Below are 56431 nucleotides of genomic sequence, written 5' to 3'. Positions count from 1 at the left end.
CCTCACTGGCCTCGACCTTCACCCTGAGCCCGACGACCCTGGTCTTCTGCCTGGTCGGCTACGGCTTCGTGGCGTCCGTCCTCCCGGTCTGGATGCTCCTCGCCCCCCGCGACTACCTCTCCACCTTCATGAAGATCGGCACGATCGCGCTGCTCGCGGTGGGGGTCGTGGTCGCCGCCCCGGTGATGCGCGCGGACGCGGTCACCGACTTCGCGACCTCGGGCGCCGGGCCGGTGTTCGCGGGCTCGCTGTTCCCCTTCCTGTTCATCACCATCGCCTGCGGCGCCCTGTCCGGCTTCCACGCGCTGGTCTCCTCCGGTACGACTCCGAAGCTGATCCAGAAGGAGTCGCAGATCCGGATGATCGGCTACGGCGCCATGCTGATGGAGTCGTTCGTCGCGATCATGGCGCTGATCGCGGCGGCGACCCTGGAGCCGGGCCTGTACTACGCGATGAACGCGCCCGCCGGACTGCTGGGCACGACCGCGGAATCGGCGTCCCACGCGGTGGCCGGCCTCGGCTTCACCATCACCCCCGACCAGCTCACCCAGGCCGCCAAGGCGGTCGAGGAACAGACCCTGATCGCCCGCTCCGGCGGCGCCCCGACCCTCGCGGTCGGCATGTCGGAGATCTTCTCCGGGGTGTTCGGCGGGACGGCCATGAAGGCCTTCTGGTACCACTTCGCGATCATGTTCGAGGCTCTGTTCATCCTGACGACGGTCGACGCGGGCACCCGGGTCGGGCGCTTCATGCTCCAGGACATGCTCGGCAACGTCTGGAAGCCGGTCGGCCGGGTCAACTGGAAGCCGGGCATCTGGCTGTGCAGCGGACTCGTCGTGGCGGCCTGGGGCTACTTCCTCTACACCGGCGCCACCGACCCGCTCGGCGGGATCAACCAGCTCTTCCCGCTCTTCGGCATCGCCAACCAGCTGCTCGCCGCGATCGCCCTGACCGTCTGCACCACGGTCCTCGTCAAGTCCGGCCGACTGCGCTGGGCCTGGGTCACCGCGGTCCCGCTGGTCTGGGTGGTCGCGATCACCTTCACCGCCGGCTGGCAGAAGATCTTCTCCGACGACCCGCGCGTCGGATTCTTCGCCCAGCGCGCCAAGTACGCCGACGGCATCGACGCCGGCCAGGTGCTGCCGCCCGCCAAGACCCTCGACGACATGCACACCGTGGTCACCAACTCCACCGTCGACGGCGTACTGATCGCGCTGTTCCTGGTGCTCGTCGCGGTCGTGATCGGCAACGCGGCCGTGGTGTGCGTCCGGGCGATCCGCGCGCCGGGCACCCTGCCGACCACCGAGGCACCGTACGTCGAGTCGCGCATCGAGGTGCCCGAGCGGGCCGGTGAGGAACTGGTCGGGGTCCGCTCGTGAGCGTGCGGTGGCGGGGCGCGGCGGCCTTCGGGCGGTGGGCGCGGGGCGTCCGCTGGTACCTGCGGGAGCTGACCGGGGAGGCGGAGTACGACCGCTACTGCGCCCGTCACCTGCGCCACCACCCGCTCGCCCCCGTGCCGACCCGGCGCGAGTACCAGGTGCTGCGCACCCGGCACCTGGAGGCCCATCCGCAGGGCCGCTGCTGTTGACGCCCCTTCACGGGCACCGCGGGGCGGGCACACCGCCCGCCCCGCACCCCGACACTCACCTCCGGGACCGAGATGCTCAGACGCCGCCCCGCACTGCTGGTCCGCCCCGCTCTCGACGACGACGCGCTGCACGCGACCCTGACGGAGCTCCGCCCCGCCCCTCAGCTGCACGGCCTGGGCGCCGGTCGTACCCGCCCGCTCTGGCAGCCGGTCGCCGAGCTGCTGCGTGACACGGGCCGCGACTGGGACCGCCGGTGGCACCGGACGACCGTACTGGCGGGGGAGCTGCCGGCCGCGGTCTGCGAGCGGTGGATCGCCGACCGGCCCGGCGACGGGGACGCCCTGGTGCTGCGGGCCTGCGTACGGTCGGTGCGGGCCCCGGCGGAAGGGGCGGCCGCCGTCCGGGAGGCGGAACAGGCCTGTCTGCGCGCCGCCGAGGCCTGTCCCGAGGACCCGACGCCGTGGCTGGCCCTGCTGGACCTGATGTACGCCCTCCACGTCCCGTTCCGGGAAGCCGTGCCCGTATGGACCGAGGCCGTCAACCGCGCCCCCTGGCACCGGGGCGCCTACCACCGGCTGCTGCGCCACCTCTCCCCGCGCGGATCCGGCACGGTCACCGACATGACCGACTTCGCCCGGCAGGCGGCCGCCCGCGCACCCCACGGATCACCGCTGGCCCTGCTCCCGGTGGCGGCCCGCGTCGAACTCGTCGCGTACCGGCAGCTACAGGGACGGACGGGGCTCGGGGCCGACGCCCACTGGAACGAGGCCCGGGCCACCGAGGAGATCGAGACGGCTCTGACCGGCTGGTTCCGCGCCGCCGCCACGCCGCATGCCGAGGCCGTCGTCGACCTCAACCTGCTCGCCTTCGCCCTGGTCCGCACCCACCGTCCGGACGAGGCCGCACCGGTCTTCCGGCGTATCGGCCGCCATATGACGACACATCCGTGGGGGCTGCTGCCAGAACCCGAGCGCACGTTTCTCTATTGGCGCGACCGGTAGGGATCGGGGGACCGGTCGGGGGCAGCGGGACCGGTCGGGATCGGCGGGGGAGGGGCGGGGCCCGTCTCAGACCGCCGCCGGCTCCGCCTCCGTCGCCGTCTCCTTCTCCGCCGCCTCCCGGCGGTCCCGCAGCTCGCGCCGGACCAGGACGACCCAGCCGATCGGCACACCCGCGGCGAACAGCCACCACTGGTAGGCGTACGCGTAGTTCAGCGGGGCGTTCTCCTTGCCGGGCTTGCCCAGCAGCTCGGGGGTGTCGCCCTTGGGCTCGGGGGTGGTCAGGGCGATGTAGCCGCCGAGGACCTGCTTGCCGAGGCGCTGGGCCTCGTGCTCGCTGTTGATCAGCATGATCTGGCGGTCCGGCAGACCCTTGAGGTTCTTGATGCCGCTCGCCTCGGTCGTCTCGTCGGGCATCAGCCGCCCGGTGACGGTGACCTCGCCGGCCGGGGGCGCCGGGACCTTCGGGAAGGCGGCCTGGGTCGCGCCGGAGGGCACCCAGCCGCGGTTGACCAGCAGCACCTTGCCGTCGTTCAGGACGAACGGGGTCAGCACGTGGTAGCCGACCTCGTCGTCGGAGTTGGTACGGCGGCGGACGACGACCTCGTCCTCGCTGTCGAAGTGACCCTTCGCGGTCACCGACCGGTACCGCTCCTTGCTGGTCACCGTGTGCCCGGCGGACGTCATCCGCTCCACCGGCACCGGGTCGGCGGACAGCGCGTCGGAGACCAGCTGGTTACGGGCGCTGCGCTCCTCGTAGCGATGCATCTGCCAGATGCCCAGCCGGATCATCGTGGGGATGAGAACGAGGGCGACCAGCGTGAGGATCACCCACTGCCGGGACAACAGGAAGCGGTACACCCCACGACCGTACAACTCGGGCCGTGGGGTGTTCGCACAGGGGTGTGGTCAGACGCGGTCGACGATGCCCACCTTTCCCTCCGCGCGGGCGCAGTGGGCACCGCAGAACCAGTGGCCCTCGACCTCGACGCCCTGGCCGATGATCTGCACCCGGCAGTGCTCGCAGATCGGTGCCATACGGTGGATAGCGCAGGAAAAGCAGTCGAATACGTGCACTGCGCCCTGGGCGTGGATCTCGAAGGTCATGCCGTAGTTGTTTCCGCACACTTCGCAAGTCGCCATGCGCCACAGGGTGAGCCGTCGGCCCGGTGCGGGCGAGGTGGCGGCGGGCGAGTCGCGGCGCAATCACCCGTCCGTACGGTCGTCCCCGGCGCCGGTTCCGGGCCGCCGTACGGTCAGCCCTCCGCCGCCGGTGCCACGTTGCCCAGGAGCTGTCCGAAGGCCGCCTCGTCGACGACCGGGGTGCCGTACTGCCGGGCCTTGACCACCTTCGAGGTGCCCGAGTCCGGGTCGTTGGTGACGAGCAGGCTGGTCAGCCGGGAGATGCTGGTGGCGACATGCAGCCCGGCCTCGATCGCGCGGTCCTCCAGGAGGTCGCGCTCGGTCGAGGTGTCCCCGGAGAAGGCGATGCGCATGCCCTGCTTGAGCGGTTTGCCCTCTTCGTAACGTCCCGGGTTGGGGTAGGGGCAGGCGGGCCTCTTGCGGGCGGGGCGCCAACTGGTCGGCCGGTAGCTGCCGTAGCCCGACTGCTGCTGGCGGGGCACGGCCCGGTCGGTCCACTCGGTCAGCGGCCGGCACTCGTGCAGCGGCAGCCGCATGCTCTGCGAGGCCGCGGCCATGAGGCTCGGCCGGAACGCCTCCGCCAGCACGCGCGCGTCGTCGAGCGCGTGGTGCGCGCGCTGCTGCACGACACCGAAGTGGGCGGCCAGCGACTCCAGCTTGTGGTTGGGCAGCGGCAGCGCCAGCTCCTTCGACAGCGCGATGGTGCACAGCCGCTGACGGACCGGCGCCTCGCGCTGCGCGCGCGCGTACTCCCGGGCGATCATCTGCCAGTCGAAGACCGCGTTGTGCGCGACGAGCACCCGGCCGTCCAGCCGGGCCGAGAACTCCTCGACGATGTCCTGGAAAAGGGGTGCACCTCGCAGTACGTCGCTCGTCAGACCGTGGATCCACACCGGGCCGGGGTCGCGCTCCGGGTTGACCAGCGTGTACCAGTGGTCCTCGACCTCGCCGAGCGCGTCCAGCCGGTAGACGGCCGCGGAGATTATCCGGTCGTCCCGGGCAAGGCCGGTGGTCTCCACGTCAACGACCGCGTACCCCTTCGGATACGCGGCCGGCCACGCTGTGGGGGAGGACGCTGCGGTCGTACGGTCTTCGAGCATGGTCCCTGAGGATACGGGCCCCCACTGACAGCGCCGCGCGCACCCGGCCGAGAGAGGTTCCGGTGCGGCGGCGGGCGATGCCGGGAGTTCGTACACAGGCGTGAGGAACCGCACGCACGCGCGCGTGGAGCGACCAACCCCACAGCGGGTCCCGGCAGTTGTCCACCGGTCCGCCCCCCTCACCCCAGCGCCGCCACCAGATCCCCCGCCGTCAGCGCCTCCAGACCGCAGCCGTCGACGGGCCCCGGCAGCAGCCGGTACGCCGACCCGGTCGCACCCTCGGGGGCCACTGCGCCGTGGACGAGTGCGAGGAACACATGCTTCTTCGCGGCCGCTTCACCCGCGAGGGCGTCGGCGTTCTCGGACGGTTGCCGTCTCTGTGGCGGTTCCAGGGCACGCACGCGTGCCGCGAACCGCGTGTCCGGCTCCCCGTCGTGCCGCCGGTAGTGCCAGAGCTCGTCCACCGCGCGCGGATGCGGCGCGCGCCGTACCACCGCGACCTCGTCGCCCCGCGCGGCCGCCCGCCACACGGCCAGGTCCCACAGGGTCGTACGGCCGCAGGAGAAGTACTGATGCAGGTCCTCGGCGACCCGCCCCAGATCGGCCCCGTGCACATACAGGCTGTGGAAGCCCTCGGCGGCCGGCAGATGCAGGTCGGTCCACAAGAACGTGCGGCGGCCCAGGTCGACCAGCATCGGGACGTGGATGCGCGAGTCGCCCACCAGGTCGTACCGCTGACGGACCGTGCGCGGGTCGTAGGAGGCGTCACGGTCCTCCAGGGCGGCCGACGGCAGCGCCATGAAGCCGGCGAAGGCGTCCAGGAGCGCCTCGAACGGGACGTCGTTGAAACTGAAGACGACGGGCAGCGCGAACCGCACCCCACGATCGGCGAGCGCGCCGAGGTCCAGGTCGACGTACTCGGTCGCCCCGTCCGGCGCGGGCCCCGAGACCAGGTCGCCGGAGTGGACCGCCGAACGGCCCTCGTACACGAGGTTGGTGTAGTCGCACAGGCCCGCGAACTTCCAGTCCTCGTCGTACAGCGCCACGGACAGGTCCAGGTCCACCCGGGTGCCGGCGGGCTCCATCCAGTGCAGGAAGAGCCGCAGGACCTCGCCCTCGGGCAGCGGCTGGGTGCTGCCGCGCGGCACCGTGACGAGCGCCTTCGCGGCGGCGCTCTCGGCGGCCGGCACCGCGAGACCGGTCAGCGCCGAGTCCAGCACGGCCAGGTCGAGCCGTGGCCCGTCGGACAGACGGCGCAGCGCCTCGGCCTCCAGCAGCGCGCACACCTCGTCCGTCACCACCGACGAAAGCGGTACGCGCGTGTCGTCGATCGCGAAGGAGTGGGTCACCTGCCCGCGCGGGAAGAACACTCGCCGCCCGCCCGGGAGATGGCGGATCCGCATCCGGCCGAGCGCGGCCAGCAGCGGACCGGGGCCGGCCTTGGGCAGCACGCGGCGCAGGACGTCCCCGAACCCCGCCGGCAGTACGTCGAGCTCGCGCAGCCGCAGCAGATGGTCGAGCCTGCGCAGCAGTTCACCCGGCCGCTGGGCGAGCAGCTCCAGTGCCGCCGTCATGTCCTTCTCGTGCAGCGCCTGTTCGACACGTGCGGTCCAGGTGGCCGGCTTGACGCGGACTCCGTCGACCCGGACGGCGTCCGGGTGTGCGGCGGCGGTCCGCAGCAGCGCCTCGCCGAGCGCCCCCTCGGAGGTGTCCGTGGCACGCAGGACGGCGAACGCGAGCGCGGCCTTCGGGTGGCGCGCGTGCTGCTCGTAGGGGTGCAGGATCTCGGCGGCGCGCTTCCAGGCGCCCGGGTGCCGCAGCACGTCCTCGACCAGCGACGGCATCGGAAGGCCGTCGAGTATGCCGAGCAGCTGCCGGCGCAGGGCGCGCGGCAGGGACCGCATCCGGGGCGGGTCGAGCAGGTCGGTCTCGCCGCCGGACCACATGCACAGCAGCCGCAGCACGTCCGTCGCGGTCGTCAGATGCGTCGCCAGGAGCTCGGTCGCCCCCACGCGCGTGTGCCGGTCGAGCAGCAGCATGCCGAGGGCCAGCGCCTTGGTCTGGCGCACCGGGATGTCCGCCGGGAACCACTCGAGGTCGGCCGGTGCGTGCGACAGCAGGATCTTCACGTCGTCCCGGTCCTGCGGCGGCAGCGGGGTGCGCCGGGCCAGCAGCTTCAGCAGGGCCCGGACCGCGTCCGCCTTCGCGTCCGTGCCGAGCGCGAGCGACTTCAGCGGACCGACGGCGAGTTCCAACTCGCGACGCGGCCGCTCCGGCTTCAGGAAGGGGTCGGCCCGGTCGATACGGCGATGACAGATCGGACAGCCCGCGTAGTCCGTGCCGTCCCAGCACTCCCGGCACACCAGATGCGCGCACGGCGACACCGCGTGCACGCTGCCGACCGTGCCGCACAGCACACACGGCTGGGCCGGCCACTGGAGCAGCAGGGTGAAGATCCGGTCGACGTACAGCTGGAACGTGTCGTCCGGCACCGAGGCCGGAAAGCTGCGGAACATCGGCATATGGGTGCGGTCCGCGCCCAGTTCGGCGTCGATGTGCCGGATCAGCTGCCGGCCCGCGTCCCCGAGCCCGGCGGGCCCCAGCCAGGCGAGCGCCGCGTGCAGCTCCGCCGTCGGTGCGAATCCCCGGTCCAGCAGCTCGGCTTCGAGCGCGACGAGCCCTGGCGTCGTCGACGGGTCGCCCGGGCGTGGCCCGGCCTGGTCGACGTAGACGGTACGAAGGCGGCGGAGCAGCACGGACGACAGTACGGACAAGCGGAGGCCCCCGACGGGAAGGAAGAGAAGAGAAGAGAAGAAGAGTGAGGCGGGAGGCGGAGAGTGAGCGCGCTGTCAGCGTCAGAAAAGGGAGAAGGAAGCACGCTTGCGGAGCCGCCCCCGCGATCACGAATGTAGGAGAGCACGTCCGTGCGACGCCAGTTATTTTTTGACGCCAGTTATTTATTTTCGAGCAGTGACCGCGTCAACGCCCGCACAGAGGTGACGAACAGCCGCTCCTCGTTGACCGGGCGGGCGAAGGCGCGGGTGAGCGCCGGGTCGTCGTCGGACCCGGTCGCCTCCGCCACGGGATGCTGTACGGGCGCGCGCTCCCGGTTGCGTTCCACCAGGACGAAGCCGACGACCTGGAACTGCACCACCCGTACCGCCTCCGCCGCACGGGCGCCCCGCAGCCCGGCCGCGTGCACCTCGCGCACCAGCGCCTGCCGGGCGGGCAGGAACATCCGCTCGGTCAGACCCCGTTCGTGGACCATGGCGATCAGGTGTGGATGGTCGCGCAGCCGCCGCCGCAGGATGCGGGCCACCGAGACGATCCGCTCGGCCGGGGTGCGCCCGACGGGCCGGATCTCACCGAGGTCGGCCACGGTCCGCCGCACGAGTGCGTCCAGCAGGGACTCCCGGTTGCCCACATGCCAGTAGATCGAGGTCACCGCGGTGCCCAGCTCGGCGGCGAGCTTGCGCATCGTCAGGGCCTCGGGGCCGTGCTGCCGCACCAGGTTCGCGGCGGTGTCCAGGACCTCGTCCCGGGTGAGCGACGCTCTCGCCATGCTGCCCCCAAGTCCGGCTCGTGCACGCGTATTTACCCGGCAGGGGGTGTGCTGTAACTGTGTTACAGGTGACGGCCCATCAGAAGAAGGGCGGTACGACATGGCACGCGTACGGTACGGCGCACGGACCGAGGCGGAGATCGCCGCCGCGCGCACCGCGAGCTCCCGGCTCCCCGACATCTGGTCCACCGGCGTGGTGGCGATCTGGGAGACCGACCCGGACGCCCTCGCGGCGGTCCTGCCCCCACCCCTGAAACCCACCGGCAGGCCACTGGCCCGGGTGAACATCAGCAAGGTCGACCTGCCCGGATACCCGCTGGGCGCGGGCTCGTTCGCGGTCGCGGCAGCCCACGACGGCGTCGAGGGCTGGTACCCCCTCGTCATGCCGATGACCCACGAACGGGCCCTCATCGGCGGCCGTGAGGTCTTCGGTGAACCCAAGAAGCTCGGCGAGGTGGTCGTCGAGCGCGACGGCCTGGTCGTCCGCGCGCACCTCGCCCGGCACGGCATCGCCTTCGTGGAGGTGCGCGGCGCGATCGCCGGGGAGCTGCCCCTTCCGGAGCCGACCCAGAAGACCGACTTCTACTTCAAGTTCCTGCCCGCGGTGGACGGTTCGGGCTTCGACGCCGACCCGCTGCTGGTGCACTGCCTGCGCAACGAGAAGGTCCGCCGGCTGGAGCGGATCACCGGCGACGTCGTCCTGCGCGAGTCGATGTACGACCCGGTGGCCGACCTGCCCGTCCGCCGCATCGTCGAGATCACCCTCGGCGAGAAGACCAGCGACCAGCGCGGCAAGGTGGTCGAGCGGGTCGATGCGCAGGCCCTGCTGCCGTACGTCCATCAGCGCTACGACGATCCGGCGCAGGTCCTCGACGCGCCTCCGGAGGGGAGTGCCTGATGCTCCTCGAAGAAGGACAGGTCGCCGTCGTCACCGGCGCCGCGAGCGGCATCGGCCTCGCGATGGTCCGGCGGTTTACGGCCGAGGGGCTGAAGGTCGTCCTCGCCGACGTCGAGGAGGGCGCCCTGGAGAAGGCCGTGGCGGGGCTCCGCGCGGAGGGTGCCGATGTGCACGCGCGCGTGGTGGACGTCGGCGAGCGCGAACAGGTGCTGGAGCTGGCGGACTTCGCGTACGAGACGTACGGGGCGGTCAACGTGCTGTGCAACAACGCCGGGGTCGGCTCGGGGGCCGAGGGCCGGATGTGGGAGCACGAACCGAACGACTGGAAGTGGGCCTTCTCCGTCAATGTGTGGGGCGTCTTCCACGGCGTCCAGGCGTTCGTCCCCCACATGATCAAGTCGGGTCGACCCGGTCATGTGGTCAACACATCTTCCGGCGACGGCGGCATCGCCCCGCTCCCCACCGCCTCCGTGTACGCCGTCACCAAGGCGGCCGTCGTGACGATGACCGAGTCCCTGTACGCCCATCTGAAGGCGGAGCACGCGCGCGTGGGCGCCTCCGTCCTCTTCCCCGGCCCGCACATGCTCCGCACCGGCCTGTGGGAGTCCCACCGCAACCGCCCCGAGCGGTACGCCAAGGAGCGGCCGCGCAGGACGCCGTACCGCAGCCTCGACCAGTGGGAGGCCGCGATGAAGGAGGCCGGCCGGGAGGTGGAGTTCACGCCGGTCGAGGAGGTCGCCGAGGCGGTGGTCGACGGCATCCGCGCGGACCGCTTCTGGATCCTGCCGCCGAGCGAACACAGTGACGCCCAGATCAGGGCGCGGGCGCGGTCGATGCTGGACCGCGCGAACCCGTCGTACCTGGAGAACTTCATCTTGGACTGACCGGACCGACTGGAGTGACTGGACCGACCGGACCGAGGAGGTCCCGATGACCGACCAGGACGACCCGTACCTGATCATCTCCTCCGACTGCCACGCCGGGCTGCCGACCGAGGAGTACCGGCCCTATCTGGACTCCCGTTTCCACCGGGACTTCGACGGCTTCCTCGCCGGGCGCGACCGGCGCCGCGAGGAGATGACCCGGCTCGGCATCCGCAACGAGGCGTTCGCGAACAAGTGGTTCCAGGACAACGAGGAGGGCCTGCGCGGGGGTTGGGACAGTGCCCAGCGGCTCAAGGAGCTCGACGGGGACGGAGTGGCCGCCGAGGTCGTCTTCCCGGACGCGGACGCGGTCGACAGCCAGACGGCGGCGCCCTTCGGGGTGGGGCTCGGACTCTCCGGCGACCAGGACCCGGAGCTGGGCATGGCGGGCGCGCGGGCACACAACCGCTGGCTGGCTGACTTCGTCTCCCAGAACCCCGAACGGCACTGCGGGGTGGCCCTGTTGCCGGTCACCGCGGACACCGACAAGGTGGTCGCGGAGATCCACCGGGCCAGGGAGTCCGGGCTCGGCGCCCTGATGATCCCGTCCATGTGGGTCGACAAGGAGCCCTACCACGACCGCCGTTACGACCCGGTGTGGGCGGCGGCCGCCGAGTGCGGCATGCCGGTCCTCACACACTCCGGGGCCGCCCCGCGCCACGAGTACGGCGACCACCTCGGGATCTATGTCTCCGAGGTCACCTGGTGGCCGGCCCGGCCGCTGTGGTTCCTGCTCTGGTCCGGCGTCTTCGAGCGGCACCCGGGGCTGAGGTTCGGTGTCGCCGAGTCCGGTTGCTGGTGGCTGCCGAACCTGCTGTGGTTCATGGACCGCCTCTACCTCGGCGCCCACGGCGGCAAGAAGCTCTCCCCCTTCCAGGAGCTCAAGCGCCCGCCGCACGAGTACCTGGACCGGCAGGTCTTCATCTGCGCGACCAACACCAAGCGCCGCGAACTCGCCCAGCGTTACGAGATCGGCGTCGACAACATCCTCTGGGGCAGCGACTTCCCGCACCCCGAGGGCACCTGGCCCGACACGCGCGCGTGGCTGAAGCGCACCTTCCACGACATCCCGGTCACGGAGACCCGCCGCATGCTCGGCCTGGCCGCGGCGGAGGTCTTCGGTTTCGACACCGAGAAGCTGGCCCCGCTCGCCCGCCGGATCGGCCCCACCCCCGCCGACCTCGGCCAGCCGGCCGACCAGGCGGCCGTGGAGGCGTCCTGGGCACGCTCGCGCGAGGTGGGCCGGCACTGGCTGACCGACCACGACTTCCCGACCCTGGGGGTGACGCCATGACCGACCGCTACACGGTGATCTCGGCCGACTGCCACGCGGGCGCCGACCTCCTGGACTACAAGCCCTATCTGGAGCGGCGCTACCAGGACGAGTTCGACGCGTGGGCGGCGACGTACGTCAACCCCTACGAGGACCTGCTCGCCGACACCGCCGACAAGAACTGGAACTCCGAGCGGCGGCTCGCGGAGCTGGAGGAGGACGGGATCGTCGCGGAGGTGGTGTTCCCCAACACCATCCCGCCGTTCTTCCCGTCGGGCTCGCTCATGGCACCCGCGCCGGACGCGTCGGAGTTCGAGCGGCGCTGGGCGGGCCTGCGCGCCCACAACCGCTGGCTCGCGGACTTCTGCGCGGCGGCCCCGGGCCGGCGGGCCGGGGTCTTCCAGATCCTCCTCAACGACGTCGACGAGGCGGTGAAGGAGATCCGCCGGTCCGTGGCGGCGGGCCTCAAGGGCGGCCTGCTGCTCCCCGGCACGCCACCGGGTTCCGGCCTCCCGGAGCTCTACTCGTCGACGTACGACCCGATCTGGGCCGTCTGCGCGGAGCTGGGTGTCCCCGTCAACCACCACGCGGGCTCGGCCTCCCCGCCGCTCGGCGACGAACCGGCGGCCCGCGCGGTCTTCATGGTCGAGACGACCTGGTTCTCGCACCGGGCGCTCTGGCACCTGGTGTTCGGCGGCGCCTTCCGCCGCCATCCGGAGCTGAGGCTGGTGCTGACCGAGCAGGGTTCGGGCTGGATCCCGGGCGTCCTGGAGATGCTGGACTACTACCACGGCCGCCTGGTCGCGGCGGCGACCAGGGCGTCCACCGCGGAGTCCAAGTTCGGCGCGGGACTGGCCGCCCGGATGGGCGCCGCGCCCTCGGAGGTGTGGCGCGACAACTGCTTCGTCGGCGCCAGCTTCATGCGCCCGCACGAGGTGCCGCTGCGCGACCGGATCGGCGTCGACAAGATCATGTGGGGCAGCGACTACCCGCACGACGAGGGGACGTACCCGTACTCGCGGGAAGGCCTGCGGTTCGCCTACGCGCGCGTGCCGCGTGAAGAAGTCGCCGCGATGGTCGGCGGCAACGCGGCCCGGGTCTACGGCTTCGACCTCGACCTCCTCGACCCGATCGCGGCGAAGGTCGGCCCGACGGTCGAGGAACTCGCCGAGCCGCTGACCGAGCCCCCGGCGGACGCGACCAGCCCGGTCTTCGCGAGGGGGGCGTCGGTGCGGGTCTGGTGAGCCCGGCCGTTCGGGAGGGGAGGGGCGGTGTGCGGCCGTGAGGCCCGGGGCGGCCTCCTGAGCGTCGGTCCGGACCCGGCGGCACCCGGGGTGCGATCCTCCCGTCTGTGACCGAACCCACGCATGACGAGGCCCACGGCGGCGCGCTCGCCGAGCGGCTCAACTGGCTGCGGGCGGCCGTCCTCGGCGCCAACGACGGCATCGTGTCCACCGCGGGCCTCGTCGTCGGCGTCGCCGGCGCCACGGACGACCGCTCGGCCCTGCTCACGGCGGGCCTGGCAGGGCTGCTCGCGGGGTCGATGTCGATGGCGGCCGGGGAGTACGTCTCCGTCTCCACCCAACGGGACTCGGAGAAGGCCGCACTCGCCGTCGAGAGGCGGGAGCTGCGCGAGCGGCCCGAGGCCGAGCTGGAGGAACTCACCGAACTGCTCGAGGAGCGCGGCCTGTCCAGGGACGTCGCCCGGGAGGCAGCCGAACAGCTCACCGCGCGGGACGCCCTGAGGGCCCACGCGCGCGTGGAGCTCGGCATCGACCCCGACCAGCTGACCAACCCCTGGCACGCCGCGTGGGCAAGCTTCCTGTCCTTCACGGTCGGCGCACTGCTTCCGCTGCTGGCCATCGTCCTGCCGCCCACCGACTGGAGGCTGGCGGTCACCGTCGTCTCGTCCCTCGCGGCCCTCGTGCTGACCGGGTGGAGCAGCGCCCGCCTCGGCGCCGCCGACCCGGTCCGCGCGGCCCTGCGGAACGTCGCGGGCGGGGCGCTGGCCATGGGGGTGACCTATGGGGCGGGGACGCTGCTGGGGGCGGCCGGAGTCTGAAACCGCCGGTGGTGGCTTTGGCGGAGATCGCCAAAGAGTAAGCGCGTTCTTGCTGTAATACTTGTCAGTAACAACGTCTAGCCGCGGCCGACCAGCGGTTCTACGGTCCCCTTATGCCGAACCTGCCCGATGTCGTGCTCTGGTCGATACCCGCCTTCGTACTGCTCACCGTGGTCGAGATGATCAGCGTCCGGATCCATCCCGACGAGGCCGCCGCCGGATACGAGACGAAGGACGCCGCGACCAGTGTCGGCATGGGCCTGGGCAGCCTCGTCTTCGACTTCCTCTGGAAGATCCCGATCCTCGCGATCTACACGGCGATCTACGAACTCACGCCCCTGCGCGTCCCCGTGCTGTGGTGGACCGTCCCGCTGATGCTGCTCGCGCAGGACTTCTTCTACTACTGGTCGCACCGCGGCCACCACGTCATCCGCATCCTGTGGGCCTGCCACGTCGTCCACCACTCCAGCGAGAAGTTCAACCTGACCACCGCGCTGCGCCAGCCGTGGACCACGCTCACCGTGTGGCCGTTCTACGTCCCCCTGATCGCCGCCGGCGTGCACCCCGCGGCGCTGGCCTTCTGCTCCTCGGCGAACCTCGTCTACCAGTTCTGGATCCACACCGAGCGCATCGACAAGATGCCCCGCTGGTTCGAGTTCGTGCTGAACACGCCCTCCCACCACCGGGTCCACCACGCCTCCCAGGGCGGCTATCTGGACCGCAACTTCGGCGGCATCCTCATCGTCTGGGACCGGCTCTTCGGGTCGTTCGTCGCCGAGACCGAACGACCTGTGTACGGGTTGACCAAGAACATCGACACGTTCAACCCGATCAAGGTCGCCACTCATGAGTACGTCGCGATCGTCAAGGACATCAAGGCGGCGTCCAGTTGGCGCGAGCGGGCCGGCCGGGTGTTCCGGGGACCGGGGTGGAAACCGGCCCCGGTGACCCAGTCTGCCGAGGAGACCGTGGCCGCGTGAGACGCCTTCTGCCGGCCTGCTTCGGCCTCGCCGCCGCCACGGACCTCGTCTCCCTGGCGGCGGGCTGGGACGCCGGGCACACCGTGGCCAAGCCCCTCCTGATGCCCCTCCTCGCCGCCTACGCGGCCTCCCGCGGCGCACCCCGGCTCCTGATCGCCGCCCTGCTGTGCGGCTGGGGCGGTGACGTCCTGCTCCTGTCCGACGCCGAGCCCGCGTTCCTGGCGGGGATGGGCTGCTTCGCCGCCGGGCACGTCTGTTACGTCGTCCTGTTCCAGAAGCACGGCACCGACAGGGCGACCGTACGCGCGCGGGGCGGGTTCCTCGCCGCCGTCTACACGGTCGTCCTGGTCAACACCGTCCTGTCGCTCTGGGCGGACCTGCCGGCCGACCTGCGGGTGCCCGTGGCCGGCTACAGCGTCCTGCTCACCGTCATGGCGTATCTGGCCGCCGCCCGGATCGGGCTCGTCGCCGGGATCGGCGGCGCCCTCTTCGTGCTCTCCGACGGCCTCATCGCGACCGGCGTCGCGGAGTGGCCCCAGCCGCCCCGGCCGGACCTGTGGATCATGCTCACCTATCTCGCCGCGCAGCCACTGCTGGTCACCGGCGTACTCGGCGCGCGACAGCAGTCGCCGTCGGCGTACGGTGAAGTGCGCTCGACCACCCCCTGAGCGCACGTTCCACCACAGACGAGAAGGATCCTCGCCATGCGCGCCACCACCATCCACGCCCCCTTCGACATGCGCGTGGAGGACGTGCCCGACCCCGTGGTGCAACTGCCCACCGACGCCGTCGTCCGCGTGCTGCGCTCCTGCATCTGCGGCAGCGACCTGTGGGCCTACCGGGGCACCGCCGCCCGGCAGCCGGGGCAGCGCATCGGGCACGAGTTCCTCGGTGTCGTCGAGGAGACCGGCTCCGAGGTCACCACCGTCCGCCGCGGCGACCTCGTGGTGGCGCCCTTCATGTGGTCCGACGGCGTCTGCGACTACTGCCGAGAGGGCCTCACCACGTCCTGCGAGCACGGCGGTTTCTGGGGCTCGGTCGGCTACGACGGCGGCCAGGGCGAGGCCGTGCGCGTGCCCTTCGCCGACGGCACCCTCGTCCGGCTGCCCAAGGACGCGGCCTCCGACGACCGGCTGCTGGCCGCGCTGCTGAGCCTGTCCGACGTCATGGGCACCGGCCACCACGCCGCCCTCGGCGCTGGTGCCCGCCCGGGCGCCACGGTCGCCGTCGTCGGCGACGGAGCCGTCGGTCTGTGCGCCGTGCTCGCCGCCAAGCGGCTGGGCGCCGAGCGGATCATCGCGCTCGGCCGGCACCAGGCCCGGACCGACATCGCATGCCGTTTCGGAGCCACCGACGTCGTCGCCGAGCGCGGGGACGCGGCCGTCGAGGCCGTCCGCGCACTCACCCGTGGTCAGGGCGCGCACGCCGTCGTCGAGGCCGTCGGCACCGAGCAGTCCATGCGGACCGCGGTCGACATCACCCGCGACGGCGGCACGGTCGGCTGGGTCGGCGTGCCCCACGGCAGCGGCACCGGGCTCGACCTCGGCGTCATGTTCGACCGGAACATCGCCCTGCGCGGCGGTGTCGCACCGGTCCGCGCCTACCTCCCCGAACTGCTCCCCGACGTCCTGAACGGCACCATCGACCCCTCACCCGTCTTCGACCTGACCATCGGCCTGGAGGACGTCCCGGCCGGCTACAAGGCGATGGACGAGCGAACGGCCCTGAAGGTGCTGGTCGCCGGCTGAGGTCAGGAGCCCGGCTGAGGGTCTGGAGTCGGCCAGGGGCTTGGAGTCGGTCGGGGGCTTGGAGTCGGTCGGCCGGGCGCCTCGTGCCGACTGCGCAACGCAGGCCCAGCGTCCGGCCGACCACGCTCCAGGCGGACTCGGCCGAGTCCTCGGAGTCCGCCGAGCATCCGGAGCCTGCCGAGCCCCCCGGCTCGCAAGCGGTTCACCAGCGGATCGGCACCGGCAGCGCCGTCAGCAGCCCCGACATCAGGACCGCCGCGCCCAGCGCGACGACCTCCGCTCGCGCGGGCGAGGCGGCGGTCAGGGGGTCGGGCGCCCGGCGCAGCCGGAACCGGGCCCACAGGGCGAGCGCGGCGACCGTGGCCACCAGCAGCAGCTTGGCGAGCAGCACGCGCCCGTACGCGGTCGCCGTCAGTTGGTCGAGGACCGTGCCCGGCGGCATCCGGCGCAGCGAACTCCACACCCCGGTCGCGGTGATCGCGGCGAGCAGGACGAGCGCCACGCGCGCGTAGCGGCCCAGCAGGACCGCGCCTGCCTCCGAACGACCCCACCCGCGCAGCGTCCGCAGCGCGGACAGCAGCCCGCCCACCCAGAGCGCGGCACAGGTCAGGTGGATCAGCGTCAGCCCCGAGCCGACCAACGGGCTGTCCTCGGTCGTGGGGTGCGCGCGCAGGGCCTCCGCGACGACGACCGCGGCCAGCGGCCAGACCTGCGTGGCCGGGCGGGCCGAACGGGCGCACAGGCCCGCCACGAGGAACGCGTTGACCTCGACCAGGGCGAGCTTGCCGTCCCGGGACGCGTACAGGCCGCCCACGTCGACCTCGGCGAGGCTGTGCGGCACGAGGTTGCCGGTCGCCACGACCGAGGCGAGCCCCAGGGCGGCGGCGAAACCGACGGCGGCCGCGTACGGGGCCCAGCTGCGCGGCGCGGACGGGGGAGCGCCGGGTACGGCACGGACCAGCCGGCGCACGAACAGTTCGCCCACCGGGACGCACAGCGCCGCGAACAGCACCGCCCGCAGCAGCGCGATGCCGCCGACACCGGGCGCCGCGGCCTCCCCGGTGCCGTGCAGCGCGGCGGACGGACCGAGCAGCGGGATCAGCGCGCCGAGGGTCACCAGAACGAGGACGGCGACGGCCCGGCCGGTACCGGGGCGCGGCGCCGGCCCGCTCGCGTCGGGCGCCCCGGTCGTGGGTCTTGTCAAGCTCACCTCATGATCTTCACCAGCTGCCCCAGAACCGGGCAAGTCCAGGAAAACAACTGGCGGTACGGCATTCCGCCCGAAGGTACGTCTTCCGGCCGCCCACCGCTCACGCCCACCCCCTCCATCCGCCCACCCCCTCCATCCGCCCACCGCTCACGCCCACCGCGCGGGATCCGTCCCCCACACCCCCGGCGGCCGAGCCCAGTGCGCCGGCCCGCCCGCGAAGGACACCGGCGACAGGGCGTACCGCAGCCGTCCGAACCCGCTGTCCGTCTCGGCGAGCCAGGCCTCGGGCCCGGTGTGCTCGACGGTGCGAGGAGTATCGCCACGCGAGTCGCCCGGGATCTCGTTCATCAGCCATGCCGCGGTCCGCGCCAGGGCCAGCCGTACGAACCGGCTGCCGCCCTCGTACGACTGCTCCGCGACCGCGCGCAGCACCTCCGCCGCCAGCAGGTACCCCGTGCCGTGGTCGAGGGCCTGCGCGGGCAGTGCCCCCGGCCGCTCCGCCGACCCCTCGATCACCGCGATCCCGGTTGCCACCTGCACGAGACTGTCGAACCCGCGCCGCTCACGCCAGGGTCCGTACGCGCCCCAGGCCGACAACTGGGCCACGACCACGCCCGGCCGCCGCTCCGCCAACGCCTCGGGTGACAGCCCGAACCGGTCCAGGGCGCCCGGCCGGTACCCGGTGACGACCACGTCCGCCGCCGCGAGCAGTTCCTCGAAGGTCCGCCTGTCGGCGGCCAGGTCCAGCGTCGCCGACCGCTTCCCGAACCCTGTGTCGGCGTGCTGGTCGGGGAGTTCGGGCAGCTGCGGCGCGTCAAGGCGCAGCACGTCAGCGCCGAGCAGGGCGAGCGTGCGGGTGGCGACCGGGCCCGCGATCACCCGGGTCAGGTCCAGGACGCGCAGTCCGGCGGCGGGGAGCAGGGGAGCGGCGTCGATCGGCGCGAGCACGCGCGCGGGGGCGGAGTCGAGCCGCCCGCGCTCCACGAGGGGCCGTGCGGCCACGGCTCTGCCCTGCTCGTGTGCGGCCCATTCCTCGGGGGTCCGCAGCGCGACCGCGAGGCCGCCGGCCGCGTTCAGGGCCTCCTCGACCTCCAGGGCGGACCGTTCGGCGAAGGCGGCTTCCAGGGAGTCTGCCGGGCCCATCACCCTGATCAGCCGCTCCCGGTGGTGCGGATAGTTGGCGTGTGTGCGCACCCATCCGTCCGCGGTCCGCCAGAACCGGGACAGCGGGGCGAAGTTGACCGGCGCCCGACCATTGATCAACAGATGCCGCTCACTCGTGAACGCCGTCGCGACGGCACCGTCGTCCATCCGCACGGCGGGCACCTCGTCGAGCCCGGCTCGCCGTGCCCCCAGCTCGGCGGCGGCCAGCGCACACGCACGGACACACGCGCGTGCCAACTCCCGTACAGGAAGCCGCGCCTGAAGAGCGCCTTCGCGCATCACCTCAGTCATGACTTCACTATGCATTATTGATCAAATCAACGTTGATTGAATCAATGTAAAGGTTGCGTCCGTCTGCATGCCGGCCCGGCATCGGGTGAGGGGAGAACAAGCCGTTCCGGCCGACTGCCTCGCCTCTCCCTGTCCGGGATGTTCCGGAACCCGCCCCGGATCCCGGTACGTGCGACCCGTTCGACGACCGGCCGTCCGGCGGACACGTCGCGCCGACGGGACGCATCCGTCGATGCGCGTTCATTTGTCTTGAACTGTGCAAGGTTTTGTGCACAGTTGATGAGTACTGTCACCTGACATTGATCAAGTCCCGTACAGCGGGGCCGATTTCAGGGGGTGGAGAGTGCAGGCGGTCGGGCGGGTCGTCGTCCACGACGGTGCCGGTGTGACCGTCCCCGAGCCGGGCATGGCCGTGAGCGTCGACATGCTGACCGAGGACGGCGCGACACACGGATTCACCTTGGAGGTCGCGACCGACGACAAGGTCTCCTACCTCCTCGAGGGGGCCACCGCGGACTCCTCCACCGAGGCCGAGGTGGACGCCGCCGCCTCCCCGTCGGCATGCAGCGACGGCGCGTACAAGACGGACGACCGCAAGGAGTACGGCACCTACAACTGGTACATCGGCGACGGCGGTCTGCCCGCCGGGCTGTCCAAGACGGACGCCATATGGGCGTTCGGTGACGCCATCGACAACATCACCGACAGCTACAACAACTGCGGCTACAGCGACACGGTCGGTGTCAAGGAGAACTACCTGGCCACCACCAGCCGGGAGGCGAGCGTCAACAAGAGCGTGAGGCCGACGTCCGTTTCAACACGTACGACAAGGACTTCACGAACAAACCGACCAGCAGTTGCGCGAACCGGTTCTTCGATGTGCGCTCCGTCGGTACGCACGAGGCCGGACATGTCTTCGGACTCGGTCATGTCGGGGCCGGGCACGAGAACCTCACCATGTACACGGACTTGTTCAGGTGCAAGACGATCGCCAGGACCCTCGGCAAGGGCGATGTCCTGGCCCTGCGCAGTGTCTACTGGTCAGTCCCCATGCAGGCGTCGATGAGATGGTCCGGGCGATCCGCGGGGCTGCCGCTGCTGATGGCGGCCATGGCCGTGGCGGCCACGGCGTGCACGACGAGCAGCAGCAGTGACGGCGACAGTTCGGCGTCGTGCGCCTACCGGATCCTGTACCAGGACCGGACGTACGAGGACGTCGCGGACGTGACGTTCAAGGCCGGCGGGAAGCTGGGCACCGCCACCCACCCGGCGTGCGACGACACCGGCGGTCAGGACGAGACCCTGCCGGCGGACACGATGACGGCCTACGAGGTGGACGGCGTCCCGGCCGAGGTGGCCATCGCGGTCGGCGACACACCCGCGGACGCGCGACTCGTCGCCGTCTACACGAACAAGGAACTGCCGCCCGAGGTCCGGAAACTGATCGACGGATCCTGACACCCGTACGCGCCGACCGCGCGTGACGTCCGGGCGGCACGGCCTGTCGAGGCCGCGCCGCCCGGTTCGTTCTACTTGACCGCGCGCAGCGCGTTCACGATGCCGTAGCCGTAGAACCCGTTGACCTTCTTGCCGCCCACGCAGGTCGCGTCCTGCGTGCCGTCGCCGTCCTGGTCGTAGGACGCCGGGCAGCCCGGGTTGTCCGCCTGCGCCTTCAGCAGCGCCTGGAGCTGGGCCGGGGACGCCTTCGGGTGCGTCGACTTCAGCAGCGCGGCCACGCCCGCGGCGTGCGGGGAGGCCATCGAGGTGCCCTGGAGGAAGCCGTACGAATTGTTCGGCATGGTCGACAGGATGCGACCGTTCTTCGAGGGGGTGTCCGGGATCTGGTAGAGCCGGTCACCGCCCGGGGCCGCGATGTCGACGACGCGGTAACCGTACGAGGAGTAGTACGACTTGAGGTTGTTCACGCCCGTCGCGCTGACCGTGACGACACCCGGCAGCTGGGTCGGCACGTCGAAGCACTCGTGCGGGTCGACGGTCCGGGTCACCGGAGTGGAGTCGTCGGGGCTGCTGTCGTCGACGAGGGCGTCGGAGTCCAGGTCGTGGTTGGAGTTGCCCGCCGAGGCCAGGTTGAGCGTGCCCTTCTTCTGGGCGTACTTCGAGGCCCGGTTGACCGCGTCGACGATGGCGCGCTGGTCGGGGTCGTCCATGCAGTTGTACAGCCACGGGTCGACGTAGTAGCTGTTGTTCGTGACCTCCACGCCGTGGTCGGCGGCGAACACGAACGCGCAGACGACGCTCTCCGGGTAGAAGAGGCCGTTGCTCGGGTCGGTCACGTTGATGGCCGAGACCTTCACACCGGGCGCGACACCGGCCACACCGATGCCGTTGCGCGCGGCGGCGATCTCACCGGCCACGTGCGTGCCGTGGTAGTCGTCCACGGTGTACGGCCGCCAGGCGCCCGCGGTGGTGTTCGGGACACCGCCGTCGCAGTTGGCGGACTGGGAGGCGGAGAAGTTCGGCGCGATGTCCGGGTGGGTGTCGTCGACGCCGGTGTCGATCACGGCGACGGTGACCTTCTTGCTGCCCGGGTTGATCTGCGCGGCCTTGTCCGCGCCGATCGCCCTGAGGTCCCACTGGTCGGCCTCGAGGGGCTCGCTCCCGGCGTCGGCCGCGGAGGCGCTCTCGATCTTCTCGGCCTGTGCCTTCGTCAGGATCTGGGCCGAGCCCTCGTCCGTGGTGCTCGCGGGGGTCAGCGCTGAGGTGCGCGTCGCGCCCGCGGACTGGACTCCGCGGACCGCGCGTATCTGCGCGCCGAAGTCGGGGTTGGCCGAGTGGACGACGATCACGCCGATCTTGTCGTACGTGATGACGACCGTACCGCCCTTGGCGGCGACGGCCTTCTTCACCGACGAGATCGTCTTGCGATCCACCTTGGTGTTGACGACGTACGACAGGTTGGGCGAGTCCGCGGCCTGTGCGGTCGGCTCCGCGTACGGGGCGGCCGACGCCGCGGCAGGCAGGAAGCCGAGCGAGGCGGTCAGCGAGAGAACGACAGGTACAGCGAGAGCGAGCCGACGTCTGGAACGCAGACGGGACATGGGGTCTCCACATCATCCGGAAACGAAACCGCCCGAGACACAGGTGGTGCTCGGGCAGGTACATGACGGGTGTTGCAGAGCGAAGTTATCCCCCGCAGCCGCCGACCAGCAATGACCTACCCGGGATGACTTCGGAAAGACGCCCGGGTAGTTGAACCGGTCCTAGCGTGCCGCCGTGACCTTGGGCAGGGAGCACGAGCACGATCGAGCCCCCTGAACAACCGCGAGGAACAGAGCCGTCACATGTCCGTCGTACCCAACCCGTCCCCGGACCCCGATCCGTCCCCGTCCACCGTCGTCACAGCACCCGCAACGCGAGGAGACTCCGTGGCCACCGACGCACCGCCCCCCTCGACAGAGCAACACAAACTCCCCAGCACCGAGGAGTTCACCGCGGTGCAGCAGAGCGCCGAGTTCGCCGAACTGCGCCACTCCCACCGCTCCTTCGCCTTCCCGCTGACCGTCGCCTTCATCGCCTGGTACCTGCTGTACGTCCTGCTGTCGAACTTCGCCGGCGGCTTCATGGGCACCAAGCTCTTCGGCAACATCAACGTCGCCTTCGTCCTCGGCATCGCCCAGTTCGTCACCACGTTCCTCATCGCCTGGTGGTACTCGCGGCACGCCGCCGCCAAGCTCGACCCCAAGGCCGAGGCGATCAAGTCCCGCATGGAGGGCGACGCATGAGCATCGCGCAGCAGAGTGTCCTCGCGGCCGGTGAGGCCAGCGAGCACCGACCACTGATCATCAGCCTCTTCGCGGTGTTCGTCGTCGCGACCCTCGTCATCACGGTCTGGGCGGGCCGCCAGACCAAGGACGCCGCCGACTTCTACGCCGGCGGACGCCAGTTCAGCGCCTTCCAGAACGGCCTCGCGGTCTCCGGCGACTACATGTCCGCCGCGTCCTTCCTCGGCATCGCCGGCGCCATCGCCCTCTTCGGCTACGACGGCTTCCTGTACTCCATCGGCTTCCTGGTCGCCTGGCTGGTGGCGCTCCTCCTGGTCGCCGAGCCGCTGCGGAACTCCGGCCGCTACACCATGGGTGACGTCCTGGCGTACCGCATGCGCCAGCGCCCGGTCCGCACCGCGGCCGGCACCTCCACGATCGTCGTCTCGATCTTCTACCTGCTGGCCCAGATGGCCGGCGCCGGCGTCCTCGTCTCGCTGCTGCTCGGCATCACCTCAGACGCGGGCAAGGTCGCCATCGTCGCCCTCGTCGGCATCCTGATGATCGTGTACGTCTCCATCGGCGGCATGAAGGGCACCACCTGGGTCCAGATGGTCAAGGCCGTCCTCCTCATCAGCGGCACGATCCTCATCACGTTCCTGGTGCTGCTGAAGTTCAACTTCAACATCTCCGACCTGCTCGGCACGGCCGCCGAGCGGAGCGGCAAGGGCGACGCCTTCCTGGAGCCCGGCCTCCAGTACGGCGCCACCGGCACCTCCAAGCTGGACTTCATCTCCCTCGGCATCGCCCTGGTGCTCGGCACCGCGGGACTGCCGCACATCCTGATCCGCTTCTACACGGTGCCCAACGCCAAGGCCGCCCGTAAGTCCGTGAACTGGGCCATCGGCATCATCGGCGGCTTCTACCTGATGACGATCGCGCTCGGCTTCGGCGCCGCCGCACTGATCGACCAGAAAGAGATCACCGACTCCAACCCATCGGGCAACACCGCAGCCCCGCTGCTCGCCCTGCACCTGGGCGGCGTCGACTCGGCGTGGGGCGCGATCCTGCTGGCGACGATCTCGGCGGTGGCCTTCGCGACGATCCTCGCGGTGGTCGCGGGCCTGACCCTGGCCTCGTCGTCCTCGTTCGCGCACGACATCTACGCCAACGTCATCCGTAAGGGCCAGGCGTCCGGCAAGGAAGAGGTCCGCGCGGCCCGCTGGGCCACCGTCTTCATCGGCATCGTCTCCATCGGCCTCGGCGCCCTCGCCCGCGACCTCAACGTGGCCGGCCTGGTCGCGCTGGCCTTCGCGGTCGCCGCCTCCGCCAACCTGCCGACCATCCTCTACAGCCTCTTCTGGAAGAGGTTCACCACCCAGGGCGCCCTCTGGTCGATCTACGGCGGTCTCATCGTCGCCGTGGGCCTGGTGCTGTTCTCGCCCGTCGTCTCGGGCGACCCGAAGGCGATGTTCCCGGACGTCGACTTCGCGTACTTCCCGCTGAAGAACCCGGGCATCATCTCCATCCCGTTCGGCTTCGCGATGGGCTGGCTGGGCACCGTCCTGTCCAAGGAGGAGCCCGACGCCGGCAAGTACGCCGAGCTGGAGGTCCGGTCCCTCACCGGCACCGGCGCCCACTAGCGGGACGATCCACCGAGCGGCCGCGTCGTAGGTCTCTACGACGCGGCCGCGTCTTACCTCGTGGGATCGGGGCCTGTCGATGTCAGTGCGGTCACGTAGGCTCGCAAGTGACGGAAGACAAGTGCTCCTCGAGCGCTTCGACAGTGTTTCGCAGACGAGGGAGGGGGCCCACGTGCTCATCGACACCTACGGCCGAGTGGCCACCGACCTGAGGGTCTCGCTGACCGACCGGTGCAACCTGCGCTGTACGTACTGCATGCCCGAGGAGGGCCTGCAGTGGCTGGCCAAGCCCGATCTGCTCACCGACGACGAGATCGTGCGCCTGATCGACATCGCCGTCACCTCCCTCGGTATCGAGGAGGTCCGCTTCACCGGCGGTGAGCCGCTGCTGCGCCCGGGCCTGGTGGGCATCGTGGAGCGGGTCGCGGCCCTGGAGCCCCGCCCGCAGATGTCCCTGACGACCAACGGCATCGGCCTCAAGCGCACCGCGACCGCCCTGAAGGCGGCGGGCCTGGACCGGGTCAACGTCTCGCTGGACACCCTGCGCCCCGACGTCTTCAAGACCCTCACCCGCAGAGACCGCCACAAGGACGTCATCGAGGGCCTGTACGCGGCCCGAGAGGCGGGCCTGACCCCGGTCAAGGTCAACTCGGTCCTGATGCCGGGGCTGAACGACGACGAGGCCCCCGACCTGCTGGCCTGGGCGGTCGAGCACGACTACGAACTGCGGTTCATCGAGCAGATGCCCCTGGACGCCCAGCACGGCTGGAAGCGCGACGGCATGATCACCGCGGGGGACATCCTGACCTCCCTGCGCACCCGCTTCGAGCTGACGGAGGAGGGCTCCGAAAAACGCGGCTCGGCCCCGGCGGAACGCTGGCTGGTGGACGGCGGCCCGCATGTCGTGGGCGTCATCGCCTCGGTCACCCGCCCGTTCTGCGCCGCGTGCGACCGCACCCGCCTCACCGCCGACGGCCAGGTCCGCACCTGCCTGTTCGCGACGGAGGAGACGGACCTGCGCGCGGCCCTGCGCTCGGGCGCCCCGGACGAGGAGATAGCCCGCATCTGGAAGGTCGCGATGTGGGGCAAGAAGGCGGGCGCGGGCCTGGACGACCCGTCGTTCGTACAGCCGGACCGCCCCATGTCGGCGATCGGCGGCTGAGCCACCGCTAAGCCCCTTCGGGCGCCTGCCAGTCCTCGAACTTCACGACGTCCTTGAGGAATCCCCGCACTCCGAGGAACTGGGAGAGATGCTCCCGGTGCTCCTCGCACGCCAGCCATGTCTTGCGGCGCTCCGGCGTGTGGATCTTCGGGTTGTTCCATGCGAGGACCCACACCGCGTCGGCACGGCAGCCCTTGGCTGAGCAGATCGGGGTGGTCTCGTCACTCACTGGTTCGTCTCACAAAGTGCGCTGAACAAGGCGACGCCGAGCAGCCACGGGGGGAGCTGCCCGGCGTCGGTCTGTCGCTCCGACGGGGGATGCGGAGCGCGTAGGAAGTATGTCACGGGTAACCCGTCGCCCGGCACTGGAACAACATGATTGATCTGAGCTTTTCTTGAGCTTGGCACGGAGGTGACTACCGGATCCGAGCCCTCCGCCGAGGTCACGTCCGCTCGCGCGGCTCACCCCGGACACCCGCCGCCGAATCGGCCACACCGTCTTCCGGGAACGGTTCCGCGGACCGCTCCTGCGCCCTCGGCGGGGTGATCATCGGGCGGCTCGGCGCGGTCACGAACGTCGACGGCAGCGACGGGGCGTTCTCCCGCCCCGCGTTGGCGATCACCACCGCGACATAGGGAAGGAGGGCCCCCAGGACCAACGCGACGATCGCGACGTGCCGTTCGACGTTCCAGAGGGCGACCGCGAGGATCACCGACGCCGTACGCACGGCCATCGAGATCACATACCGCCGCTGCCGGGCCCGCACATCGTCCTGAAGCCCCGCGCGGGCACCGGTGATCCGGAAAACCTGGGCGTTGCCTGCCGCATGTTGCTTCCGCATCACATTCCACCATCCGCCCGCATCGGCCTCTCCCCGGCCCGTACCCGCTCCGCCCCCGGCGAGAGAGCCGGGCCCGGACACGTCCTACGTTACGCCGCGCCTCCGCCGCCTACGAGACCGGGGCACCCGCCGCCCGGGCGAACAACCTGCGCCGTAGCGCGTACGGCGCACTCGACATGCGCCGTACGGCGCATGGGCCGACACTGGGCGTAATGCTCACGTCGAGCCGTACTAGGAGGCAGCCATGGGCTGGTTGTGGGCCATCATCGTGGGATTCGTGCTCGGCCTGATCGCGAAGGCGATCCTCCCGGGCAAGCAGCACAGTCCCCTCTGGTTGACGACCATCTTCGGCATGGTGGGCGCCATCGTCGGCAACTCCATCGCACGTGCCGCGGGCGTCGACGAGACCTCCGGCATCGACTGGAGCCGGCACGCCTTCCAGCTCATCGCCGCGATCATCATCGTGGGCGTCGGCGACATGCTGTACATGGCGACGCTGGGCAAGCGGAAGCAGCGAACCTGAGCGACACGGGTACCTACGACGAGAGGGGCGGCCTCCCGCTGGGAGACCGCCCCTCTCGTCGTGCTCAGGCGCCCGTGACCTCGACCGCCGCCAGGTTCTTCTTGCCCCTGCGCAGCACCAGCCAGCGACCGTAGAGCAGGTCCTCCTTGGCGGGGACCGCGTCCTCGGCGATGACCTTCGCGTTGTTCACGTAGGCCCCGCCCTCCTTCACCGTCCGCCGCGCGGCCGACTTGCTGGCGACGAGACCGACCTCGGCGAGCAGGTCGACCACAAGGCCGAGCTCGGTGACCTGGACATGCGGCACCTCGGACAGCGCCGCCGCCAGCGTCTTCTCGTCCAGCTCCGCGAGCTCGCCCTGCCCGAACAGGGCGCGGGACGCGGCGATCACGGCGGCCGTCTGGTCGGCGCCGTGCACCAGCGTCGTCAGCTCCTCCGCCAGCGCCCGCTGCGCCGCACGGGCCTGCGGACGCTCCGCGGTCTGCCGCTCCAGCTCCTCGATCTCCTCGTGGGACCGGAAGCTGAAGATGCGCAGGAACTTGGAGACGTCCCGGTCGTCCGCGTTCAGCCAGAACTGGTAGAAGGCGTACGGCGTGGTCATCTCGGGGTCGAGCCAGACCGTGCCGGACTCCGTCTTGCCGAACTTGGTGCCGTCGGCCTTGGTGATCAGCGGCGTGGCCAGCGCGTGCACCACGGCGTCGGGCTCGACCCGGTGGATCAGGTCGGTGCCCGAGGTGAGGTTGCCCCACTGGTCGCTGCCGCCGGTCTGCAACGTGCAGCCGTGCCTGCGGAACAGCTCCAGGAAGTCCATGCCCTGCAGGATCTGGTAGCTGAACTCGGTGTAGCCGATGCCCGCGTCGGAGTTGAGCCGCCGGGCGACGGCCTCCTTCGCGATCATCTTGTTGACCCGGAAGTACTTGCCGACGTCCCGCAGGAACTCGATGGCCGACAGCCCCTGGGTCCAGTCCAGGTTGTTGACCATGATCGCGGCGTTCGGGCCCTCGAAGTCGAGGAGCGGGGTGATCTGCGCCCGGAGCCGCTCGACCCACTGGGCCACGACGTCCGGCGAGTTCAGGGTCCGCTCCGCGGTCGGCTTGGGGTCGCCGATCAGACCCGTCGCACCGCCCACCAGGCCCAGCGGACGGTTGCCCGCCTGCTGGATCCGGCGCATCGTCAGGATCTGCACGAGGTTGCCGAGGTGCAGGCTGGGCGCGGTCGGGTCGAACCCGCAATAGAACGTGACAGGACCGTCCGCGAACGCCTTGCGCAATGCGTCCTCGTCAGTGGAGAGGGCGATCAGCCCACGCCACTTCAGCTCGTCGACGATGTCCGTCACGGTTCTCGCGTCTCCTTGGATGATCTTCGGGCGGTCGAGTGACAGCCGGTTACGAGGTTATACGCCCCGACTGACAGAGCTCATATTGAAGTCCGGCACCCGCAGGGCCGGCATCGCAGCCCTAGTGAACCAGTCGCTCCATTCCCTCGGCAGCGTCTTTTCGGTGCGCCCGGCCTCGGTGGCCCGGCCCAGCAGATCCACCGGCGACTCGTTGAACCGGAAGTTGTTGACCTCTCCGGTGACCTCGCCGTTCTCGACGAGGTAGACGCCGTCCCGGGTCAGGCCGGTCAGCAGCAGGGTGGCCGGGTCGACCTCGCGGATGTACCACAGGCAGGTCAGCAGCAGCCCGCGCTCGGTGTTCGCGACCATCTCCTCCAGGGAGCGGTCCTCGCCGCCGTCCAGGATCAGGTTGTCGATGCCCGGCGCCACCGGCAGCCCGGTCAGACCCGCGCTGTGTCGGCTGGTCAGCAGACTGCTCAGCTCGCCCGCCCGCATCCACTCGGTGGCCGTCAGCGGCAGTCCGTTGTCGAACACCGACGAGTCGCCGCCGGAGGAGTGCGTGAGCACGAACGGCGAGGACTCCAGGCCCGGCTCGTTCGGGTCGCTGCGCAGTGTCAGCGGCAGCTCGGTCAGCCGGTCGCCGAGCCGGGTGCCGCCGCCGGGCCGGGAGAACACGGTCCGGCCCTCGGCCGCGTCCCGGCCCGATGCCGACCACATCTGGTAGATCAGCAGATCCGCCACGGCGGTCGGCGGCAGCAGCGTCTCGTACCGCCCGGCGGGCAGATCGTGCTTCCGCTCGGCCCAGCCGAGGCGTACGGCGAGCTCGGCGTCCAGCGCCGCCGGGTCGACGTCCTTGAAGTCCCGGGTGGAGCGGCCCGCCCACGCCGAGCGGGTACGGTCCGGGGACTTGGCGTTGAGCTCCAGCGTGCCGTTGGGCTGGTCGTGGCGCAGGCGCAGCCCGGTCGACGTACCGAGGTAGCTGGAGACCAGCTCGTGGTTGGCGAAGCCGTACAGCTCGCGGCCGCCCGCACGCGCGCGTGCGAAGGACTCGCCGAGCGCCGGGGCGAAGTCGGCGAACACCGCGGAGGAGGTCTCGGCGGGCGCGTCCGTGAAGTCGGGGGACGCGGGGACGTCCGTGACCAATGGCTGTGCGTCCTCGGCGGGCGCTGCCCCGCGCGCGGCGGTCTCGGCGGCCCGGACCAGCGACTCCAGCTCGTCCACGGTCACCGCGGCCCGGGAGACGACACCGGAGGCGGTGCCCTCCTTGCCGTCGACCGTCGCGATCACGGTGAGGGTACGCGTGCGTGTGACGCCGTTGGTGGTGAGCGCGTTGCCGGCCCAGCGCAGGTTCGCCGTCGACTGCTCGTCGGCGATGACGACACAGCCGTCGGCGGTGGACAGTTCCAGGGCGCGCTCGACGATCTCGTGCGGCTTGGGCGCCTTGCTGGACTGAGCGCTCATCGACCGGCCTCCTGCGTGGTGTTCAGAATGTTGACGCCCTTGAAGAGGGCGGACGGGCAGCCGTGCGACACCGCGGCCACCTGGCCCGGCTGGGCCTTGCCGCAGTTGAAGGCGCCGCCGAGGACGTACGTCTGCGGACCGCCCACCGCGGCCAGCGAGCCCCAGAAGTCGGTGGTCGTGGCCTGGTAGGCGACGTCCCGCAGCTGGCCGGTGATCCGTCCGTTCTCGATCTTGAAGAAGCGCTGTCCGGTGAACTGGAAGTTGTAGCGCTGCATGTCGATCGACCAGGACCGGTCGCCGACGACGTAGACGCCCCGGTCGACCCCGCCGATCAGGTCCTCCGTCGACATCCCGGCCGGGTCCGGCTGGAGCGACACATTGGCCATGCGCTGCACGGGCACGTGCCCGGGGGAGTCGGCGAATGCGCAGCCGTTGGACCGCTCGAAGCCGGTCAGCTTCGCGATCCGCCGGTCCAGCTGGTAGCCGACGAGCGTGCCGTCCTTGACCAGGTCCCAGGACTGGCCCGCGACGCCCTCGTCGTCGTAGCCGACGGTCGCCAGGCCGTGTTCGGCGGTGCGGTCACCGGTGACGTTCATCAGCTCAGAGCCGTAGCGCAGCTTGCCGAGCTGGTCGAAGGTGGCGAAGGAGGTGCCGGCGTAGGCGGCCTCGTAGCCGAGGGCGCGGTCCAGCTCGGTGGCGTGGCCGATGGACTCGTGGATGGTCAGCCACAGGTTGGAGGGGTCCACGACGAGGTCGTACACGCCCGCCTCGACGCTCGGCGCCCGCATCTTCTCGGCGAGCAGCTCGGGGATTCGGGCCAGTTCCTCGTCCCAGTCCCAGCCGGTGCCCGTGAGGTACTCCCAGCCGCGGCCGACCGGCGGCGCGAGGGTGCGCATGGAGTCGAACTCGCCGCTCGACTCGTCGACCGACACCGCCGTCAGCGACGGGTGCAGCCGGACCCGCTGCTGGGTGGTCACGGTCCCGGCGGTGTCAGCGTAGAACTTGTTCTCGTGCACGGTGAGCAGCGACGCGTCGACGTGGTTGACGCCGTTGGCCGCCAGCAGCCGGGTGCTCCAGTCCGCGAGCAGGGCGGCCTTCTCCTCGTCGGGCACGGTGAACGGATCGATCTCGTACGACGAGATCCACGTCTGCTCGGCGTGCACCGGCTCGTCGGCCAGCTCCACCCGCTCGTCCGACCCCGCGGCCTTGATCACCTGGGCGGACAGCTTCGCCATCGCCACGGCCTGTGAGGCGACCCGCGCGGCCGCGTCCATGCTCAGGTCCACGCCCGAGGCGAAACCCCACGTGCCGCCGTGCACCACCCGCACCGCGTACCCGAGGTCGGTGGTGTCCGACGATCCCGCGGGCTTGGCGTCCCTGAGCCGCCAGGAGGCGCTGCGCACCCGCTCGAACCGGAAGTCCGCGTGCTCGGCGCCCAGCGCACGCGCGCGTGCCAGCGCGGCGTCGGCCAGGGCGCGTAGGGGAAGCGCTGTGAAGGCTTCGTCGATGGAATGAGGCACCGGGACATCTCCCTGCTGTCGTGACCTGTGGACTCCGATCATGTCGTGTGCGCGGCTCCAGGGACCATAAGTTTCGTTGCGTAGTCGGCGGCTTCTGTAGGGATCCGACAGCCAGCCCCCTGAGCCACTGTCGGTGCCCGAATGTCCGCACGCCGGGACAGACAGATAGGTTTCGAAGGAAGCCGCTTGCCATCCAGGTGCCGGGCGGTGAGTACAGACCGCTATCGAAAGGGTGATCCGTTGAGCCGCTCGGTTCTCGTCACCGGAGGCAACCGGGGCATCGGCCTCGCCATCGCCCGAGCTTTCGCCGAAGCCGGCGACAAGGTCGCGATCACATACCGCTCGGGTGAGCCACCGGCCGCCCTGACGGAACTGGGCTGCCTCGCCGTCAAGTGCGACATCACCGACACCGAGCAGGTGGAGCAGGCCTACAAGGAGATCGAGGACGCGCACGGTCCCGTCGAGATCCTGATCGCCAACGCCGGCATCACCAAGGACCAGCTCCTGATGCGGATGTCCGAGGAGGACTTCACGTCCGTCCTCGACACCAACCTCACCGGCACCTTCCGCGTCGTCAAGCGCGCCAACCGCGGCATGCTGCGCGCCAAGAAGGGCCGCGTCGTCCTGATCTCCTCGGTCGTCGGTCTGCTCGGCGGCCCCGGCCAGGCCAACTACGCCGCCTCCAAGGCCGGCCTGGTCGGCTTCGCCCGCTCCCTCGCCCGTGAGCTGGGCTCGCGCAACATCACCTTCAACGTCGTCGCGCCCGGCTTCGTGGACACCGACATGACCAAGGTGCTCACCGACGAGCAGCGCGAGGGCATCATGAAGCAGGTGCCCCTCGGTCGGTACGCGCAGCCGGAGGAGATCGCCGCCGCGGTGCGGTTCCTCGCCTCGGACGACGCCGCGTACATCACTGGAGCCGTCATCCCGGTTGACGGCGGACTGGGAATGGGTCACTGAACACCATGGCTGGAATCCTCGAGGGCAAGAAGATCCTCATCACCGGTGTGCTGATGGAGTCCTCCATCGCCTTCCACACCGCCAAGCTGGCCCAGGAGCAGGGCGCGGAGATCATCCTCACCGCGTGGCCGCGTCCGACGCTGACCGAGCGCATCGCCAAGAAGCTGCCCCGGCCGGAGAAGGTCAAGGTCCTGGAGCTCGACGTCTCCAACGACGAGCACCTGGCCCGCCTGGAGGGCCAGGTCCGTGAGCACCTGGGCGACCGGCTCGACGGTGTCGTGCACTCCATCGGCTTCGCGCCGCAGGACGCGCTCGGCGGCAACTTCCTGAACACGCCGTTCGAGTCCGTGGCCACCGCCATGCACGTCTCCGCCTTCTCCCTGAAGTCGCTGACCATGGCGCTGCTGCCGCTGATGACCGAGGGCGGCTCCGTCGTCGGCCTCACCTTCGACGCGCAGTTCGCCTGGCCGCAGTACGACTGGATGGGCCCGGCCAAGGCCGCCCTGGAGGCCACCAACCGCTACATGGCGCGTGACCTGGGCAAGCACGACATCCGCTGCAACCTGATCTCGGCGGGTCCGATCGGCTCCATGGCCGCGAAGTCGATCCCGGGCTTCGCCGAGCTGGCGTCCGTGTGGGACAGCCGCTCCCCGCTGGAGTGGAAGCTGGAGGACCCGGAGCCGGCCGGCAAGGGCGTCGTCGCCCTGCTGAGCGACTGGTTCCCGAAGACCACCGGCGAGATCGTCCACGTGGACGGCGGTCTGCACGCCATCGGAGCCTGACACTCCGACGAGGAGGGCCCGCGTTCCAGCGAACGCGGGCCCTCACCCGTTCGGCCCATCCGGCCGGGCGGGGACGGCCCGCAACTGCGCACTCTGGATTACGCGTTCACCACGCTTCCCTCCCCAGCACGGCCGAGGAGGTTCCCTTGTGCGCCTGTCCCGCAGCCTGGCCTCGACAGCCGTAGCCGCCGCACTTCTGATGTCCCTGCCGTCCCAGGCGTCGCCGCACGCGCGCGAGGACGAGGCGCCGGACCTGTTCGGAGCGTCCTGCCGCAGCAAGGTCACCGGCTCCCGGGTGACCGCGTACTGCCACAACCCCTACCCGGACGTCGACCGGGTCCGGCTGCACATCGAGTGCGACCGCTGGTGGGACCTCGACAGCGACGGCGCCCCCGTCGAGGCCGGGCCCGCGCAGACCGTACGTCTGCAGGGCCGCTGCTGGAAGGAAGTCCGCTCGGTGTGGGTCAGTCACCAGAGGCGCTGAACAGACCCGGCCTGCACTGGAACGGATAGCTCGCCGCCACCGCCTCGGCCGTGTCCGTGTCGCCCGCGCGGATGGCGTCCACCAGGCCCGAGTGGTCCAGATGCGTCTCCGGCGTCAGTTCCTCGCCGACGTCGTCGCGCAGCCAGTCCCGCAGCACCTCGCCCAGGTCCGCGTACATCGCCGTCATCACGTCGTTGTGGGACGCCGACACCACCGCCAGGTGGAAGGTCGCGTCCGCCGCGACGAAGGCCTCCTTGTCGCCCGACTCCCAGGCCTCCTCGCGCCGCACCAGAAGCGCGTCGAGCTGCTTGAGGTCCTTCTCCGTACGCCGCCCGGCGGCCAGCTTCGCCGCGGCCGACTCCAGCGTGGAGCGCAGCTCGGCGATGTGCCGCGGATCGGCGTCGGCGAAGCGGCGGTGCATCACGCCGGCCAGCTCGCTGGTCGCCACGACATAGGTGCCGGAGCCCTGACGGATGTCCAGCAGGCCGTTGTGCGCGAGGGCGCGGACGGCCTCGCGGACCGTGTTGCGGGCCACCCCGAGCTGCTCCACCAGCTCCGGTTCGGTCGGGATACGGGAGCCGACCGGCCACTCGCCCGAGGTGATCTGCTGCCGCAGCGCGGCGATGACCTGCTCGGACAGCGCCGATCGGCGGGGGTGGCTCAGAGGCATGGCACACCTTCGCACGGGACGGGCGGCACAGGGCTGCCGGGGGATGGACAGCCAATCATCCCATGATTCTATGATGGGTGGCATGGCAAGTGAGGAAACCCGGACGACCATGTCCCCGCCCATCCAGAGCTCGGCGACGAGCGAGCCCCCGGCGACGGCCACGCGCGCGTGGACCGTACGACTGCTCGTGCTCGGCATCGTGCTGGCCGCCGTCAACCTCCGCCCCGCCATCACCAGCCTCGGCGCCCTCCTGGAAGAGGTCCGCGACGGGCTCGGCATGAGCGGCAGCGTGGCCGGAGTGCTGACCTCCGTGCCCCCGCTCTGCTTCGCCGTCTTCGGCGTCACGGCCCCCCGTCTGGCCCGCCGCTTCGGCCCCGGCGCGGTGGTCTGCGCCGGCATGGCCGCCATCACCGCGGGCCTGCTCATACGGCCGTACGCGGGCGGCACCGTGGGCTTCCTGGCCGCCACCGCGCTCGCCCTCATGGGCATCGCCGTCAGCAACGTCCTGATGCCGGTCATCGTCAAGCGCTGGTTCCCGGACCGCGTCGGCTCCATGACCGGCCTCTACTCGATGGCCCTCGCCCTCGGCACCGCGACCGCGGCCGCCGTGACCGTCCCCGTGACCGACCTCCTGGGCGGCAACTGGCAGACAGGACTCGCCCTGTGGGCGGGCCTGGCGGCGGCGGCCGTACTGCCGTGGCTCGGATTCGTACGGCGACCTGGGGAGGCGCCCGCCGAGGCGGCCCCCGCGCGCGAGGAACGGCCCGCGCTGCGGATCACCCGGAGCCGTACCGCCTGGGCGCTCGCCGTCTTCTTCGGGCTCCAGGCCACCGCCGCCTACATCACCATGGGCTGGATGGCACAGATCTTCCGGGACGCGGGCGTGCCCGCGAGCACCGCCGGACTGCTGCTCGCCGTCACGATGGTCATGGGCGTACCGCTCGCCTTCGTCATCCCGCGCGTGGCCACCCGGCTGCCGCACCAGGGGCCGATCGTGGTCGTGCTCGGCGTCTGCGGTCTCGCCGGATACGCCGGCCTCTACTTCGCGCCCGCCGCCGGAGCCTGGGCCTGGGCCGTGCTGCTCGGCGTCGCCAACTGCGCCTTCCCGCTGGCCCTGACGATGGTCGGGATGCGCGCCAGGACCGGCGCGGGCGTCGCCCAGCTGTCGGCCTTCGCGCAGAGCACCGGCTATCTGATCTCCATCCCGGGCCCGCTCCTGGTGGGCGTGCTCTACCAGCACAGCGGCGGCTGGGGCCTGCCGATCGCCCTCATGGCCGGCCTGATGATCCCGCAGACGATCGTGGGCGTCCTCGCGGGACGCGACCGCACCGTCGAGGACGAGGCGGCCCGCTGACGCCACCCCCGGCGGGTTCGGCGCGGGCCCGGGGTGCGAGACTTGCCGCATGCCAGTGCTCGACCCGAACCCCCAGAACGGCCAGAAGAAGATGCTGCTCGTCTTCGGTGCGTTCCTCGCCATCTTCGTGATCATCGCCGTCATCGCGTCGATCGCCTCACCCTGATCCCCGGCGGGGGTGGGGGTAGCCCCACCATCCCCTAGGGGGCGAGTCTCAGGGTCAACTGGGTGGATCACCGGATGGGTTGGGGGCCCGGGATTCCGTAACTTCGAGATGTGACCGCGACGCGGCGGATCACCGGCCACTCGAAGAGACGCGGAGGCACCATGTCGGCCCCTACGCACACCCCGCCCCACCCGGCGACCCGGGGTCGCGTCGACATCCGGCTGCCCTGGTGGGCCCTCGCCCTGCCGACGCTGGCCTTCATCACGCTGCTCGCGCTGATCCTGAACCCGTCCGACGCGCACGCCGCCGCGGGCGACCCGGTGATCACCCGGCTCTTCGAGCGCATACAGCAGCTGGCCACGCGCTGAGCGACCCGGTGGGACCGGTCCGCGGGCACCACCGGACAGCGGTGAAGCCGCATGTCAACTCCCTGCGCCCGATGGCCTGTTTCATGCGAAGCTGGGTCACATGAGCGTCGCAGAACCCCGCAGGATCGTCCTTTTCCGGCATGCGAAAGCCGACTGGCCACAGGTGACCGACCATGAGCGGCCACTCGCCGAGCGGGGCCGGAAGGACGCCGCAGAAGCCGGACGCAGGCTCGCCGACACCGGCATCCCCGTCGACCTGGCCCTGTGCTCCACCGCGACCCGGACCCGCGAGACCTGGAAGCTCGCCGTGCACGAGCTCGCGCACCGGCCGAAAACCGTCTACGAGGAGCGCGTCTACGAGGCCTCGCCCGGCGAGCTGATCGCCGTGCTCAACGAGACCCCCGACGACATCCACAACGCCGTCCTGATCGGCCACAACCCGGGCGTGCAGGGCCTCGCCGACATCCTGGCCGGCGCGGCCGAGGGCGACGCCCGCGAGCGGATGAGCCGCCGCGGCTTCCCGGCCGCCGCCTTCGCCGTCCTGTCCTTCACCGGTTCCTGGAAGTCCCTGGAGCCCGGCGTGGCCACCCTCCTCGACTACTGGGCACCCTCCGAATGATCCGACCGATGTGAGAACCCTGTGCGAAGGGCCCGGCACCATCGTGGTGCCGGGCCCCGCACACGCCGTACGGCGACCGTCGCGCGACGGCCTCCGTGGCGGACGGCTCAGTCGATCTCGTCGTGGGTGTCCGCCGCCTCGACCTCTTCGCGGGTGACGCCCAGCAGATACAGGACGGTGTCCAGGAACGGCACGTTCACCGCGGTGTGGGCGGCCTCCCGCACCACCGGCTTGGCGTTGAAGGCGACACCGAGACCGGCCGCGTTGAGCATGTCCAGGTCGTTGGCACCGTCGCCGATGGCCACGGTCTGCGCCAGCGGCACCCCCGCCTCGGCCGCGAACCGGCGCAGCAGCCGCGCCTTGCCCGCCCGGTCCACGATCTCGCCGGTGACCCGGCCGGTCAGCTTCCCGTCGACGATCTCCAGGGTGTTGGCCTGGGCGAAGTCCAGCCCCAGCCGCTCCTTCAGATCATCGGTGACCTGGGTGAACCCGCCCGAGACCACACCGACTTGGTACCCGAGGCGCTTCAGCGTACGGATCAGGGTGCGGGCGCCCGGAGTGAGCCGCACCTCGGTGCGCACCTTGTCCACGACCGACGCGTCGAGGCCCTCCAGCAGCGCCACGCGCGCGTGCAGCGACTGCTCGAAGTCCAGCTCCCCGCGCATCGCGGCCGCGGTGACCTCGGCGACCTCGTTCTCGCAACCTGCGTGGGCGGCGAAGAGCTCGATCACCTCGTCCTGGATGAGCGTGGAGTCCACGTCCATCACGACCAGCCGCTGCGCCCTGCGGTGCAGCCCGGCCGCGACGACGGCGACGTCCACGCCGAGCGCGGCCGCGTCCGTGACCAGCGCGGTCCGCAAGGGTTCGGTCTCCACGCCGGACACCGCGAACTCCACGGCGGTCACCGGGTACTTGGCGAGCCGGAAGATACGGTCGATGTTGCCGCCGGCCTTGGTGATCCGGGCGGCGGTCGCGGCGGTCGCCTCCGCGGTCAGCGGATGCCCGAGTACGGTCACGAGCGAACGGCCGAGCCCACGGGGCCGGTTGTCGCCGAGGCCGGAGATGATCTCGGCCTGCATCTTCATCGACTCCGCCCAGCTGTGGACGGTCGCCCGCAGATCACCCTCCAACCCGCGCGGCGGCTCGGTCACGAGCGCGCACAGCACCATGCGGCCACGGGTGACGACCTGCTCGATGTCGACCACGTCGACGGAGTAGGCGGCGAGAGTGTCGAAGAGTCCGGCTGTGATGCCCGGCCTGTCCTTGCCGAAGATCTTGACGAGAAGAGTGGGGACGTCGGAGGTCTGCGCAGCGCTCATGGTGTACCCACCGTATCCGGCACCCAGTGCCTTTCGCCCCTGAGGTCCGCCTGGCGGACAGAGAACACTGAGCGTCGCTCAAGTGGCGCGGAGCTTACGTGACGGCCACGGCTCCATGGGTGCACACCGGGTGGCCGGACCGGCGTTTACCGGCCACCCGCTGAACGACTCCGTCCGCATCACCCGCGCCCCTTCGGCCTTCCCGGCGGCGGAGGCGGTGGTGGGGGTGGGGGAGGCGGCGGTCCGTCGTTCGACCTGGACGGCTCGCCCCCGCCGGGCCGCCCGGCGCCGGGCTTGCGCGACGACCGGGGCGGAGGGTCGATGGGCCGCACCATCGTGGGAGCGCCGTACATGTCGTCACCGCTCGGCGCCGATTCACCGGACGGCTCGTCGGACTCCCCGTCGGCCCCCCTGTCCTCACCGGACGGAGTCCTCCCGGCCCGCCAGGCACCCTCGCCGGGCTGAGCCCCGTGCCCCGGAGGAGCTCCGGAGGGCGAGCGCCCCTGCCCGGCAGCCGGCGGCGCCCCCGGACGCCAGGCCCCCTCGCCGGAGGGCTCCCCCTGCCCCGGCCGAGCCCCACCCGACGGACCGGACGGAACCTCACCCGGCGGCCGACCCTGTCCCGGCTGAGCCCGCCCCGGCGACGCACCTCGACGCGGCCGCGCATCCGCCGGCGGAGGCGCTCCAGAACCCCGCGCATCGGACGGCCGCGCGTCTTCCGGTTCCCGCAGCCCGTCCGGCACCCGCAGATACGGATTGGTGTCGGGGTTCGGCGGCCGGTACGGCGCCCCCGGCGCGTAGGGCCCGGACCCGCCCCCCGAGGACCCCGCACCGGCATCCCCGGCGTGCCCGGCACCGGGATCGCGCCGGCGCCCCGCACCCGGGTCGCGCCCAGACCCCACACCGGGATCCCGCCCGCCCGGTGCACCGGGATCGCCCCCGTGCCCCACGCCCGGCGCACCGGAATAACCCGTGCCCGACGCACCGGGCTCGCGCCCACCCGGCGCACCAGGACCGCCCCCGTGCCCTACACCCGGCGCACCGGAATAACCCACGCCCGGCGCCCCAGGATCGCGCCCGCCCGGCGCACCGGAATACCCCCCGCGCGCCCCGCCGGGATAGCCCTCCTGCGCCGCACCGGAGTAACCCTCGCCAGGCCCCCCACGGCCCATGCCTTCGCCAGGCGCCCCACGACCCATGCGTTCGCCCGGAGCCCCCCGACCCGCGCCCTCGCCAGGCGCCCCCCACCCCTCGCCCGCGCGCGGCGCCGAATAAGGCACGGCGGCCCCCGGCGCCCCCGCCTGCGGTACCGCTCGGGAAGGCCCCGCATAGGGTGCCGCTCGGGGAGGCCCCACGTGCGGCACCGATCCGGACTCGCCCGGGTACCGCCCCGGCGCCCCCGGATACGCGCCTGCACCGCCCGCATACAGCGGCTGCCCGCCGCTCGGCTCCTCGGCCACGCCGCTCAGCGCCAGTGGCGCCGCCCGGCTCCCCGCCGCCCCGGTCGCTCGGGCTAGCAGCGCCCCGGTGGCGCCGGCGGCCGCGCCCCACAGGGCACCGAGGAGCAGCGCCATGCCGAGCTGCCCGTGCAGTTCGATGCCGGCGCCGAACGCGTCGAAGCCGAGCACCGACATCGAGGCGTCCACGGACACCTCCGTCAGCCACGCGAGCAGCGGCAGCGCCAACGCCGTGACGATCCCCAGCCGCAGCGCACAGCGCCCGGCGAAACCGAGGGCCCCTGGATCCCGTACGCCCACGGAACCCGCACCGCCCTCGACCCCGTGCCCCGGACCCGGTAGCCCCGTCGGACCCGTGCCAGGGACGCCGGAGGCGCCTTGGACGCCCCGTACGCTCCCCGCCGGATGCGGCACCCCCACCGGCGTTCGCACGGCCGTCAGCACGCCCGCCAGCAGCAGCATCATCGCCGCCGCGACCCCCAGCAGCCACACCCGTCCGTCGAGCTCCGCCAGCCGGGACAGGGACACCGACTGGTCGCGTTCGGAGCTCAGGAGGTCGTCCAGGGGGTGCGGGAGGAAGGCGGTCAGAGGGCCCGTGGCCCGGCCGTCCCAGGGGACGAACAGGCCGATCGGGATGCCGAGCCACGTGCCGTTGGGCGTGCCCAGCAGTGCCGCGCCCGCGATCCGCTTCGGGTGGTCGTCGCCGATCGACGCGTAGGCCGCAGCCGCCAGCCCCGCCGCCACCGCGACCAGCAGGACCGTGACGAGGGCGGACACCGCAGGGCGTACGACCCGGTGCACCGCTTCCCAGCCACGCGGCAGCGGTGTGCGGCGGGAGGCCAGCAGCGCGATCAGCAGGATCCCGGCCGACCAGCCGAGGCCCCCGAGCAGCGTCGGGACCGTGTCCACGGTGAAGCCGACCGCGGCCTTCGCGTCGACCAGGTCGCCGATCTGGTCCGGGAGCAGTCCGCCGATGTCTCCGACATCGCCGAGCCCGGGGATCTCCAGACCCCCGCCGCCGCCCCCGCCGCCGGGCAGGTTGTCGAGGCCCAGCGCGCCGCCGTCGATCGTGATGACGTCGTGACCCGCCCAGGCCAGCCCGCCCAGCGTGGCCACGAAGAGGGCGACCACCGCGCCCGCGCGCGCGAGGAGTTCGGCCGGTGCGACGACAACTCCGGCCGCCCGTAGCGACCGTAGGAAAAACCATGACAAAAGGAGCGCACCGACCAGGCTGACACCGAGTGGCGTGATCTCGATGGCCGTCGCCGCCTGGGCGCCCGTCAGCCCGAACGCGGACACATCGCCGGACGGTGTCACCGAACCACCCGCCCCAAGCGCCACCACAGCCGCGGTCATCGGGCCCAGCGAGGCCGCCGAATCCGCCTCCAGCAGGTGCAGTCCGAGCGCCGCGACGCCCGCCATCCCGATCAACGCCCAGCTCACGGCGGCGATCGCGCAGAGCAGGATGTCTCCCCACGGCAACTTCGCGCCGTGCTTCGTGGTCCCGGTACTCGTCAACGCGCTCATGCAGACCCCCCGATCCGCGGTGCGGCGATCGCCGCGCATGTCCCCCTCGCGTGGATTACCACTCTCCGGGTCGGTTTCAACCCCGTCAACGGAACCGGTCGAAGCGTGTGCGCGTGGTCTTCACAAGGCCCGACTTTCGGTCAGGGGGCCGAGCCTGAAATAGTTCCCGACGATGTTCGACATCCCTAGACTCCCTGTGTTGGGGGTAACTCGGGGGACTACTCATGGGGCATGGAGTGCCGGAACTCGTACTGGAATTGAATGGACGTACCTGGACGCTCGACCCGTCCAGGCCCTACACCCTCGGACGCGATCCGCAGGGTGACATCGTGCTCGACGACGCCAGGGTGTCCTGGCGGCACGCCACGATCAGCTGGAACGGCCGCAGTTGGGCCATCGAGGACCACGGCTCCACGAACGGCACGTTCGTACAGGGCCAGCGGATCCACCAGCTGGAACTCGGCCCCGGCGCGGCGCTGCACCTCGGCAACGCGACCGACGGACCGCGCGTCAGCCTGACCGGCGCCGCGGCCCCGGCCGCGCAGCCACAGCAGCAGCCGTACGCGGCGCAGGGGGCTGGGGGAGGTCAGGCCGCTCCGGCCGCGAACCCCGGCTGGGCCCAGCAGGCCCCGCCGCAGCAGCAGGCGCCGCAGGCCGGCTGGCAGCAGCCGCAGGCGCAGCCCGCTGTCGCCAAGGTGCCGCACCAGCAGGGTCCCGGCGTCGGCGCGGGGGCGCCGCCGGTCTACGGTGACCGCAGCCCGACCACGTTCCACCAGTTCTCGATCGGCCGCGTGATGCGGATCGGTCGTGCCCTGGAGAACGAGCTGGTCGTCTCCGACCTCCAGGTCTCCCGTCACCACGCCGAGTTCCACTCGACGCCCGACGGCCGCATGGAGATCCGCGACCTCGGCTCGCACAACGGCACGTACGTCAACGGCCAGCCGATCGCCAAGGGCGGCTCGATCCTGCTCGGGCCGACGGACATCGTCGGTGTCGGTCACTCGACGTTCCGGATCGTCGGCGACCGGCTCGAGGAGTTCGTCGACACCGGTGAGGTCTCCTTCTCGGCCCGCCATCTGACCGTCACGGTCGACGGCGGCAAGCAGATCCTCAAGGACGTCTCCTTCGGCGTCCCGGAGAAGTCGCTGATCGCGGTCATCGGACCGTCCGGTTCCGGCAAGTCGACCCTGCTCAAGGCGCTGACGGGCTACCGCCCCGCCAACCAGGGCGACGTCCTCTACGACAACCGGAACCTCTACAAGCAGTTCGCCGAACTGCGGCAGCGCATCGGTCTGGTCCCGCAGGACGACATCCTGCACAAGGAGCTGACCGTCAAGAAGGCCCTCAAGTACGCGGCCAAGCTCCGCTTCCCCGCCGACACCACCGGCGCCGAGCGCGAGGCCCGGATCGACGAGGTGCTGCGCGAGCTGAAGCTGGACATCCACAAGGAGAAGAAGGTCACCTCCCTCTCCGGTGGCCAGCGCAAGCGCGTCTCGGTGGCCCTGGAGCTGCTCACCAAGCCGTCCCTGATCTTCCTGGACGAGCCCACCTCGGGCCTCGACCCGGGCATGGACCGCGATGTCATGCAGCTGCTGCGCGGCCTCGCCGACGACGGCCGTACGGTCCTCGTCGTCACCCACTCCGTGGCCGAGCTGGCGATCTGCGACAAGCTCCTGGTGATGGCGCCGGGCGGCGCGGTCGCCTACTTCGGCCCGCCCGAGGAGGCCCTGAACTTCTTCGGCTACGACACCTGGGCCGACGTCTTCTCCGCCTTCGAGAACTACCGCGACTACGACTGGGCCGGACGCTGGAAGGGCTCGCAGCACTACCAGATGTACGCCGCGGACATCGACGCGATCGCGCCGCAGTCCGTACAGATGCCGCCGATGCAGGCGATGCGGCCGCCGAAGCCGCAGGGCTGGATGGGCCAGTTCGTCACGCTGGTGCGCCGCTATGTCTCGGTGATCGTCTCCGACAAGGGCTTCCTGGCCCTGTCGATCATCCTGCCGCTCGTCCTCGGCTCGGTGAGCCTCCTCATCGACCAGGGCAAGGACCTCCTGGTCAACACGGAGATCAACCCGAGCACGGGCAAGCCGGTCGCCAACGGCACGGCCCTCACGGTCCTGCTGATCCTCGCGGTGGGCGCCTGTTTCGCCGGCGCCGCCAACTCCGTCCGTGAGCTGATCAAGGAACGGGTCATCTACGAGCGGGAGCGCGCGACCGGCCTGTCCCGGTCCGCGTACCTGATGTCCAAGGTGTTCGTGCTCGGTGTGATCACCGTGCTCCAGGGCCTGATGGTCGGCGTCATCGGCTTCTCCAGCCGTACGGTCCCCAAGGAGGGCCTGCTCCCCGGCGTCCCGATCCTGCTGGAGCTGTGCATCCCGATCATGGCGCTCGGCTTCACCGCCATGATGTTCGGCCTGATCATCTCGGCCCTGGTGAAGACCGCCGAGAAGACCATGCCGCTGCTGGTCATGTTCGCGATCATCCAGGTCGTCTTCACGGGCTGTCTGTTCCCGCTGGCCAACTCGGTCGGCGTCAACGAGCTCTCGTACCTGATGCCGTCGCGCTGGGCGGTCGGCGCCGCGGGTGCCACGCTCGACTTCAACAACATCAGCCCGCCCGCCAAGGGCGACAGCAACGACCCGCTCTGGGAGAACACCCTTGGCGCCTGGAGCATGGACATGATCGCGCTGATCGTCCTCGGCGTGATCTGCGGCTTCTTCGTGGCCCGCTTCCTGCGCCGCCACGAGCCCGAGGTCATGCGCAAGTAGTCACGTCCGTACGACGCCGAAGGGCGGCACCCCGTCAGGAGGGTGCCGCCCTTCGGCGTACGGCGGCTGAGGTCCGCGCGGCCTCAGTACGCGCCGTTGACGTTGTCGATCGAGCCGTACTTGTCGGCCGCGTAGTTGGCGGCGGCGACGATGTTGGCGACCGGGTCGTACTGGCTGTGGACGGTGCCCGAGACGTGGTACGCGTCGAAGGTCGGCTTGATGATCTGGAGCAGACCGATCGACGGGGTGCCGTTGATGGCGTTGATGTCCCAGTTGTTGATCGCGTTCGGGTTGCCCGAGGACTCCCGGATGATGTTGCGGTACAGCCCGTTGTAGGTACCCGGGATGTTCTTCGCGTCCATGATGTCGAGGGCGTGCTTGATCCAGCCGTCGAGGTTGTTGGCGTAGGTCTTCGGGGCGGCCTTGACCGCGGCACGCTTCGCGGACCGGCTCGCGGCCGCCTTCGCCTTGCGCTCGGCCTCGGCCTTCTTCTTGGCCGCGGCCTCGGCGGCCGCCTTCTTCTTCGCGGCGGCCTCGGCGGCGGCCTGGGCGGCGGCCTTCTTCGCGGCGGTGGCCTCGGCGGCCTGCGACTGGAGGCTCGACTCGGCGAGCTGCTCGGCGACGCCGGAGCGGAGGTCCTTGAACTGCTCGGAGCTGTACGCCACGGAGGACGAGGAAGCGGCCTCGCTGGTGGTCGTGCCCGCGTTGCTGGGAACCGCGGAGAACGCGAGGGCGGCGGCGCCGAGCGCGGCGACACCGGCGACGGCGACCTTGTGGCGCTTGGTCAGCGCGCGACTGTGGCTCTTCTTCGACATGCGGGTGGACCTCTTCGAATAGCGCGGAGGCCGCTCATCGTCCGGCGGGGGACCCGGGTGCTTCCGGCACCGGGCGCTTCGGCACGAACGCCGCGGGCGGAACCCGCGGCGCTGAGCGACGGCTGCCATTCTTAGCGGCCGCAAAAATGTGTGGCAAAGGTGTGACGTACGATCCCGGGTAGTGGATCAGGGAAGGGCAAAACGGGACAGACAGGAAGGTCTGCCCCGCTCACCCCGGGCCGCTTTATCTCCTATCTCCCTTCGTACGTGATCTGCGCCCTATGCGCGGGCTCACATCGACCAGGTATCAGTCTCACCAGCAGTTGCGGGAGCAATGCTCTGCGTGAGGATCCTCCGCCGGGAGGATGAGATGCAGGTCCCCGAACTCGTGCCACAGGTAGAGACCGCGCAGCGCCGCCTCGTAGGCACGGTCGATCGCCGCCCGCCCCGCCACCGCCTCCAGCATCAGCAGATGCGAGGCCTCCGGCTCGTGCAGCCCGGTCAGCAGCCCGTCCACCACCCGCACCCCGCGCTCCGGAGTCACCACGAGGTCCGTCCACCCCTCACGCGCGCGTACGACCCCGTCGGCGCCCGCCGCCGACTCCACGGCCCGCACGGCGGTCGTCCCGACGGCCACCACCCTGCCGTCCCCCGCCCGGACGGCGTTGATCAACCGCGCCGACGCCTCCGACACCGAGAACCGCTCCGGATACGGCGCCTCGCCCACCTCCGCCGACGCCACCCCGGTGTGCAACGAGATCGGCGCGAACTGCACCCCCCGACTCACCAGCTCCGCCACCAACCGCGCGGTGAAGGGCCGAGCGGCACTCGGCATCTCCGCACTGCCGCTCCCGTCGGGGGAGGGCAGCGCGAACACCGTCTGGTAGACGGACAGGGGCTGGTCGCGGTCGGTGTAGGAGTAACGGATGGGGCGCCCGTACTCGCGCAGCATTCCCACGATCCGGGAGTGGGCGGTGGCGTGGGCCCCGGCTCGAGGGCTCGCGTGGGAGACGGCTCGGGTTGTGTCGGCTGCCCGGCCCGCGCCTCCCGGGCTGGGCTCGGTGCTCCCGGGCCCCGGGCTGCTCAGGGCGTCGGCGCCCGTGGCCGCCGGACGCGCGAGTCCCGCGTCGCCCCCGGCCTCCGTCGGTCCTGGCGCGCCGTTCCTGTCCCCGGCGCCCGCCGCAACCTCACCGGTCCCGGCTCCCTGCACCCGCGCCCACCACAGCCGCGCGCTCCCAGCGCTCAGCGGTTCCTCCAGCCGCAGGCGCACGCCCCCGGGCAGTCGTACTTCCGTGCCCGCGGGGCCACCGGCACGCGCGCGTGTGGTGCCCCGTTCGTCGGGGTCCCGTAGCTCGACCGCCCAGCGACCGTCGTCCCCGCGCGTGGAGAAGTGCACCACCACGCGCGTGTGCCCGACGTGCCCGTCCACGGCGGCCGGCAGCGTCGGAGACGTGTTGACGACGAGGAGGTCCCCGGCCCGCAGCAGCCGCGGCAGCTCCGCGAACGCGTGGTGCGAGACCTCGCTACCGCACGACACCAGCAGCCGTACGGCGTCCCGGTCGAGCCCGGGCCCGCGCTGCTCGGCCGGGACACGGGCCGACAGCTCCGCCGGGACCCGCACGGTCACGCTCACCGTGCCTCCACCAACGCGGCGGCCGTGTACCGCCCGCTGGCCGGCCTCCTGTCGAGCAGTCGCAGGAAGGCGGGGGCGATGTCCGCCGGCGTCGGCGTCCCCGACAGATCCTCGTCGGGCTCGGCGGCGGCCAGCATGTCCGTCCGCATCCCACCCGGGTCGACCCACCAGACCCGCAACTGCGGCTCCTCCACCGCCAGCACCGCCGACAACTGGTCCAGGGCCGCCTTCGTCGCCCCGTACGCGCCCCATGTCCGGTACGCCTCCGCGGCCGCGTCCGAACTCACGTTGACCACCGCACCGGCCCGCGCGGCACGCAACTGGGGCAGTGCCTCCTGGACGAGCCCCAGCGGCGCCACCACGTTGACCTCCAGGGCGGCCCGGAAGGCGTCCAGCGCGTGCCGGTCGAGCGGTACGAGCGGCTCGGAGCCCAGGACGCCCGCGTTGTTCACCAGGAGATCGACGCCGCCCAGCTTCCCCGCGGCCGCGACCAGCTCGACCCGGTGCCCGGCATCCGTGACGTCCCCCGGCAGCGCCGTCACGCGCGTGCCGTACTTCTCCAGCCCCTCCGCCGCCTCGCGGAGCCCCTCCGCACCTCTGGCGTCGAGCACCAGATCCCAGCCCCGCGCGGCCAGCGCCTCGGCGAGCGCCCGCCCCAGACCCTTCGAGGCCCCCGTGATGATCGCTACCGGCATGACTACGTCCCCTCGTTCCGAGCGCCTGTCGATCGGCGTGCCCTCAACGTAGGAACCGGCCGACGGGTAAGGCGTCGGACGCAGGTCGCGAGCAGGCGGGGCCCTTCGCCCTAGTCCCACCGGCCTAGGCGGCCGCCGCCACAGGTCCGATACGGACTGTCACACCCCGCCGGTACCGTGAGGGCATGAGTCAAGGACCCAGGTCAGGCCTCGCGGCGGTGAGCTCCGCGCTGCTGGCCATGAGCAGGCACCTGGAGGTGCGCGACGTCCTCAAGACGATCGTCGCCTCGGCCCGCGAGCTGCTCGACGCGCAGTACGCGGCGCTCGGCGTCCCGGACGACCACGGCGGCTTCGCCCAGTTCGTGGTCGACGGCGTCAGCGACCAGCAGTGGAAGGCCATCGGCCCGCTCCCGCGCCAGCACGGCATCCTTGCCGCGATGCTCCAGGAGGCCAAGGCCGAGCGCCTGGCCGACGTACGCAAGGACCCTCGCTTCGAGGGCTGGCCGCCCGCCCACCCCGACATGTCCGACTTCCTGGGCCTGCCCATCCGCGACGGCGACGAGGTCATCGGCGCCCTCTTCCTGGCCAACAAGAACTGCCCCAAGCCCGACGGCAGCTGCGGCTTCACCGAGGAGGACGAGGAACTGCTCGCCATCCTCGCCCAGCACGCCGCCATCGCCCTGACCAACGCCCGCCTCTACGAGCGCAGCCGCGAACTGACGATTGCCGAGGAGCGCTCCCGGCTGGCCCACGAACTGCACGACGCGGTCGCCCAGAAGCTGTTCTCCCTGCGCCTGACGGCCCAGGCCGCCGCCGCCCTCGTCGACCGCGACCCCTCACGCGCCAAGGGCGAGCTCCAGCAGGTCGCCGCGCTCGCCGCCGAGGCCGCCGACGAACTGCGCGCCGCCGTCGTGGAGCTGCGCCCCGCGGCCCTCGACGAGGACGGCCTCGTCGCCACCCTCCGCACCCAGATCCAGGTCCTCGACCGCGCCCACACCGCGCGCGTGAGCTTCGGCAGCTGCGGCGTACGCGCCCTGCCGGCCTCCCAGGAGGAGGCCCTCCTGCGCGTCGCCCAGGAGGCCCTGCACAACGCCCTGCGGCACTCCGGCGCCGAGCACGTCGACGTGACCTTGTCCCGGCGGGGGAGCGGAGCCGTCCTGCGGGTCACCGACGACGGCAGCGGCTTCGACCCGCACCAGACCCGCCGCGCGGGACGCCACCTCGGACTGGTCTCCATGCGCGACCGGGCGAGCGGGGTCGGCGGCGGACTGACGGTGGATTCGGCGCCCGGCACGGGCACCACGATCGAGATGGAGGTCCCTGGTGGCTGACGCAATCAAGGTGCTGCTCGTCGACGACCACCAGGTGGTCCGTCGCGGCCTGCGCACCTTCCTCGAGGTACAGGACGACATCGAGGTCGTCGGCGAGGCGTCCGACGGCGCCGAGGGAGTCGCGCGCGCCGAGGAACTCAAGCCCGACGTCGTCCTCATGGACGTCAAGATGCCGGGCATGGACGGCGTCGACGCGCTGCGCAAGCTCCGCGAGCTGAACAACCCCGCGCGCGTGCTGATCGTCACCAGCTTCACCGAACAGCGCACGGTGGTCCCGGCGCTGCGCGCGGGCGCCGCCGGGTACGTCTACAAGGACATCGACCCCGACGCGCTCGCCGGTGCCATCCGCTCCGTCCACGCGGGGCACATCCTGCTCCAGCCCGAGGTCGCGGGCGCCCTGCTGTCCCAGGAGGAGGCCAACAACGGCCAGGGCAGGGCGGGTTCGCTCACCGAGCGGGAGCGGGAGGTGCTCGGCCTGATAGCCGACGGCCGCTCGAACCGCGAGATCGCACGTGCCCTCGTCCTCTCGGAGAAGACCGTCAAGACCCACGTCTCGAACATCCTGATGAAACTCGACCTGGCGGACCGGACACAGGCGGCTCTATGGGCGGTACGTCACGGAGTGACCGGTTGATCCATGGGGTGCACGGCAATACGGAGGGTTCCGCTCCGGACTGAGATTCATACCGTCGTGGGAATGTCCCCCGGATGGCGCATCCTTCGTGGATCTCCACCGTTCTCCATGGCGTGCTGCGGCGACTGCCGCGGCAATCGCTAGGAGGGCTCAGAAGTGAAGAAGCTGAAGAAGGTAGCGGCCGTGACGATGGTGGCCGGTGGGCTGGTCGCCGCCGGTGCGGGCATGGCCTCCGCCACCGACGGCTCGCACGCCGACGGCCAGGCCGTGGGCTCGCCCGGCGTCGTCTCGGGCAACCTCATCCAGGCCCCGGTCCACGTCCCGGTGAACGCGGTCGGCAACAGCGTCAACGTCATCGGCGTGCTGAACCCGGCGTTCGGCAACCTGGGCGTCAACCGCTGACCTCCGCCCCGGAGCAGCAGTGACCTCCGGCCCCCCAGGTCCTCCTGGGGGGCCGGTCCGTTTGTCGTCCCAATGATCCGAACGGGCAGTTGCACCCGACTTTCCGTGCCGTGCGTGCCCGCTCCCGCGTTGACCAGGCACGACCCGCGGCCGGGTCGGACACGTAACCGCAGGAGGAACGCTTCTCATGAACATCGCCAAGAAGGCCGCCGTGGCCCTCACCGTCGCCGGTATCGCCACGGGCGCGGCCGCCGGTGCCGCTGTCGCCGACGCGGGTGCCGACGGCACGGCCGTGAAGTCGCCGGGCGTCGGCTCGGGCAACCTGGTCCAGGTTCCGGTCCACGTCCCCGTCAACGTCGTCGGCAACGCTGTCGACGTCATCGGCCTGCTCAACCCCGCCTTCGGCAACGAGGGCACCAACGACTGACGTCGGTCCCGACCGACGAAGGGCCCCACCAGTCAAGGGCGACTGGCGGGGCCCTTTCGCGCAGTTCCCCGCGCCCCTCAGGTGGATCGGCGCAGCCCGCGATCATCCGTTGCCCCGCCCGCACCGCACGCCACTCTCACCGCACCCCGCGCTCCCGCTCCTCCACATACGCGTTGTACGCGGCGACCTGCGCCCGCCGGGCCACCCGCTCCACCGGCCGCAGCGCCTGGGAACGCGCCGCCATCTCACCGGCGGTGACCGCACCCCCGGGCGCGTTCTCCACGGCCACGGAGACCAGCAACCCCACTCGCTGGGCAAGCTCCAGCACCCGCACCGCCCGCGACGGATACCCCGGCGCCAACGCCTCACGCCCCCGCTCCGCCCGAGCCCGGTACGCGTCGATCGCCGCCTCGGCGATAGGCCCAGACCCGGCCACGTCGAGCCGCGTCAGAACCTCCGTGGCCTCCCGCAACGCCTCCGCGAGCTCCCGCTCCGCCTCACCCAGCGACGGCACATCGGCCGGCGGAGCCTCCCGCACCGGCAGCACATGCCACACCACCTCGACATGCACATCACCGGCCGGCCCGGCCTCGGACACCTCCGGCACCAGCCCGAGCGCGGCGCCATGGCAGATCACCGCCTCCTCGGCCTCCAACGCCCGCGCGTTGAACTCCGGCGGCCCGCTCAGCCCCAGCGGATGCCCCGGCGCGGGCAGGGCCACCCGCAGGCCGACGACCCCGAGGGCCCGCAGACGCCCGAGCGCGAGCGTGAGTCCGACGGGCGCCGACTCGCCCGGCAGCCCCTCCACCCGATGCACGGCGTCCTCGCCCACGATCGCGAGCACGGCGTCGTCAGGCGAGACAAGTCCGGCAAGAAGGCCATTTCCCCAAGCAGCAAGACGTCCAGAGCGTGGTTCCGAAAGCATCCCTCCACCCTAAGGACCGGACCGATGGAATGGACCGGCCGACCGGTGGCGTAGATTTCGTCGAGGGCTGTGCCCAAACGCGCACGCGAGAAGCCGAGACGCCGAGACCCGGTCAGACTGCAAGGGGAGACAACACGCTCATGAGCGACGTTCTGGAGCTTGAGGACGTATCCGTGGTCCGTGAGGGCCGGGCTCTGGTGGACCAGGTCTCCTGGTCGGTCAAGGAGGGCGAGCGCTGGGTCATCCTCGGCCCCAACGGCGCCGGCAAGACCACCCTCCTGAACGTCGCCTCCAGCTACGTCTACCCCAGCAAGGGCACGGCGACGATCCTCGGCGAGACCCTCGGCAAGCCCGGCACCGACGTCTTCGAACTGCGCCCGCGCATCGGCATGGCCGGCATCGCCATGTCCGACAAGCTCCCCAAGCGCCAGACCGTCCTGGAGACCGTGCTGACGGCCGCGTACGGCATGACGGCCACCTGGCAGGAGGACTACGACGAGGTCGACGAGCGACGCGCCCGCGCCTTCCTCGACCGGCTCGGCATGAGCGACTACCTGGAGCGCAAGTTCGGCACGCTCTCCGAGGGCGAGCGCAAGCGCACCCTCATCGCCCGCGCGCTGATGACCGACCCCGAGCTCCTCCTCCTCGACGAGCCCGCCGCCGGCCTCGACCTCGGCGGCCGCGAGGACCTCGTACGCCGCCTCGGCCGGCTCGCCCGCGACCCGATCGCCCCCTCGATGCTGATGGTCACCCACCACGTCGAGGAGATCGCCCCCGGCTTCACCCACGTCCTCATGATCCGCCAGGGCCAGGTCCTCGCCGCGGGCCCGCTGGAGCTCGAACTCACCTCCCGCAACCTCTCCCTCTGCTTCGGCCTCCCGCTCGTCGTCGAGCAGGTCGGCGAGCGCTGGACGGCACAGGGTCTGCCGCTGTCCTGACCCCTTCTCGCCATCGCCGCAAGGGAGTTCACGGGTAAGAACCCCGTGCAGACCCGAACTGCGCCCTGTCCGCGGTGGGACCTGCGGAACTACCATGACCATGTGAACGACATCGACGCATGGGTGTGGTGGCTCATCGGCGCGGCAGGGCTCGGCATCCCGCTGGTGATCACGGCCATGCCGGAGTTCGGAATGCTCGCCGTGGGCGCCGTGGCGGCCGCGATCATGGCCGGACTCGGCTTCGACATGGTCGTCCAGGTCCTCGTCTTCGCCGCCGTCTCGGTCGCCCTCATCGCGGTCGTACGACCCGTCGCGGCGAGGCATCGCTCGCAGCGACCCCAACTCGCCACGGGAATCGAGGCGTTGAAGGGCAGGCAAGCCGTGGTCACCGAGCGCGTCGACGGCGCCGGCGGTGGCCGTATCAAGCTCGCCGGAGAGGTCTGGTCGGCCCGCGCCCTCGACACCGGCCGTGCCTACGAAGTAGGTCAGGAAGTGGACGTCGTGGACATCGAGGGGGCCACGGCGATCATCATGTGACCTCGCACGATGCAAGTGGTGTGAACACCCCACGAGGCACACGACGGTCTGTCAGACTCGACCAGCAAGATCTTCAACAACCATAAGATCTTCCGAAAGCGCCGAGGCGGAGAGAGGTACGGGGAAGCGACGATGGAACCGGTCATCATCGTTTTGATCATTCTGGTGGTGTTGGTCTTCATCGCCCTGATCAAGACCATCCAAGTCATCCCGCAGGCCAGCGCGGCCATCGTCGAGCGCTTCGGCCGCTACACGCGGACCCTCAACGCGGGCCTCAACATCGTCGTCCCGTTCATAGACACCATCCGCAACCGCATCGACCTGCGTGAACAGGTCGTCCCGTTCCCGCCGCAGCCGGTGATCACCCAGGACAACCTGGTCGTCAACATCGACACGGTCATCTACTACCAGGTGACTGACGCGCGGGCCGCGACCTACGAGGTCGCCAGCTACATCCAGGCCATCGAGCAGCTCACCGTCACCACGCTCCGCAACATCATCGGTGGCATGGACCTGGAACGCACCCTGACCTCCCGCGAGGAGATCAACGCGGCCCTGCGCGGCGTCCTCGACGAGGCCACCGGCAAGTGGGGCATCCGCGTCAACCGCGTCGAGCTCAAGGCGATCGAACCGCCCACCTCCATCCAGGACTCGATGGAGAAGCAGATGCGCGCCGACCGTGACAAGCGCGCCGCGATCCTCACGGCGGAAGGTACGCGCCAGGCCGCCATCCTCACCGCGGAGGGCGAGAAGCAGTCCCAGATCCTGCGCGCGGAGGGCGAGGCCAAGGCGGCAGCGCTACGAGCAGAGGGTGAAGCCCAGGCGGTTCGCACGGTCTTCGAAGCCATCCACGCCGGCGACCCCGACCAGAAGCTCCTCTCCTACCAGTACCTCCAGATGCTCCCCAAGATCGCCGAGGGCGACGCCAACAAGCTCTGGATCGTCCCCAGCGAAATCGGCGACGCCCTCAAGGGCCTCTCCGGCGCGATGGGCAACTTCGGCCCCTTCGGCGGCGGTTCGGGCGGCGGAGGCCAACAGGACAACGGCGGCTCCGAACGCCGAGAGAAGCCGTCGATCGACTGACGCGGAAGTCGTTGTACGACAAGGGGGGCCGCCTTCTTGAGACGGCGGCCCCCATAGGCACCTCAGGGGCGCGGGGAACTGCGCGACAAGCCACAACGAACCCGCACCCGCAACCGAACCGATCCCGGCAGACGCTCAAGCGCTACGCGGCGTCCCGAGCCAACCAGTCAGGCAGCGCCTGAAACTCCTCGGTCCCCAGCGACAGCAACATCGCATCCGCAGGACTCGGCTCGAACGGCGCCCGCAGCAACGGCATACCCGCCTGCTCCGGAGTCCGGTCGGCCTTACGGTGATTGTCCTCCGCGCAGGAAGCCACCGTGTTCAGCCAGGAGTCCTGACCACCCTGCGCCCGCGGCACCACGTGGTCCACAGTCGTCGCCCTACGGCCGCAGTACGCGCACCTGTGCCGGTCCCTGACCAGCACGCCCCGCCTGGACCACGGCGCTTGTCTTCGGAACGGCACCCGCACATACCTGCACAGCCTGATCACCCGGGGCGCCGGTATGTCTACCGCCGCTCCGCGCATACGCAGTTCGGGGTGGGACTGCTCGACGACGGCCTTGTCCTGGAGCACCAGGACGACGGCTCGGTTCAACGTCACCGTCGACAGCGGCTCGAAGCTCGCGTTCAGTACCAGCGTGTCCCGCATGACCAGCCCACCTCCCGTGCGCACCCGCCCACCGCTTGGCGGGCTGGGATCAACTCTGGCCGGGCACGCCGAGATGGACAACGAAATAAAAGTGCCCGCCCCTGATCACTTCCAAGACCAGGGGCGGGCAAACGTTCCGTGAACGTCGGGCTTGTTCAGCTCTCCGCGGGGTTCTCGTACTCACCGATCAGCTGGGCACGCGCGATCGCCTTGAACCGCAGGTTGAAACCCACGACGGCGGGAGAGGCGTCGGAATCCACCCCGAGTTCCTCCTGGTTCACCGCGTACACCGTGAAGACGTACCGGTGCGGGCCGTCCCCGGGCGGCGGCGCGGCGCCACCGAAGTCCTTCGACCCGTAGTCGTTGCGGACCTGTACGGCACCTTCCGGCAGCCCCTCGAACTTGCCGCTGCCCGCGCCCGCCGGCAGCTCGGTCACCGAGGCCGGGATGTCGAACACGGTCCAGTGCCAGAACCCGCTGCCCGTCGGGGCGTCGGGGTCGTAGCAGGTCACGGCGAAGCTCTTGGTCTCGGGCGGGAAGCCCTCCCACCGCAGCTGCGGTGAGGTGTTGCCAGCTGCGTAAACCTGAGCGTCCTTGAGGGTCGCACCCTCCTCGACGTCCTCGCTCGTCACCGTGAACGACGGCACGGGCGGATGGAAGTCATGGGGGAGCGGCCGCCTCTTGAGCTCGGTCACCTCGGTACCTCCTGATCGGTTGCTGGAATCAGCAGTTCCGAGCCTAGAACCAGTTGCGCTTGCTGCCGACCTCGGAGAGCCACTGGTTGAGGTACGCGGCCCAGTCCGTGCCCTGGTAGTCGTGCAGACCCACCTGGAACGAACGGAAGGTGTCACTGCCCTCGCTGAACAGCCCCGGCTTCTTGTCCATCTCGAGCACCACGTCCATGGTGTTCTGATCGGCCACGAAGCTCAGCTCGACCTGGTTGATGCCGCGGTACTGCTGCGGCGGGAAGAACTCGATCTCCTGGTAGAACGGCAGCTTCTGCCGCGTACCGCGGATGTGACCGCGCTCCATGTCCGCGTTCTTGAACCGGAAGCCCAGCTGCAGGAAAGCGTCCAGGATCGCCTTCTGCGCGGGCAGCGGGTGCACGTTGATCGGGTCCAGGTCACCGGAGTCCACGGCACGCGCGATCTCCAGCTCCGTGGTCACACCGATGTGCATCCCGCGCAGCGACTGACCGTCGATCGTGGTGATCGGCGTCTCCCACGGGATCTCCAGCCCGAACGGCACCGCGTGCACGGTCCCGGCCTGCAGCTCGAAGGCACCGCCGAGCCGGACCTTCGTGAACTCGATGTCCTGCTTGTACTCCTGGTCGCCGCTCTCGACCTCGACCTTGGCCTGGAGACCGACCGACAGCCCCTCGATCTGCTGGTTGACGGACCCACCCTGGATCCGCACCTCACCCTGGACGACACCACCCGGAACGACGTTGACCTCGGTCAGCACCGTCTCGACCGAAGCCCCGCCGGCCCCCAGGCTCGCGAGCAGCTTCTTGAACGCCATGTCTCTCCCTTTACATCGCTTACGTCGTCCTGCGACTTGCTTCGAGTACGAGTTGCGCGTGGATCCTTGATCCATACAAACGCGATCCGGCCGTGGCCGGTTCCGCGCCTTCACCCTTGCAAGGAGAAGGCCCGCTGACCACCCCGTCGCAGCCACCCGTCTGCACTACCCTCGGACGGCATGATCGCGACCCCCGACCGTACGCCCCTCACCCGCGACTTCTTCGACCGCCCCGTACTGGAAGTCGCCCCCGACCTCCTGGGCCGCATCCTCGTACGCACCACCCCGGACGGTCCGATCGCCCTCCGCCTCACAGAGGTGGAGGCCTACGACGGTCAGCACGACCCCGGCTCCCACGCCTATCGCGGTCGCACGGCCCGCAACGGCGTGATGTTCGGTCCGCCCGGCCATGTGTACGTCTACTTCACCTACGGCATGTGGCACTGCATGAACCTGGTGTGCGGTCCGGAAGGCACGGCGAGCGCCGTCCTGCTCCGCGCCGGCGAGATCGTCGAGGGGGCCGAGCTCGCACGTAAACGTCGACTCTCGGCCCGAAATGACAAGGAACTGGCCAAAGGGCCGGCCCGCCTGGCCACAGCCCTGGACGTGGCCCGCTCCCTGGACGGCACAGACGCCTGTACCCCCGGCGACAGCCCGTTCCAGGTCCTCACCGGCACCCCGATCGCCTCCGACCAGGTACGCAACGGCCCCCGCACCGGAGTGTCCGGCGACGGAGGCGTCCACCCGTGGCGCTTCTGGGTCGCCAACGACCCGACGGTGAGTCCTTATCGGGCCCATACGCCGAGGCGTCGCTCAAGTTGACGCGCCCTTGCGGGATGCGTAACGTAGCCCGAGCCGCTTGAACCGGGTACTGCGATCGTCAGCAGCCGGAGGCGGCCAAACCACTACCTACGACATCCTCTCAGCGAGGGTGAATTCGGTATGCCCGCATGCCTGAATTCGAACTCGCGGAACTCGATTATGAGTTGAGCGGGGGGATGGGCTAACGTAGTGAATGTCGAAAGGCCGACAGGCGAAAGCCCCGAAGCCCAAGGCGAATCCCGCCGACAGGGAATCGGATCAGAAAATGATCTGATAGAGTCGGAAACGCAAGACCGAAGGGAAAAGCCCGGAGGAAAGCCCGAGAGGGTGAGTACAAAGGAAGCGTCCGTTCCTTGAGAACTCAACAGCGTGCCAAAAATCAACGCCAGATT

At 70.8% G+C, this 56431-nt stretch carries 55 protein-coding genes and 1 pseudogene (1 of these 56 cut by a window edge); 33 read left to right on the top strand and 23 right to left on the bottom strand.

Translation table 11 applies throughout. The annotated features are described in order from the left end of the window. The 3 genes from ABKA17_RS32555 to ABKA17_RS32545 form a co-directional block, all read left to right on the top strand. Positions 1 to 1379, top strand: partial view of a carbon starvation CstA family protein gene (locus tag ABKA17_RS32555; RefSeq protein WP_353695905.1) — the 3' portion only. The gene continues 721 nt to the left of window position 1, outside the view; only the last 1379 of its 2100 coding nucleotides appear in the window; its start codon lies off the left edge, out of view; it ends in the stop codon at positions 1377 to 1379. After that, positions 1376 to 1588: a YbdD/YjiX family protein gene (locus ABKA17_RS32550; protein WP_502994442.1), complete on the top strand. Its 213-nt coding sequence runs from the start codon at positions 1376 to 1378 to the stop codon at positions 1586 to 1588. The genes ABKA17_RS32555 and ABKA17_RS32550 overlap by 4 nt, the downstream gene beginning before the upstream one ends. 72 nt (positions 1589 to 1660) lie before the next feature. Beyond that, positions 1661 to 2590 carry a hypothetical protein gene (locus ABKA17_RS32545; RefSeq protein ID WP_353695904.1) on the top strand — a complete coding sequence of 310 codons (930 nt, stop codon included), beginning with the start codon at positions 1661 to 1663 and terminating at the stop codon, positions 2588 to 2590. Between the two features lie 66 nt (positions 2591 to 2656). Here ABKA17_RS32545 and ABKA17_RS32540 read toward each other — a convergent pair whose 3' ends face one another. From ABKA17_RS32540 to ABKA17_RS32520, 5 genes are all read right to left on the bottom strand, one after another. Beyond that, positions 2657 to 3448, bottom strand: coding sequence for an SURF1 family cytochrome oxidase biogenesis protein (locus ABKA17_RS32540; RefSeq protein ID WP_353695903.1), 792 nt, complete (start codon positions 3446 to 3448; stop codon positions 2657 to 2659). Positions 3449 to 3496: 48 nt separating this feature from the next. After that, positions 3497 to 3730: a metallothionein gene (locus ABKA17_RS32535; protein WP_353695902.1), complete on the bottom strand. Its 234-nt coding sequence runs from the start codon at positions 3728 to 3730 to the stop codon at positions 3497 to 3499. A gap of 113 nt (positions 3731 to 3843) precedes the next feature. Next, the gene (locus tag ABKA17_RS32530) at positions 3844 to 4830 is read right to left on the bottom strand and encodes a DEDDh family exonuclease (protein ID WP_353695901.1); all 987 of its coding nucleotides are present in this window, start codon (positions 4828 to 4830) and stop codon (positions 3844 to 3846) included. A 179-nt stretch (positions 4831 to 5009) separates the two neighbouring features. Then, a complete protein-coding gene (locus ABKA17_RS32525) occupies positions 5010 to 7604 on the bottom strand; it encodes an MXAN_6230/SCO0854 family RING domain-containing protein (RefSeq protein WP_353695900.1) in 2595 nt (864 codons plus the stop codon). Positions 7605 to 7783: 179 nt separating this feature from the next. Beyond that, positions 7784 to 8392, bottom strand: a complete 609-nt coding sequence (locus ABKA17_RS32520) for a TetR/AcrR family transcriptional regulator (RefSeq protein WP_353695899.1) — start codon at positions 8390 to 8392, stop codon at positions 7784 to 7786. A 100-nt stretch (positions 8393 to 8492) separates the two neighbouring features. Between ABKA17_RS32520 and ABKA17_RS32515 the strand changes: the two genes are divergently transcribed. From ABKA17_RS32515 to ABKA17_RS32480, 8 genes are all read left to right on the top strand, one after another. Further along, a complete protein-coding gene (locus ABKA17_RS32515) occupies positions 8493 to 9290 on the top strand; it encodes an acetoacetate decarboxylase family protein (protein ID WP_353695898.1) in 798 nt (265 codons plus the stop codon). After that, on the top strand, positions 9290 to 10174 hold the full coding sequence (locus ABKA17_RS32510; RefSeq protein ID WP_353695897.1) for an SDR family NAD(P)-dependent oxidoreductase: 885 nt from the start codon (positions 9290 to 9292) through the stop codon (positions 10172 to 10174). Before ABKA17_RS32515 ends, ABKA17_RS32510 begins: the two co-directional genes overlap by 1 nt. A gap of 46 nt (positions 10175 to 10220) precedes the next feature. Continuing rightward, the gene (locus tag ABKA17_RS32505) at positions 10221 to 11507 is read left to right on the top strand and encodes an amidohydrolase family protein (RefSeq protein ID WP_353695896.1); all 1287 of its coding nucleotides are present in this window, start codon (positions 10221 to 10223) and stop codon (positions 11505 to 11507) included. Further along, positions 11504 to 12730, top strand: a complete 1227-nt coding sequence (locus ABKA17_RS32500) for an amidohydrolase family protein (RefSeq protein ID WP_353695895.1) — start codon at positions 11504 to 11506, stop codon at positions 12728 to 12730. The genes ABKA17_RS32505 and ABKA17_RS32500 overlap by 4 nt, the downstream gene beginning before the upstream one ends. A 107-nt stretch (positions 12731 to 12837) precedes the next feature. After that, positions 12838 to 13548: a VIT1/CCC1 transporter family protein gene (locus ABKA17_RS32495; protein WP_353695894.1), complete on the top strand. Its 711-nt coding sequence runs from the start codon at positions 12838 to 12840 to the stop codon at positions 13546 to 13548. A 113-nt stretch (positions 13549 to 13661) separates the two neighbouring features. After that, positions 13662 to 14528: a sterol desaturase family protein gene (locus ABKA17_RS32490; protein ID WP_353695893.1), complete on the top strand. Its 867-nt coding sequence runs from the start codon at positions 13662 to 13664 to the stop codon at positions 14526 to 14528. Next, the gene (locus ABKA17_RS32485) at positions 14525 to 15196 is read left to right on the top strand and encodes a lysoplasmalogenase (protein ID WP_353695892.1); all 672 of its coding nucleotides are present in this window, start codon (positions 14525 to 14527) and stop codon (positions 15194 to 15196) included. Before ABKA17_RS32490 ends, ABKA17_RS32485 begins: the two co-directional genes overlap by 4 nt. A gap of 36 nt (positions 15197 to 15232) precedes the next feature. Next, positions 15233 to 16276, top strand: a complete 1044-nt coding sequence (locus ABKA17_RS32480) for a zinc-dependent alcohol dehydrogenase family protein (RefSeq protein ID WP_353695891.1) — start codon at positions 15233 to 15235, stop codon at positions 16274 to 16276. Positions 16277 to 16478: 202 nt separating this feature from the next. On the opposite strand, the gene ABKA17_RS32475 is transcribed toward ABKA17_RS32480, so the two are convergent. Then, positions 16479 to 17486 (bottom strand): CopD family protein, encoded by a 1008-nt coding sequence (locus ABKA17_RS32475; protein WP_353695890.1) that lies wholly within the window; start codon positions 17484 to 17486, stop codon positions 16479 to 16481. Between the two features lie 147 nt (positions 17487 to 17633). Continuing rightward, complete coding sequence (locus ABKA17_RS32470) at positions 17634 to 18941, bottom strand: CoA transferase (RefSeq protein ID WP_353695889.1); 1308 nt, start codon at positions 18939 to 18941, stop codon at positions 17634 to 17636. Between the two features lie 385 nt (positions 18942 to 19326). Between ABKA17_RS32470 and ABKA17_RS32465 the strand changes: the two genes are divergently transcribed. Both ABKA17_RS32465 and ABKA17_RS32460 read left to right on the top strand, forming a co-directional pair. Then, a complete protein-coding gene (locus ABKA17_RS32465) occupies positions 19327 to 20007 on the top strand; it encodes a hypothetical protein (protein ID WP_353695888.1) in 681 nt (226 codons plus the stop codon). Further along, the gene (locus ABKA17_RS32460) at positions 20004 to 20399 is read left to right on the top strand and encodes a DUF6281 family protein (protein WP_353695887.1); all 396 of its coding nucleotides are present in this window, start codon (positions 20004 to 20006) and stop codon (positions 20397 to 20399) included. Before ABKA17_RS32465 ends, ABKA17_RS32460 begins: the two co-directional genes overlap by 4 nt. Positions 20400 to 20470: 71 nt before the next feature. Here ABKA17_RS32460 and ABKA17_RS32455 read toward each other — a convergent pair whose 3' ends face one another. Further along, positions 20471 to 22000, bottom strand: a complete 1530-nt coding sequence (locus tag ABKA17_RS32455; RefSeq protein WP_353695886.1) for a S8 family peptidase — start codon at positions 21998 to 22000, stop codon at positions 20471 to 20473. A 327-nt stretch (positions 22001 to 22327) separates the two neighbouring features. On the opposite strand from ABKA17_RS32455, the gene ABKA17_RS32450 reads away from it, so the two are divergent. From ABKA17_RS32450 to moaA, 3 genes are all read left to right on the top strand, one after another. Beyond that, entirely contained in the window at positions 22328 to 22684 is a 357-nt protein-coding gene (locus tag ABKA17_RS32450; protein WP_353695885.1) for a DUF485 domain-containing protein, read from the top strand. Next, positions 22681 to 24306: a monocarboxylic acid transporter gene (locus ABKA17_RS32445; protein ID WP_353695884.1), complete on the top strand. Its 1626-nt coding sequence runs from the start codon at positions 22681 to 22683 to the stop codon at positions 24304 to 24306. Before ABKA17_RS32450 ends, ABKA17_RS32445 begins: the two co-directional genes overlap by 4 nt. Positions 24307 to 24478: 172 nt before the next feature. Further along, a complete protein-coding gene (gene moaA, locus ABKA17_RS32440; protein WP_353695883.1) occupies positions 24479 to 25468 on the top strand; it encodes a GTP 3',8-cyclase MoaA in 990 nt (329 codons plus the stop codon). 7 nt (positions 25469 to 25475) lie between these two features. Here the strand turns inward: moaA and ABKA17_RS32435 are convergent, their stop codons facing one another. Continuing rightward, entirely contained in the window at positions 25476 to 25697 is a 222-nt protein-coding gene (locus ABKA17_RS32435) for a hypothetical protein (protein WP_353695882.1), read from the bottom strand. Between the two features lie 214 nt (positions 25698 to 25911). Then, on the bottom strand, positions 25912 to 26310 hold the full coding sequence (locus ABKA17_RS32430) for a DUF3099 domain-containing protein (RefSeq protein ID WP_353695881.1): 399 nt from the start codon (positions 26308 to 26310) through the stop codon (positions 25912 to 25914). A 244-nt stretch (positions 26311 to 26554) separates the two neighbouring features. Here ABKA17_RS32430 and ABKA17_RS32425 point away from each other — a divergent pair, with 244 nt between their 5' ends. Further along, positions 26555 to 26833 carry a GlsB/YeaQ/YmgE family stress response membrane protein gene (locus ABKA17_RS32425; RefSeq protein WP_353695880.1) on the top strand — a complete coding sequence of 93 codons (279 nt, stop codon included), beginning with the start codon at positions 26555 to 26557 and terminating at the stop codon, positions 26831 to 26833. Positions 26834 to 26897: 64 nt separating this feature from the next. Here the strand turns inward: ABKA17_RS32425 and tyrS are convergent, their stop codons facing one another. Genes tyrS through ABKA17_RS32410 form a run of 3 tightly spaced genes read right to left on the bottom strand, consistent with a single transcriptional unit; the run spans position 26898 to position 31147 of the window. Further along, the gene (gene tyrS / locus ABKA17_RS32420; RefSeq protein ID WP_353695879.1) at positions 26898 to 28166 is read right to left on the bottom strand and encodes a tyrosine--tRNA ligase; all 1269 of its coding nucleotides are present in this window, start codon (positions 28164 to 28166) and stop codon (positions 26898 to 26900) included. 57 nt (positions 28167 to 28223) lie between these two features. Continuing rightward, positions 28224 to 29627 (bottom strand): metallopeptidase TldD-related protein, encoded by a 1404-nt coding sequence (locus ABKA17_RS32415; protein WP_353695878.1) that lies wholly within the window; start codon positions 29625 to 29627, stop codon positions 28224 to 28226. Beyond that, complete coding sequence (locus ABKA17_RS32410; RefSeq protein WP_353695877.1) at positions 29624 to 31147, bottom strand: TldD/PmbA family protein; 1524 nt, start codon at positions 31145 to 31147, stop codon at positions 29624 to 29626. Before ABKA17_RS32410 ends, ABKA17_RS32415 begins: the two co-directional genes overlap by 4 nt. A 240-nt stretch (positions 31148 to 31387) precedes the next feature. On the opposite strand from ABKA17_RS32410, the gene fabG reads away from it, so the two are divergent. The 3 genes from fabG (at position 31388) to ABKA17_RS32395 (ending at position 33373) form a co-directional block, all read left to right on the top strand. Continuing rightward, complete coding sequence (gene fabG / locus ABKA17_RS32405; RefSeq protein ID WP_353695876.1) at positions 31388 to 32107, top strand: 3-oxoacyl-[acyl-carrier-protein] reductase; 720 nt, start codon at positions 31388 to 31390, stop codon at positions 32105 to 32107. A 5-nt stretch (positions 32108 to 32112) separates the two neighbouring features. Continuing rightward, positions 32113 to 32889: an enoyl-ACP reductase FabI gene (gene fabI / locus ABKA17_RS32400; RefSeq protein WP_353695875.1), complete on the top strand. Its 777-nt coding sequence runs from the start codon at positions 32113 to 32115 to the stop codon at positions 32887 to 32889. A gap of 148 nt (positions 32890 to 33037) precedes the next feature. Further along, a complete protein-coding gene (locus ABKA17_RS32395) occupies positions 33038 to 33373 on the top strand; it encodes a hypothetical protein (protein WP_353695874.1) in 336 nt (111 codons plus the stop codon). Here ABKA17_RS32395 and ABKA17_RS32390 read toward each other — a convergent pair. Continuing rightward, positions 33354 to 34043 carry a FadR/GntR family transcriptional regulator gene (locus tag ABKA17_RS32390; RefSeq protein ID WP_353695873.1) on the bottom strand — a complete coding sequence of 230 codons (690 nt, stop codon included), beginning with the start codon at positions 34041 to 34043 and terminating at the stop codon, positions 33354 to 33356. The genes ABKA17_RS32395 and ABKA17_RS32390 overlap by 20 nt on opposite strands. A gap of 70 nt (positions 34044 to 34113) precedes the next feature. Between ABKA17_RS32390 and ABKA17_RS32385 the strand changes: the two genes are divergently transcribed. From ABKA17_RS32385 to ABKA17_RS32370, 4 genes are all read left to right on the top strand, one after another. Then, positions 34114 to 35397, top strand: coding sequence for a CynX/NimT family MFS transporter (locus ABKA17_RS32385; RefSeq protein ID WP_353695872.1), 1284 nt, complete (start codon positions 34114 to 34116; stop codon positions 35395 to 35397). 49 nt (positions 35398 to 35446) lie between these two features. Next, positions 35447 to 35563 (top strand): SGM_5486 family transporter-associated protein, encoded by a 117-nt coding sequence (locus ABKA17_RS32380; RefSeq protein ID WP_266829118.1) that lies wholly within the window; start codon positions 35447 to 35449, stop codon positions 35561 to 35563. 161 nt (positions 35564 to 35724) lie between these two features. Beyond that, positions 35725 to 35931 (top strand): hypothetical protein, encoded by a 207-nt coding sequence (locus ABKA17_RS32375; protein ID WP_353695871.1) that lies wholly within the window; start codon positions 35725 to 35727, stop codon positions 35929 to 35931. A 100-nt stretch (positions 35932 to 36031) separates the two neighbouring features. Then, positions 36032 to 36550, top strand: coding sequence for a SixA phosphatase family protein (locus ABKA17_RS32370; protein WP_353695870.1), 519 nt, complete (start codon positions 36032 to 36034; stop codon positions 36548 to 36550). Between the two features lie 107 nt (positions 36551 to 36657). Here the strand turns inward: ABKA17_RS32370 and serB are convergent, their stop codons facing one another. Continuing rightward, positions 36658 to 37869 carry a phosphoserine phosphatase SerB gene (gene serB / locus ABKA17_RS32365; RefSeq protein WP_353695869.1) on the bottom strand — a complete coding sequence of 404 codons (1212 nt, stop codon included), beginning with the start codon at positions 37867 to 37869 and terminating at the stop codon, positions 36658 to 36660. Between the two features lie 1433 nt (positions 37870 to 39302). Further along, positions 39303 to 40853 (bottom strand): annotated as a pseudogene (locus tag ABKA17_RS32360) (streptophobe family protein); the annotation flags it as partial. 236 nt (positions 40854 to 41089) lie between these two features. Here ABKA17_RS32360 and ABKA17_RS32355 point away from each other — a divergent pair. Beyond that, entirely contained in the window at positions 41090 to 43627 is a 2538-nt protein-coding gene (locus tag ABKA17_RS32355) for an ABC transporter ATP-binding protein/permease (protein WP_353696300.1), read from the top strand. An 83-nt stretch (positions 43628 to 43710) separates the two neighbouring features. Here ABKA17_RS32355 and ABKA17_RS32350 read toward each other — a convergent pair whose 3' ends face one another. The 3 genes from ABKA17_RS32350 to ABKA17_RS32340 form a co-directional block, all read right to left on the bottom strand. Continuing rightward, complete coding sequence (locus tag ABKA17_RS32350) at positions 43711 to 44442, bottom strand: transglycosylase SLT domain-containing protein (RefSeq protein WP_353695868.1); 732 nt, start codon at positions 44440 to 44442, stop codon at positions 43711 to 43713. Between the two features lie 313 nt (positions 44443 to 44755). Continuing rightward, positions 44756 to 46075, bottom strand: a complete 1320-nt coding sequence (locus ABKA17_RS32345) for an S-adenosylmethionine:tRNA ribosyltransferase-isomerase (RefSeq protein ID WP_353695867.1) — start codon at positions 46073 to 46075, stop codon at positions 44756 to 44758. Then, complete coding sequence (locus tag ABKA17_RS32340; protein WP_353695866.1) at positions 46072 to 46770, bottom strand: SDR family NAD(P)-dependent oxidoreductase; 699 nt, start codon at positions 46768 to 46770, stop codon at positions 46072 to 46074. Before ABKA17_RS32340 ends, ABKA17_RS32345 begins: the two co-directional genes overlap by 4 nt. 185 nt (positions 46771 to 46955) lie before the next feature. Between ABKA17_RS32340 and ABKA17_RS32335 the strand changes: the two genes are divergently transcribed. The 4 genes from ABKA17_RS32335 (at position 46956) to ABKA17_RS32320 (ending at position 49564) form a co-directional block, all read left to right on the top strand. Next, entirely contained in the window at positions 46956 to 48101 is a 1146-nt protein-coding gene (locus ABKA17_RS32335) for a GAF domain-containing sensor histidine kinase (RefSeq protein ID WP_353695865.1), read from the top strand. After that, complete coding sequence (locus ABKA17_RS32330) at positions 48094 to 48735, top strand: response regulator (RefSeq protein WP_353695864.1); 642 nt, start codon at positions 48094 to 48096, stop codon at positions 48733 to 48735. The genes ABKA17_RS32335 and ABKA17_RS32330 overlap by 8 nt, the downstream gene beginning before the upstream one ends. A gap of 156 nt (positions 48736 to 48891) precedes the next feature. Further along, a complete protein-coding gene (chpE, locus tag ABKA17_RS32325; RefSeq protein ID WP_353695863.1) occupies positions 48892 to 49137 on the top strand; it encodes a chaplin ChpE in 246 nt (81 codons plus the stop codon). Positions 49138 to 49324: 187 nt separating this feature from the next. Next, a complete protein-coding gene (locus tag ABKA17_RS32320; RefSeq protein ID WP_353695862.1) occupies positions 49325 to 49564 on the top strand; it encodes a chaplin family protein in 240 nt (79 codons plus the stop codon). A gap of 136 nt (positions 49565 to 49700) precedes the next feature. Here the strand turns inward: ABKA17_RS32320 and ABKA17_RS32315 are convergent, their stop codons facing one another. Continuing rightward, a complete protein-coding gene (locus tag ABKA17_RS32315; protein ID WP_353695861.1) occupies positions 49701 to 50489 on the bottom strand; it encodes an Rv1486c family protein in 789 nt (262 codons plus the stop codon). 140 nt (positions 50490 to 50629) lie between these two features. Between ABKA17_RS32315 and ABKA17_RS32310 the strand changes: the two genes are divergently transcribed. The 3 genes from ABKA17_RS32310 to ABKA17_RS32300 all read left to right on the top strand — a co-directional run bounded on the left by ABKA17_RS32310 (position 50630) and on the right by ABKA17_RS32300 (position 53047). Continuing rightward, on the top strand, positions 50630 to 51427 hold the full coding sequence (locus ABKA17_RS32310) for an ABC transporter ATP-binding protein (RefSeq protein ID WP_353695860.1): 798 nt from the start codon (positions 50630 to 50632) through the stop codon (positions 51425 to 51427). A 102-nt stretch (positions 51428 to 51529) separates the two neighbouring features. Continuing rightward, a complete protein-coding gene (locus ABKA17_RS32305) occupies positions 51530 to 51964 on the top strand; it encodes an NfeD family protein (RefSeq protein ID WP_353695859.1) in 435 nt (144 codons plus the stop codon). Between the two features lie 132 nt (positions 51965 to 52096). Then, positions 52097 to 53047, top strand: a complete 951-nt coding sequence (locus ABKA17_RS32300) for an SPFH domain-containing protein (RefSeq protein WP_353695858.1) — start codon at positions 52097 to 52099, stop codon at positions 53045 to 53047. A gap of 142 nt (positions 53048 to 53189) precedes the next feature. Here ABKA17_RS32300 and ABKA17_RS32295 read toward each other — a convergent pair whose 3' ends face one another. The 3 genes from ABKA17_RS32295 to ABKA17_RS32285 form a co-directional block, all read right to left on the bottom strand. Next, a complete protein-coding gene (locus ABKA17_RS32295) occupies positions 53190 to 53696 on the bottom strand; it encodes an HNH endonuclease (protein WP_171146632.1) in 507 nt (168 codons plus the stop codon). 155 nt (positions 53697 to 53851) lie between these two features. Further along, positions 53852 to 54391: a YbhB/YbcL family Raf kinase inhibitor-like protein gene (locus ABKA17_RS32290; RefSeq protein WP_353695857.1), complete on the bottom strand. Its 540-nt coding sequence runs from the start codon at positions 54389 to 54391 to the stop codon at positions 53852 to 53854. A 43-nt stretch (positions 54392 to 54434) separates the two neighbouring features. Continuing rightward, entirely contained in the window at positions 54435 to 55217 is a 783-nt protein-coding gene (locus tag ABKA17_RS32285; protein ID WP_353695856.1) for a sporulation protein, read from the bottom strand. 180 nt (positions 55218 to 55397) lie between these two features. On the opposite strand from ABKA17_RS32285, the gene ABKA17_RS32280 reads away from it, so the two are divergent. Next, positions 55398 to 56039, top strand: a complete 642-nt coding sequence (locus ABKA17_RS32280) for a DNA-3-methyladenine glycosylase (protein WP_353695855.1) — start codon at positions 55398 to 55400, stop codon at positions 56037 to 56039. The last annotated feature ends 392 nt before the right edge of the window (positions 56040 to 56431 follow it).

This window comes from Streptomyces sp. RG80 (genome assembly GCF_040446465.1).
Classification (GTDB): domain Bacteria; phylum Actinomycetota; class Actinomycetes; order Streptomycetales; family Streptomycetaceae; genus Streptomyces.
Note: the sequence above shows the minus strand (reverse complement) of the source record. Positions and strands in the feature narration are given on the sequence as shown.

Coding starts and splice junctions, on each gene's coding strand:
- ABKA17_RS32545 (WP_353695904.1), top strand. CDS start 1,661: ATGCTCAGACGCCGCCCCGCACTGCTGGTCCGCCCCGCTCTCGACGAC.
- ABKA17_RS32535 (WP_353695902.1), bottom strand. CDS start 3,730: ATGGCGACTTGCGAAGTGTGCGGAAACAACTACGGCATGACCTTCGAG.
- ABKA17_RS32530 (WP_353695901.1), bottom strand. CDS start 4,830: ATGCTCGAAGACCGTACGACCGCAGCGTCCTCCCCCACAGCGTGGCCG.
- ABKA17_RS32520 (WP_353695899.1), bottom strand. CDS start 8,392: ATGGCGAGAGCGTCGCTCACCCGGGACGAGGTCCTGGACACCGCCGCG.
- ABKA17_RS32515 (WP_353695898.1), top strand. CDS start 8,493: ATGGCACGCGTACGGTACGGCGCACGGACCGAGGCGGAGATCGCCGCC.
- ABKA17_RS32510 (WP_353695897.1), top strand. CDS start 9,290: ATGCTCCTCGAAGAAGGACAGGTCGCCGTCGTCACCGGCGCCGCGAGC.
- ABKA17_RS32505 (WP_353695896.1), top strand. CDS start 10,221: ATGACCGACCAGGACGACCCGTACCTGATCATCTCCTCCGACTGCCAC.
- ABKA17_RS32500 (WP_353695895.1), top strand. CDS start 11,504: ATGACCGACCGCTACACGGTGATCTCGGCCGACTGCCACGCGGGCGCC.
- ABKA17_RS32490 (WP_353695893.1), top strand. CDS start 13,662: ATGCCGAACCTGCCCGATGTCGTGCTCTGGTCGATACCCGCCTTCGTA.
- ABKA17_RS32480 (WP_353695891.1), top strand. CDS start 15,233: ATGCGCGCCACCACCATCCACGCCCCCTTCGACATGCGCGTGGAGGAC.
- ABKA17_RS32470 (WP_353695889.1), bottom strand. CDS start 18,941: ATGACTGAGGTGATGCGCGAAGGCGCTCTTCAGGCGCGGCTTCCTGTA.
- ABKA17_RS32460 (WP_353695887.1), top strand. CDS start 20,004: ATGAGATGGTCCGGGCGATCCGCGGGGCTGCCGCTGCTGATGGCGGCC.
- ABKA17_RS32455 (WP_353695886.1), bottom strand. CDS start 22,000: ATGTCCCGTCTGCGTTCCAGACGTCGGCTCGCTCTCGCTGTACCTGTC.
- ABKA17_RS32445 (WP_353695884.1), top strand. CDS start 22,681: ATGAGCATCGCGCAGCAGAGTGTCCTCGCGGCCGGTGAGGCCAGCGAG.
- ABKA17_RS32430 (WP_353695881.1), bottom strand. CDS start 26,310: ATGCGGAAGCAACATGCGGCAGGCAACGCCCAGGTTTTCCGGATCACC.
- ABKA17_RS32425 (WP_353695880.1), top strand. CDS start 26,555: ATGGGCTGGTTGTGGGCCATCATCGTGGGATTCGTGCTCGGCCTGATC.
- ABKA17_RS32415 (WP_353695878.1), bottom strand. CDS start 29,627: ATGAGCGCTCAGTCCAGCAAGGCGCCCAAGCCGCACGAGATCGTCGAG.
- fabI (WP_353695875.1), top strand. CDS start 32,113: ATGGCTGGAATCCTCGAGGGCAAGAAGATCCTCATCACCGGTGTGCTG.
- ABKA17_RS32390 (WP_353695873.1), bottom strand. CDS start 34,043: ATGCCTCTGAGCCACCCCCGCCGATCGGCGCTGTCCGAGCAGGTCATC.
- ABKA17_RS32385 (WP_353695872.1), top strand. CDS start 34,114: ATGATGGGTGGCATGGCAAGTGAGGAAACCCGGACGACCATGTCCCCG.
- ABKA17_RS32380 (WP_266829118.1), top strand. CDS start 35,447: ATGCCAGTGCTCGACCCGAACCCCCAGAACGGCCAGAAGAAGATGCTG.
- ABKA17_RS32375 (WP_353695871.1), top strand. CDS start 35,725: ATGTCGGCCCCTACGCACACCCCGCCCCACCCGGCGACCCGGGGTCGC.
- ABKA17_RS32370 (WP_353695870.1), top strand. CDS start 36,032: ATGAGCGTCGCAGAACCCCGCAGGATCGTCCTTTTCCGGCATGCGAAA.
- serB (WP_353695869.1), bottom strand. CDS start 37,869: ATGAGCGCTGCGCAGACCTCCGACGTCCCCACTCTTCTCGTCAAGATC.
- ABKA17_RS32350 (WP_353695868.1), bottom strand. CDS start 44,442: ATGTCGAAGAAGAGCCACAGTCGCGCGCTGACCAAGCGCCACAAGGTC.
- ABKA17_RS32340 (WP_353695866.1), bottom strand. CDS start 46,770: ATGCCGGTAGCGATCATCACGGGGGCCTCGAAGGGTCTGGGGCGGGCG.
- ABKA17_RS32335 (WP_353695865.1), top strand. CDS start 46,956: ATGAGTCAAGGACCCAGGTCAGGCCTCGCGGCGGTGAGCTCCGCGCTG.
- ABKA17_RS32320 (WP_353695862.1), top strand. CDS start 49,325: ATGAACATCGCCAAGAAGGCCGCCGTGGCCCTCACCGTCGCCGGTATC.
- ABKA17_RS32315 (WP_353695861.1), bottom strand. CDS start 50,489: ATGCTTTCGGAACCACGCTCTGGACGTCTTGCTGCTTGGGGAAATGGC.
- ABKA17_RS32310 (WP_353695860.1), top strand. CDS start 50,630: ATGAGCGACGTTCTGGAGCTTGAGGACGTATCCGTGGTCCGTGAGGGC.
- ABKA17_RS32300 (WP_353695858.1), top strand. CDS start 52,097: ATGGAACCGGTCATCATCGTTTTGATCATTCTGGTGGTGTTGGTCTTC.
- ABKA17_RS32295 (WP_171146632.1), bottom strand. CDS start 53,696: ATGCGGGACACGCTGGTACTGAACGCGAGCTTCGAGCCGCTGTCGACG.
- ABKA17_RS32285 (WP_353695856.1), bottom strand. CDS start 55,217: ATGGCGTTCAAGAAGCTGCTCGCGAGCCTGGGGGCCGGCGGGGCTTCG.
- ABKA17_RS32280 (WP_353695855.1), top strand. CDS start 55,398: ATGATCGCGACCCCCGACCGTACGCCCCTCACCCGCGACTTCTTCGAC.